The sequence below is a fragment of the Oceanisphaera pacifica genome (assembly GCF_017498065.1).
GTDB lineage: Bacteria > Pseudomonadota > Gammaproteobacteria > Enterobacterales > Aeromonadaceae > Oceanimonas > Oceanimonas pacifica.
The window spans coordinates 230302-287972 of sequence record NZ_JAGDFX010000002.1; the positions used below are offsets into that span (position 1 = coordinate 230302).

The following is a 57671-nucleotide window of genomic DNA, read 5'->3' on the forward strand; positions in this document are numbered from 1 at the left end:
CATGACTTGGGGGCTGGGTGCCGTATCGTTAGAGAGCAGTCGTGAAGAGCTAGCGGCCATGAGTAGTAAATTGGTCGAGCATGCTGTGTCTGTTGCTAAAGAGCAGGGCATTAACCAAGTTGAGGGTCATGTGATTTATGGTGAGCCAACACTCGCTATTATTAAGCAGGCCGATAATTTAGGTGTGGATGTGATTGTGATGGGCTGTCGAGGCTTGGGTAACCTATCGGGCTTAGTCATGGGCAGTGTTTCACATAAAGTCAGCCACAGTGCCCAATGTGGCGTTATTACTATTCGCTAATGTATCAGTGCCGAATGTTTGGCGCCCAGCGTCCAAATTAAAGAGCGACCCCCCTCTTTGTTTAGTTCGGCGCTGGGTACTGGACGCGAATGTACTTCAATCTGCTTGCGCCTCTAAAAAATACGCATTATTACGGCGCAAAATATTGCGTCGTACGTCTTTCATTAGTATTTTTCGGCGCGGAGAGCAGGTTTTATTGGTACGCTGTTTTAGTAATAAACGTCTTCGTCTTAGCATGGGGGCTCCTGTAGTAATCTTAGTATAATGTTAACGCAGCAGGCGCTGGCCTGCTGCTGTGATGCATTACATATCAGCTTTTGTGTTAGGTAAAGTGACATTTTCATTAAATGTCGGTTTCGACTGTGGGCGCTTCATGTTGAATACGTAAGTTTGTATCTGCTTGAGCATAATCTTGCCACAGTAAGCTTTGATAATACTGACGAATATTATTCACAAACTGTTTCGTCTCACGCCCCCGGGCATAACCATAGCGAGTTTGGCGATACCATTTAGGCTGATGCAAAAGCGGCAGATTCTCTTTTACTTGTGCCCAAGAATTGGGATCTTGCTGGCGAGACTGCGTGAGTCTGCGCACATCTAACACATGCCCTAAGCCAATGTTATAAGCGGCCAAGGCAAACCAAATGCGTTCTCCATCAGGAATAGAGGCGGGCAAACGCGCTAAAATAGAGGTTAAATATTGGGCGCCACCGCGGATACTTTGTTCGGGATCGAGCCGGTTTGTCACGCCCACTTGCGCGGCTGTGTCTTCGGTAAGCATCATCATGCCGCGCACCCCAGTATAAGAGGTGGCTTTAGGATCCCAGTGTGATTCTTGGTAACTCATTGCTGCCAGTAAGCGCCAGTCTAACTCCCCAGCATAACGCTCAAATAACGGCTGATATTGTGGTAAGCGGTTATCGATACGCTGTAAAAAGGTGCGAGTATCAACATAGTCAAAGCTTTGTACATGACCAAAATATTTCTCATGTAATCGCGCTAACGTACCATTACTCGATTGTTGTTCAAAAAAACTGAGCATGGGCCCTAAGAGGCTGTCGTCTCTATTTTTAGGTAACATCCAGGCAATGGCTTGTGGCTTACCGACAGTAAAAGCCGCTTCAATACTGGGGTAGTAACGCTGAGTTCTGGCCAATAAAATATCGTTTACTAAGGCATACTCTGTCTTTTTTTCTGCTACTTGGCGTAATAAATCTTCGGCATCGCTATCGCGTTGGGCTTGCCAGAATAATTCAGGATGAATTTGTTGTTGCTCATATAACCATTCGGCTTGGCTGGAGCCGGCCAGTACAGTGATACCGTTGGTAAGATCTTGAATACGTTTAGGGCGAGCTGTCCCCTTGCGATAAGCTAACGTGTGTTCGATATGATAATAACTGGGTCCAAAACGATAAAGCTGGCGTCGCTGTTTAGTGTTGACTAAGCCGGCGGCGAGCATATCGACGTGACCGTTATCTAACAAAGCAAATAACTCATCTATGCTATATGCAGGTACCATTTGTAGTGCAATATTGTCGCCTAAAGATGCAGAAAACTGGTAGGCGAGTTCAAAATCTAGACCTTCTTCTTGCCCATCACGCAAAAAATAATACAGCGGGTGATACAGGGTTCCCACACGCAGGCTGCCCCTTTGTTGTATCTGTTCAACGCTATTGGCTTGCTGTGTCTGGCGATCACAGCCGCTAGCTGCCAGTATACCTAGCAGTAATAAGGGCTTTAGTAGCAAGATAACTCGACGCAAAGCAGCTCCTAACGATAAATAATGGCTATTTTATAACAGAAGTCGCTCACTTCGTCAGCTGGCAGAGAAAGATAAACGTCTGCTGGAAAGGTAAAGAGGGCCGGGTAAGAATGAAGGGCAACGTAAAGAGTATGCTAAATTTGTGGGGGCTAAGAGCTTAGGTAGCCAAGCCGGTTCGCTATAACAGCCGAAGAATACAGTTCTGAGCGTGCGGGTAAAAAAATGGGCGTCGACAGAGCACAGGGGGGATCCTATAATGGCAGCCAACTTCTCAACCCCCCATTCATTCACGCTTTGAGAATCGCCACTATGGAAATACTGAGAGGCTTACCCGCCTTATCTGGTTTCAGAATTCAAGCCTTGGTTCGCCAAGCCCAGCAGCAAAACTTGCCACTGGTTGATATCACCACCGAATACGTCCACTTTGTTGCCCTTAACGCTAACCTCGAAGCGAAAGAGCGACACACATTGGCCCAGCTACTTGATAGTCCGGCCCAAGGCGTTACGCCTGCCGCTAATAGCCAGATGGCGTTAGTTACTCCAAGGCCCGGCACCTTGTCGCCTTGGTCTACTAAAGCCACCGATATTGCGCATAACTGTGGCTTAAGCCAAGTTAAACGCATTGAGCGCGGCATTAGCTATTATTTAAGTTTTGAGCGCACCCCCAGCGAGGCTGAATTAACGGCTATTACCGGCTTGTTATTTGACCCCATGACGGAGGTAGTGCTGACTCAGCTCGAAGATGCCCGTTGTCTTTTTGCCCAAGCCGAGCCCGCTCCTGTTAGCGTGGTTGATATACAAAGCGGTGGCCGAGAGGCGCTAGTTGAAGCAAATGTAAGCTTAGGCTTGGCGCTCGCAGAAGATGAAATCGATTACTTATTTGCCGGCTTTACCGAGTTGGGGCGTAACCCCAATGATATTGAACTTTATATGTTCGCTCAGGCTAACTCCGAGCATTGCCGCCATAAAATTTTTAACGCCGACTGGACCATAGACGGTGTCGAGCAGCCAAAGTCGCTGTTTAAAATGATTAAAAATACCCACGAGCAAGTGCCTGAGCATGTGTTGTCTGCCTATAAAGATAACGCTGCTGTGATGAGCGGCTCGTTCGCTGGACGCTTTTTTGCGAGCCCTGAGTCTGGGGAATATCGTTACCATCAAGAAGATATTCATATCTTAATGAAGGTGGAAACCCATAACCATCCGACCGCTATTTCACCTTATGCAGGCGCGGCTACCGGCTCAGGTGGTGAAATTCGTGATGAAGGTGCAACCGGTCGTGGCTCTAAGCCAAAAGCGGGGCTGGTGGGCTTTAGTGTCTCTAACCTAAAAATTCCTACCTACCCACGTCCGTGGGAACAAGATTTTGGTAAGCCAAATCGTATTGTGAGTGCGCTTAACATCATGTTAGATGGGCCTTTAGGTGGCGCGGCTTTTAATAACGAATTTGGTCGTCCAGCCTTGCTGGGTTACTTTCGTACCTTTGAAGAAAAAGTATCCAGCTTTAACGGTGAAGAAGTACGTGGTTATCATAAGCCAATCATGTTGGCCGGTGGCTTGGGTAATATCCGTGACGAGCATGTCCAAAAAGGGGACATTACTCCAGGCGCTAAGCTGATTGTGCTGGGTGGTCCGGCCATGAACATTGGCTTGGGCGGCGGGGCTGCATCGAGTATGACATCGGGTCAGTCGAGTGAAGACCTAGACTTTGCCTCCGTACAGCGCGATAACCCCGAAATGGAGCGTCGTTGCCAAGAAGTGATCGACCGCTGCTGGGCCATGGGCAATAACAACCCGATACAGTTTATTCACGACGTAGGCGCGGGCGGCTTATCTAATGCTATGCCAGAGCTGGTGAGTGATGGCGGGCGTGGTGGGCGTTTTAATCTGCGCGATATTCCCAACGATGAGCCGGGCATGAGCCCGTTGCAAATTTGGTGTAATGAGTCACAAGAGCGCTATGTGATGTCGGTGGCTAATGATCGCTTAGCTGAATTTGAAGCAATTTGTCACCGCGAGCGCGCGCCGTTTGCGGTAGTGGGTGAAGCCACGGTTGAGCCACACTTAAGCTTAACAGACAGCCACTTTGATAATCAGCCCATTGATATGCCATTAGATGTGTTGTTGGGTAAAGCGCCTAAAATGCAGCGGGACGGCCAAACTCAACAGCATCAAAGCCCGGCGCTCGACCTGAGCGGTATTACCCTAAAAGGCGCGGCTGCGCGAGTAATGACTCTGCCTGCGGTGGCGGACAAAGGCTTTTTAATCACCATTGGTGATCGCAGTGTGACTGGATTGGTGGCACGAGACCAAATGGTCGGGCCTTGGCAGGTGCCAGTGGCAGACTGTGCCGTTACTGCGGCCTCTTACGACAGCTACGTGGGCGAAGCCATGTCACTGGGTGAGCGCACCCCTGTGGCCTTGCTCGATTACGCAGCATCAGCGCGGTTAGCCGTAGCTGAGTCCATTACCAATATTGCTGCTACAGACATTGGTGAGCTAAAACATATTAAACTGTCAGCTAACTGGATGGCGGCGGCGGGCCACCCTGGGGAAGATGCCGGTTTATATGAAGCGGTGAAAGCGGTTGGTGAAGAGCTGTGCCCAGAGTTAGAGTTAACTATCCCTGTTGGCAAAGACTCCATGTCGATGAAAACCAGTTGGAACGATGGCGGTGAAGAAAAATCGGTCACTTCGCCATTATCATTGGTGATCACCGCCTTTGCTCGGGTGACAGACATTCGCAATACCGTAACGCCTTGGTTGCGCACCGATCAGGGCGATACTAGCCTGATTTTGGTGGACTTAGGCAAGGGACAAAATCGTTTAGGCGCCTCGGCATTAGCACAAGTGTATCGCCAATTAGGTGATACCCCTGCCGACTTAGACAGCCCTGTATTATTGAAGAATTTCTTTAATGCCATGCAAACCCTAGTGGCCGATAAACAACTATTGGCCTATCACGATAAAGGCGATGGCGGTTTATTTGTTACCCTAGCTGAAATGGGCTTTGCCGGTAATACCGGCTTAGACATTGAGCTCGATTTGCTGGGTAGCGATAATCTAGCCGCATTATTTAATGAAGAGCTAGGGGCGGTGATACAAGTGCGCCAGGCCGATAAAGAAGCGGTATTAACCTGCTTGGCCGGCCATGGCTTGGCCAGTTGCAGTCATGTGATTGGTGTGCCTAACCAAGACGACTTACTACGCTTTTTCTATGCTGGCAAAGAAGTATACAGCGAGACCCGTACCGAGCTGCGTCGTTTATGGTCAGAAACCAGCTACCAGATGCAAGCGCTGCGTGATAACCCCGAAACGGCACAAGCCGAGTATGACGCTAAACTGGCCACCGACAATCCTGGTTTGTCGGTTAAACTAAGCTTTGATCCGAAAGAAGACATTGCCGCTCCTTATATTGCGAAGGGAATGCAGCCTCGTATGGCCATTTTACGTGAGCAAGGCGTTAACTCACACGTAGAAATGGCAGCAGCCTTTGATCGTGCCGGCTTTGCAGCGGTCGATGTACACATGAGTGACTTACAAAGCGGTCGTTACCGGTTAGATGAGTTTTCTGGCATGGTCGCTTGTGGTGGTTTCTCTTACGGTGATGTGTTGGGAGCCGGTGGCGGCTGGGCTAAATCGATATTGTTTAACGACGCGCTACGTGCTCAGTTTGGTGCTTTCTTTGCGCGTGAAGACAGCTTTGCCCTAGGGGTGTGTAACGGTTGCCAAATGCTCTCTCGCTTGCGGGATTTAATCCCGGGCGCTGCCCATTGGCCTGACTTTGTTCGCAACCAGTCTGAGCGTTTTGAAGCTCGCTTTAGTTTAGTGGAAGTACAAGAGTCGCCGAGCTTGTTTTTATCGGGCATGGCCGGTTCTCGTTTGCCGATTGCGGTATCCCACGGTGAAGGTCGCATTCAAACCGTGAATGCCGATATTCAGACCATTGAAGCCAGCGGCACTGTGGCACTGCGCTTTGTTAATAATCAAGGGCAAGCTACAGAGCAGTATCCGGCTAACCCGAATGGTTCAGTGAATGGTATTACTGGGCTGAGTAGCCAAGACGGACGTGTGACCATTATGATGCCGCACCCCGAGCGGGTGTTCCGTACTGTTGCTAACTCTTGGTACCCTGATGCTTGGGGCGAAGATGGTGGTTGGATGCGTATTTTCCGTAATGCACGGAAAAATATCGGTTAAAATCGCATTTTGCTTCTCACTATAAAAAAGCCCACGCAATGTGGGCTTTTTATTTTCCACTTGAGTCTATATGATAGATGGCTTAACGCTGTGCTGTTTACTTAGCATGGCCAGTTTGGTGATAAATAACGAATAAAACACACCTATTCACTCAACGAGTCAACATCATTATGGATAACAGTAAAGTGTTATGGGCAGCCCCTACTGCTTTGTGCCAAAACAAGAGTGACCGTCTTAAAAGCCTTGCTGCTAATCCATTTAACCTGACGCGGCAAATTATGAACCACATACAAGAGGGTGTAGTGGTGATGGATGCTCGTGGGCGAGTGTTAGAAGTTAACCCCGCTTTTTGTACGCTAAGCGAGTTGGATAACGCACAGCTGTGCGGCGTTCATATTACTAATATCAGTGGTAGCTTACATAGACGGCGCTATTATCGCGAAATTTGGCAGCAGCTTCAGCAGCATGAGCATTGGCAGGGTGAGGTCGAACACTATAACCGACAAGGAGTACGGGTTACCCATCAATTAATGTTGCACTTGGTCAAAGATAGCCAAGGTCAAGTTGAGCATATTTTGGGTATTATTGATGATGTAAGTCAGCTTAAAGCATCAGAAAAGCAGCTTAGCTTTTTAGCCCACCATGATGCTCTGACCGGTGCTGCCAATCGTACTTTTTTATTAAGCTGGTTTAGCCAACTCACTTCCAAACTGACTGAGCACGAGTCGCTGGCGCTGTTGTTTATTGATCTTGATCGTTTTAAGCCGGTGAACGATAACTTTGGCCATGGTGTTGGAGATCAAGTACTTAAAGAGTTAGCTCGTCGGTTGCAAACGCAAATTGATGAGACAGGACTGCTTGCCCGCATTGGTGGTGATGAATTTGTGGTTGTGTTGCCTGACACGCACACGATTGCACAATTACAACATAAAGCCGAGCAATTACTTACCCAGCTTAAAATACCCGTTAAAGTGGGGGACTATGAGCTGAGTGTAGGAGCCAGTATGGGAGTGAGCTTTTATCCCGAACAGGGTAAAGATATTGAGAGCTTATTACGCTACGCAGATATTGCCATGTATCAGGCGAAGCGTTATAGCAGTAATAAAATCTGTTTTTTCGGCCACAGCCAATATGCTCAGTTACAAGATCAGCAACGCTTAAGTGCAGATTTTCATCAGGCGATTACAGATAGCCAGTTTTTTTTACAATATCAGCCGGTGCTAGCCACAAAAAATAAGCAACTGCTTAGTCTAGAAGTCTTGCTACGCTGGCAGCATCCTCAATTAGGCGTGCTATACCCAAGGCAGTTTTTATCGGCTGCTGCTGCCGCTGGCTCTTTATACCGCTTGGCTGAGTGGGTGTTTATTGAAGCTGCGCAACAATTACGTTATTGGCGTCAGCATCTACATTGGCAGGGTGGTATTAGTGTTAATTTAAGTGGTTTAGAGTTAGAGCAATTACGCGTTGCGCCCTTAGTGGCTTTATTGCAGCAACAAGATGTAAACCCAGCAGACTTTACGTTGGAGCTGGGCAGTGACTACCTTATGCGCCGTAGTGAGCCATTAAGCGATACGCTTGCCCAGCTGAGAGCGGCGGGCATGAGCATTTACTTAAATAAAGTGGGGGAGGGGCGTTTTAATTTTGAGACGCTTAACCAGCTACCTATTGATGGTATAAAGCTTGATCGCTGCTTGTTTAGCGAATTTGAGCGTCCCTTTTCGCAGTCGGTGATACGCTCATTATTGTTATTATCAGAGGCATTAGGGATTAAGGTGGTTGCTTGTGGTGTAGAGACACCTGCTCAATGGCAGTTTTTGCATGAGCATGGTTGCCATGGGGTTCAAGGTCGATTGTTAGCGCCACCTATGCATGCTCATGAGTTAGTAAGCTATCTCAATAAATAAGTAAGCTGTAAGCCCTTACTACTAATGCTTAATTAATGCCGTGTAGTGATATTTTACCTGGGCTAATAGCGAGGCTCACCACACTTTCTTTTATTTGACGTTGCAAGGGCACTTGCTCATCTAAGGTATACACAGGGTATTTTGATAAATACCCTGTTAACCCCTGCAATAAAATAGGCAGTATAAAGCGTGCTTGCGGGGCGCTTTCATCTTGATTAAGGCGATAACTGATGAGGTCAAACTCATCTAAAAATAGCGCACCAGCTTCATTGTCATAGCGAGGTCGAGCGCTAAAGTTTCCGCTAATATGCCAATGGTATTGCTGCTGGCCTTGGTTAAACTCAATAAAGGCATCGCCCATCACGCTCGCTTTGTCTGGGCTTTGGCGCCCAAGCATTATCTGCATATCTTGCATTTTTATTGCAGCCGATAGCCAAGGGCCTAAATTAACAGGAAAGGATTTACCGAGCTGTTGATTGAGCTCGGTATTAAGTTGGCGTTCGGTGAGGGTGAGGGTTTGCGCCCCCGCCCATGCGCTCACGCTCAACATCATGAATAACAGTATTACTTTCATTATTCAGCTCCTGCTATCACACTTTGCTATTGTTGATAGTGCTTAAGAAAACGGGCGAGGCGACCGATGGCATCCTCTAACACCTCAACTCTAGGCAAAGTCACTAAGCGAAAGTGATCTGGCGTGTGCCAGTTAAAGCCGGTACCTTGTACGATGAGTAATTTCTCTTGTAGCAGTAAGTCGTAGACCATCTTTTGATCGTCTTTAATATTGTAGACTTTAGGATCTAGTCGCGGAAATAAATAAATAGCGCCTTTGGGCTTAACACAAGAGACACCGGGAATATCGTTGAGTAGTTGCCACGCCACATCGCGCTGTTGGCGTAACCGGCCATTGGGTAACACCAGTTCATTAATGCTTTGGTAGCCACCCAGTGCGGCTTGAATACTATGCTGCATGGGTACGTTGGCGCACAACCGCATAGACGACAGCATTTCTAGGCCTTCAATGTAGCCTTTTGCTTGATGCTTAGGGCCACTTATCATCATCCACCCTTGGCGAAAGCCTGCCGCTCGGTAGCTTTTAGATAAGCCGTTAAAAGTGGCAACAAGTACATCATCACACAAGGTACATACTGAATGGTGAGCGACATCGTCATATAAAATTTTATCGTAAATTTCGTCAGCAAAAATAATCAGATTATGTTGACGTGCAACCTCAATGACCTCAAGTAAAAACTCACTGCCATATACAGCCCCCGTTGGGTTGTTGGGGTTAATCAGTACTATGCCTTTGGTACGAGGCGTGATTTTAGCGCGAATATCATCTAAATCAGGGTACCAGTCTGCTTGCTCATCGCACTGATAATGTACGGCATTACCGCCCGATAACGTCACGGCTGCTGTCCACAGCGGATAATCCGGTGAGGGGACTAAGATTTCGTCACCGTTATTCAGCAAGGCCTGCATCGCCATCACAATCAGCTCAGATACGCCATTACCAATGTAGATATCTTCTACATCAATGGTGCGCAATCCCTTTTGCTGGTAATACTGCATAATGGCCTTACGGGCTGAAAATAAGCCTTTAGACTCGCAATATCCTTGGCTGGTTGGCATGTTGACGATGGCATCTTTAAGTAGCTCTTCGGGCGCATCAAAGCCAAAGGTAGCAGGGTTACCGATATTGAGTTTAAGGATGCGGTGCCCTTCATCTTCTAAGCGTCGTGCTTCTTTATGAACCGGACCACGAATGTCGTAACAGACGTTAGCTAATTTATGTGATTTATCTAGGGTGTACATGAATACAAACGGCCTCGGAATAAAAAGAGTTAGCGCTAGGCTTTAACTAAAAATGAAGGACAACACTCACCTTGGCTTTAAGCCAGAATCGAACACACAACCTCGTCTATACAGTCGGGTTGATAGAACAGGCATGAATGATGATACCTAACGGGTATGGCATCTGCTCGTGTTTCTGTCTCATTGTATGGGGTGAGTGATAAAGTTGTACCTAATAAAGGTGTTTTATTCTTGAAACAGGCCTAAATTGGCTTTGGCATAAGCTTCAAACTCGGTATAACCGCCTACGTGTTCTTGATCTACAAAAATTTGTGGCACGGTTTCTACGGGCTTGCCCACGGTTTTTTCTAGATCTTCTTTAGAAATACCTTCGGCATGAATATCAATATAGCGAAAATTAAAATCATCACGCTCTTCGGTTAATTTTTCTGCCAACTCTTTCGCACGAACACAAAATGGGCAACCAGGGCGGCCAAAAATAACGGTAAACATATCTTGCTCCTCAATGTATTTATGTCCCCAGTTTAACAGGTCTAGGGGATAGCTGTCAGCCGTAAGCATGCAGCCTGTTTGTTAAAGATAACTTATTCAGGTGTGGATGAACGCTGACCCAACACCTGTGTTTCTAACCACTCACGCTCAAAACGTCTGGCGGGCCATTCGCCTTTGCCCGCCGCTATATCTTTTTCATGTTGTGGGCTAATAGATAGGCCATTTTGTAGTAATACAAAGGCTTTACGCTGTCCGGTGTGGGTATCAATAAAGCCTGCCAAGTTTTGTACATGAGAAATTGTGCCGGTTTTGGCGATGATTTTTCCTTTAAGGGTGGCACCTTGTACGCTGCGTCTGTAGCGCAAGGTACCACTCTCGCCACTCACTGGTAATAAGCCCATCAGCCAGTTGGCGCGAGGATCTTGGGTGATGGTGAGTAAGACGGCCAATAAGTCTTGGGCGCGTATAATGTTATGTGCCGATAATCCTGAACCATCGGCAAGCCACGATGGGCCAAGGTCAATATTGGCTTCTTGTTGTAATATCTCGCGCACTGCTTGGGTGCCATTGCGAAAGCTACCGGGCTGATTAAAGTGCTCGGCACCTAAAGTACGTAGCAGGCTGTCGGCGTATAAATTATCGGAGTTTTCTAAAATGCGCCGGCTTAATACCTTTAACCGCGGAGAATGATGCTGTGCCAGCACTGGCCAATCACTGGCTGTAATATGACTGGCTTTAATGCCCCCCGAAACCCGAATACCGTTTTGTTTGAGAGCCCAGCCAGTCAGCTCTGTGCCCCAGTCATCAACATCTTGAATAGCAAAGCGTAATGGCCATGGATCTTTGCGTGGGCCAATACACCCCGTTAGTCGATATTGATTAGGTGGACTCATTTCCACTTCAAGTGAACAAAATTGCTGCTTTTGTTCAGTTCGGCTCAAGACATCAACATGAGCGCTTATGCTGATCGGTTGGTGGGCCGGTACTGTGGCGCGAGCCGCTTGATTGGGGCGTGCATATAATGCGCCTTGCACACAGTTTCGGTCCAGTATTAACGCCGATACTGGTGAGGTATAGCACACACTTAAATCATTCCATGACCAGCCATTACCGCGAGCATAGCCACTAAAGCGTTGCTGATTGAGTAAAATATTCCCGCTAATACGGCGAATGCCAGTGCGTTTTAATAGTGCTTGTAACTGTTCGCGGGTAAATGAGGGATCACCAACAAAATCAATTAATAGGTCGCCCACCAGTTGATCACCTTGTAATTGACCGTTATAGCGAACCTGCGTTTTATAACGCCAGTCAGGCCCAAGCGCCAAGGCACCCGCTAAAGTGGTCAGCAGTTTTTGCGTAGATGCAGGCTTTAACAATAACTGTGCATTGTGGCTCGACTCGACTTCCCCCGTTGTTGCATCGGCCAGCATCCAAGCTGTTTGACTGTTGGCGGGGGGCGTAGCCGCAGATATGGTTGCGCTAACGCTAAGGTGAGCAATAAGGGTAATCACCCCCAGAACATAGGATTTCATCATCAAGAGACTCTTTTATAATGAATGGGCGGTACGAAACCGGCCTTGGTAATCAAATAAGGTTTCTTTTACTTGCCAGCGCCGTTTGTGTTGGCGGGCAATCACAAAGTCGGGATGGCGAAACTGCTCTGCACAGGCGACCACCTCTGCTAGCGAGTTAAACTGAGGCTCAAGCCCTGGGGCGGGCCAATGTGGCCGTACAAACTCCAGAAAAAACCGCCCTTGTTTGCCTTTAGTATCGAAAGCATACCATTGCTGCAACTCAGTGCCATCTTCATCGTAATAGGTCACCTGTAATGCTGGGCCAAACTTATTGCTACTTTCCACTAAACTAAGTCCGGCACAGCGCAGTACCAGCGCATCTTTCAGCGCCAGCGCCTCTTTGAGCTTTTTGTCTGGGTCTACGAGCACTTGCCCGCAATCATGGCATTGGCGGGCGGCAATATCATTTTCTGCTAAACACTGCGGGCAGGCCTTAAAGCGAAAACGATAATCACAAGGCTCGCCCAAGGTCTCATCCTCGTCTGATTCAAATAGCCCTTGGCAGCGACGACCAAAGTGCTCCAATATGTGGCCTTGCTCATCGGTTTTACCCCAAAAGATATTGGCAAAGCCACAGGCTGGACACAACACCTGTACTTGAGTGGTATCGGGGTGAGGGCGGGGCTCGCCCACATCGGGGGCAAAGAGATCCATATTGTTACCAGCATAATCCAGCACTAAGCAGTCTGTTTTATTTGGGCTTAACCGTAGGCCACGGCCAATTATTTGCTGATATAAGGCCACCGATTGAGTGGGTCTCAGTAGGGCGATAACATCCACGTGAGGGGCATCAAAACCGGTAGTTAGAACCGACACATTCACCAAAAATTTAATGTCTCTAGCTTTAAAGCGGGCAATAATATCTGCACGCTCTGTGCTGGGGGTACTGCTTGTGATCACCGCCGTTTGTGCTGCCGGCAAAAGGCCGGCTACTTCTTTGGCGTGGCGCACTGTGCTGGCAAACACCATCACGCCGACTCTCTGTTGGGCATAATCTTGAATTTGCTGCACTATATGTGGGGTGACTCTGGGCTGGCGCGCCAGCTCTTGTTCAAGGTCACGTTCGCTAAACAGCCCCTGTTCATAAAGGCGTGAAAAATCATAGTTCACTATGGGGGCATCCACGATATTGGGCGGCGTTAAGTAGCCTTTTTTAATCATTAACCGCAGTGGTAGTTCAAAAATACATTGTTTAAAAAAACGCGGCCCACGGCTGCGTACCATGCCGTGATAATGCTGCTGATAAATCCAGCCCAACCCCAATCGATAAGGGGTGGCAGTGAGACCTAATATTTTTAATCGCGCATTAGATTGGCGCAAATGCTGAATAACTTGTAAATATTGGCTGTTTTCATCATCTGAGACACGGTGGCATTCATCAATCACCACTAGGCTAAAATTGGCAAACGCCGCTAGGTTACGTGCCACCGACTGCACCGAGCCAAACACCACTTGGGTATTGGCTTGCTTTTTGCCAAGGCCGGCGGAAAAAATTGCCGCAGTCTGTCCATAGCTTTGATATTTATCATGGTTTTGCTCCACCAGCTCTTTAACATGCGCCAATACCAAAACGCGCCCGCGTGCCAGGCGCGCCAGCTCTGCAATTACCAAACTTTTTCCCGCCCCTGTAGGCAGCACCAATACAGCAGGATCATTATGGCGGCGAAAATAGTTAAGCGTGCGATCAACGGCTTCTTGTTGATAAGGGCGAAGGGTGAACATGCGATCCTTGGAGCATAATGAGATAACAGTGCGCAGTGTGCTAACAAACGAATAAAAAATCAAAGCTGAAAGTAACGTCCAGCTCTGAGGGAAAAGAAAAACACCGTTTTTGTGAGTTTTATGGTTACCTTTAGCTTGAAGCTAGAAACCTGTCACTTCATCACAAGTCTGTAAAGTGTCATGACGCAAGAAGAGCCAGCAGGCTTGCCTACGCCAACTCGCTTAACCCGCATCCATGCGGCGCTCGGCAAATGCCGTCCCTGGCATTTGACGGTTGGCTACGGCAATGCCTCCCGTCTCTTCTTCATATTTTGGTGCCGATTGTTTGTAGTGACAGGCAGTTCAGGTGGCAGCAAGCTGCCCCATACGGGCTCCGCCGCGCCATCTGACCGCCAAGGGCGGTGGAAATGCAGAGATGGCAGGAGCATTTTTCTGCCCTGGCGCGAAAAGGTCGACGGAGCAGACACCCTCTGCCTTCCCATTGGCACCGAGTTGTCTAAATGTGTAGGCGAATGCCGACTCTCGCATTGCGCCGCAGGCGAAAATCAGTTTTAGGTAATGGTTCGATTTAAAACATCAGCTCAAGGATGTCGATAATCGACGCTAACAAGCGATACAGTGGTATGTGGCCGGATAAAGGGATCTTCTTCACCGACCATCACATGACATGGATGTCATGTGTTTGAGCGTTACAGGGAGGTACTTGCAGCGTGTCGGCGAAGAAGACCCTTTGTTCGGCAGTTATGCAGACCGAACCAACTAAATCACATTTCTCATTTTTATTTATAATGCAAGCAAAAGATGTGATGAAGTGACAGGATTGGCGCCAGACGCTTGGGGCTATGGTGTTTCCTGCGCACTTTTGCTTTAGAATAAGGTATCTTAATGACCTTTCTAACATAACCGAGGCAAACAACAATATGATCATCAAACCCAAGGTTCGAGGCTTTATTTGTACAACGACCCATCCTGTTGGCTGTGAGGCAAATGTGCGTGAGCAAATTGCTTATGTTAAAGCCAAAGGCCAGCTTAAGGAGGGACCCAAAAAAGTCTTGGTGATCGGTGCTTCTACCGGTTATGGCCTAGCGTCACGCATTAATGCCGCCTTTGGTAGCGATGCTGCCACCATTGGGGTGTTCTTTGAAAAGCCTGCTACTGAGCGTAAACCCGGCTCTGCGGGTTGGTATAACTCGGCCGCTTTTGAAAAAGTCGCCAAAGAACAAGGCTTGTATGCGAAAAGCATCAACGGTGACGCCTTTTCTCATGCTTGTCGTGAACAAGTGATTGAGTTGATTAAGCAAGATTTAGGTCAAATTGATTTAGTGGTGTACTCGCTGGCTTCGCCGGTACGCAAAATGCCCGATAGCGGCGAAGTGGTACGCTCGGCACTCAAGCCCATTGGTGAAGTGTATAAATCGACCGCACTAGACACCAATAAAGACGTGTTAATTGAAGCTGAAGTTGAGCCTGCTAATGAGCAAGAAATTGCAGACACCATTGATGTGATGGGCGGGCAAGATTGGGAGTTGTGGATGAATGCGCTGGCGGAAGCGGGCGTGCTAGCGGACGGCGCCAAGTCGGTTGCTTATTCTTACATTGGCACCAGCTTAACCTGGCCTATTTATTGGCACGGCACCTTGGGTAAAGCCAAAGAAGATTTAGACCGTGCCGCCCACGCCATTGATGCCCAGTTAAAAGCTAAAGGCGGTAACGCCCATGTTGCGGTATTAAAATCAGTGGTTACTCAAGCCTCTGCAGCAATTCCGGTGATGCCTTTATATATTTCTATGGCCTTTAAAGTCATGAAAGAGCAGGGCATTCACGAGGGCTGTATTGAGCAAATTCAGCGCTTATTTACTGATCGTTTATATAGCGAAGCAGCCGCCCCTGTGGATGAGCAAAATCGCCTACGTTTAGATGATTGGGAGCTACGTGATGCGGTACAAGATGCTTGTCGTGAAATTTGGTCTCAAGTAAAAGATGACAATATCTATCAACTAACAGATTACCAAGGCTATAAAGATGAGTTTTTGCGTCTGTTTGGTTTTGGTATTGATGGCGTTGATTACGATGCTGATGTGGATCCTGTGGTCGATTTTGAGGTGATTACCTTAGCGTAATTGAGCGAATAAATAAGAAAGCCCGGTTGAATGGAACAGCCGGGTTTTTTGTTGGATACTTTACTGAAGGTGTTAGCTCTTATGGCTTATAAGAATTAACAGGTAAAAGTTGTGCTGTTATGTTCCATTCCCATCACTTGATTCTTTCCTGCATGCTTAGCGGCGTATAAGGCGCTATCTGCACTACGTAACCAGGCGTCCACATCCAAGGTATCCGATGTTAGGGTGGCCACACCTAAACTGATGGTATAGTTTAGAGTGAAATTGTGGCTGTGCACTGCTGCATTCTCAATACATTGGCGCAGTCTTTCTGCAATGACTTTGGCTCCCTCAAGCTCGGTTTCTGGCAAAATAATTGCAAACTCTTCTCCCCCGTAACGGCCAGGGTAATCGGTGTGACGTAGGCAATTTTTCATACATTGTGCGAGATGGCGGATCACATCGTCGCCTACTGGATGACCGTACTGGTCATTCACCGTTTTAAAGTTATCAATATCAAGCATAATAAGGCTTTGAGGGTGGCCGTAGCGGGCAAATCTATCAAACTCCTTGTTAAGCTGTTTTTCCCATGCTCCACGATTTAATAATCCGGTTAAATTATCTGTCTGGCTTAAGTGGGCCAGTTGTTTATTGGCTTGCTCAAGTGCAAGGCGGCCACAAGCTACATCGCTCACGTCGTATAGCATTAGGCACACCTGCTGAACTTCGCCATTAGGCTCGGCCAGTGGACTAATGGTCATATTTTGATACATATAAGGTGAAGTGCCGGTAATGGGGCGACTATTACCAAAGCGAAATAGATGGGGGCGTAACTCCCAAGAGGTAAATGCACGGGTATTTAAGGTAACAGCCGTGTCTATTTTACGTTGTAACCAGGTTTTTGGCAGTTCAGGAAATAGCTCAAAAAGGTTTTTATTTCGTACTGCAGTAGAGGTCATACCGCTGTGGTTTTCCATAAAGCCATTCCACAACTGTACGTTACAGTGTAAGTCTAGTACCACTAGGCCTATTTCTACCGACTCTAACATGTCGATTAAAAAATGAAAGGCATGAGCATCCTGCTGAGAAAGAGACATTTATTTACTCCGTTAGATACATTAGTTGTTGCTCTAGCCGCGTTACTGAGTCTGCGGTGAGTAATACGAGTAAATGACAACTAATATGCTGTTGCTCTAGCTCATAAGGGATTTCAATACACAGCAATTGTTCTGCTGATTGTTTATGCTGTATTAGTAGTTCTTCTATCTGCTTATGCTGACCTAAGATATTGGGTTGACTAAGGCCAAACTTAATATCAAGTTGCTCACCCAAACCTTTGATAAAAGCACCAAACAAGATATTAGCCATATCCAATAACACTTCAATTTCGGGAGCTAAGCTATTGGTGTCGTCATAATTTAGGAGCTTAGCCATCTCTTCACTGCTGCTATCAGAAAACAACAGTAGTGCTTCACCCGAGACACCAGCACCTACAAACCCTTGCCCTACAATAGAGTAATGGGTATTACTATCAATAGCACTCATGGCCATATGCAGATCACAGCGTTCAATCCATGCGACTTTAGGAATCGGTTGGTGAATAAACACCCCGAGTAACTGCGCAAGTAAATTTGATGCTTGCCCCATGGCGATATTAGCCATTTCTTGTAAATATTCAGACAAGGAAATAGCCGTATTAGTATCGTGATCAGAGTCGGTGAGTGGTGTTGCTTCGTTGGGCTGGTACAAGCCATATTCGTTGAGTAAGTCAGCGAGCTTTGCGGCTGCTATGGGCTTTTTGATAAAGCCAATGGCGCCTAATGCCGTGACTTGTTGTTGTGCTCTTTTTTGAATATCACCGGAAATTACCACTGTAATGGTCTGTAAATCTTCATTTTGAATCGCTTTAAGTACCTCATAGCCCCCTAGTCCAGGCATGTTGAGATCTAGAAATAGCAAATCAGCCCCCACATTACGCAGGTGCTCTAAAGCTTCAATTCCATTACAAGCAAACTGGATTTGGACTTCCCAGTGCTGAGGTAAAGCCCCTGCTACTTGTTTGCGTGCAAACGCTGAGTCGTCACAAATTAAAATTTGGAGTGTCATGCCATAAAGCGCCTATATCAGAGTTTGCAGGCTGAGTGGATGGTGGTGAATGCGATATTGCTAACTTTTACAATTCAACCACAACTTGTGTCCAGTTAACAGCAAACTCATCAGACTATTTTTAGTTATTGTGTATCGCTTTATTTTTTATTACCACATTAAAAACAATGTAATAATAACAGCGAAAGCAGCCATTTTAGTGCTGGCTTGGCGGGGGCAAAATATATTGGCCTATAATAAACAGTGATATAACAACAAGTGATAGCAAATTGGATAGTTTTTTCTCTTTAGCTCGATGGATGCCAGGCTTGGTTAGCTTATTAAGCTATCGGCGTGCTTGGTTGTTACCTGATGTGCGTGCAGGTATTTCAGTGGCTGCAGTTGCCTTACCAGTAGCCATTGCGTATGCAGAGTTAACGGGGGTGGGGGCTATTGTGGGTTTGTATTCGTGTATTTTACCCATGATAGTGTATGCGCTTTTTGGCTCGTCTCGCCAGCTTATAATGGGGCCAGATGCCGCTACCTGTGCGGTAATAGCTGCCGTTGTCACCCCTCTTGCAGCAGGAGATGCTGCTCGCCACTGGCAGTTAGTGATGACTATGACCGCCATGACAGGTTTTTGGTGTTTGATAGCCAGTCGACTAAAACTGGGTATTTTAGCGGACTTTTTATCTCGGCCCATCTTAATGGGGTTACTTAACGGGGTGGCCATTACCATTATTGTTGGCCAACTATCCAGTGTATTGGGTTTTACTTTTACACAATCAGGCTTAATTGAACGCTTATTGGCGGTGCCAAGCTATGCTGCACAAGTGCATTTGACCACCTTAGGCATTAGTGTTTTAACCCTAGTGGTCATGTTGCTTAGCCGTTACTTTCGCCCGCAGTGGCCCAGCTCTTTGCTGGCGCTGGCGATAGCTGCACTGTTGTTATGGCTTGGTGGCCCTGAACGGCTTAATGTAGCAGTCGTTGGTAGCTTAAACAGCGGTTTACCGGACTTTCAGATCCCTGAGTTCCCTCCTGGCCTTATTCGTGAGCTGGTATTGCCGGCCCTTAACCTTGCCATGGTTAGTTTCGTTTCTATGATGCTGACCGCCCGTAGTTTTGCGGCTAAAAATGGCTATGACATAGACGCAGATACTGAGTTTCGCGCGCTTGGAATGGCGAATATTGCCTCGGCATTCTCTCAGGGGTTTGCTATTAGTGGTGCCGACTCACGCACGGCGGTGAATGATGCCAATGGTGGTAAAAGCCAGCTAGTCTCCATAGTGGCGGCATTGGCCATCGCTATGGTGACTTTTTTTCTGACGACCCCTTTGCAATACATACCGACAGCGGCCCTAGGTATAGTGTTAATACTGGCATCTTTTTCTCTTACCGACTTTCGCGGCTTATGGGCGCTACATAAGTCTGATCGTTCGGCCTTTTGGTTAGCTTGGGTGACCTTTATTAGCGTACTACTGATGGGGGTGATCCCAGGCATTGCCTTGGCGGTATTATTGGGGCTATTTCAGTTTTTACGCAATGTGATGCGCCCAACCGATCATTTAATGGGAATGAATGATGACGGCATAGTGCATACCATGGGGCGCAATGAAGAAGTTAAAGCCATTACCGGAGTACTTATTTATCGTTTTAATTCACCGCTTACCTATTTTAATGCCGCCTATTTTAAACGGCGAGTATTATTGTTGTTAGCGAGTGAGCCCGAGCCGGCAAAGAGTGTCATTATTGATGCGGTGGCTTGTTTTACCCATCAAGATATTAGTGTGATGACCATGGTGGGCGAGTTACACAAAGAGCTAAAACGAAAAGGCGTGCACATGGTAATGGCGGGTCGGCGTGGCCAAATGACCCAATGGTTAAAGCAGGCGGGCATTCGGGTAGGGGAAGAAGGCATTTTTGTCTATCCTGACTTATATCAAGCACTGCGCATGACACATAGTTATCAAGAGCACTCAGCTGACTCGACAGCAAGCAGTATGGAAACCGATCACGTCACTGCCACTTATAGTAGAGGAGTTAAAAGATGAATATCAATCAATGGGTCCGCTGGTGCCCACCTCCTGTTATGGTGGCGTTTATTATGGGGGGAATGTGGCTAAGCCAAACCTATTTATTACTAAATAACCAGCCTATCAAGCATTTTTTGAATGGCGCCCTATTGCCCTTGGTATTAGGCCTAGTCGCATTCGCGATCGCAATAATGGTGGTGGCGGCATGGCAGTTTCGTCAAGCCAATACCACGCTGCTCCCTTTTGCACCTGAGCAAACTCAACAATTGGTGACCAAGGGGATATTTCGTTATTCACGTAACCCTATTTATGTAGGCGATGCGTGCATTGTTTTAGCATGGGGGTTGTGGCTGGGTCATTGGGCACACCTCATTGGGTTGGTGCTGTTTGTGATATATATGAATAAGGTGCAAATTGCGTTAGAAGAGCGGGCGTTAATGGGTAAATTTGGCGCGACTTATCACCACTACTGCCAGCGAGTGCGCCCTTGGCTTTAGCTTTGGCTAACTAGCTACAGCGCCTTATCTGTCCAGACTTTCTTTCTTCTCACACATTCTATCTTGCGCACTTTGCGCTTGCGGCTAAGGGTTTGGCTCTCTACACTTGCGCTTTCATTACCCTTGGTAAATGGTAAAACGGAGAGATAAGCAGATGAACCCAGACAGCGCCACCACTCGACTGAACAAATTTATTAGTGAAACGGGGATTTGTTCTCGTCGTGAAGCCGACCGGCTGATTGAGCAAGGTCGGGTGAAAGTGAATGGTGAGGTGGCTGGTATGGGGGTGAAAGTCAGCCAAGCTGATACCGTGCTGGTAAATGGTAAGCCGCTGCGTGCTAAGCCAAAAGCTGTGTACTTAGTCTATAACAAGCCGATAGGCATTACCTGTACCACCGACAGTGCCGTGCCGGAAAATATAGTGGATGCGGTAAATTATAAAGCCCGTATTTTTCCGATTGGTCGCTTAGATAAACCCTCTAGCGGTTTGATCTTATTGACCAATGACGGCGACATAGTGAATAAAATTCTGAGGGCCGGTAATGCCCACGAAAAAGAATATATAGTGTCGATGGACAAACCCATTACCGCTGATTTTGTCGCGCGCATGGCGGCAGGGGTGCCTATTCTAGATACGGTCACTAAGCCTTGTAAGGTTAAAAAAATTGGCCCCAAAACTATTAATATTATTTTAACCCAAGGGCTAAACCGCCAAATTCGGCGTATGGCTGAATATTTAGGCTTTAGTGTGACCAGTTTAAAGCGAGTACGGATCATGAATATTGAGCTGGGAGAGTTAAAGCCGGGTCAATGGCGCTATGTATCACGCACAGAGCTTGCACTGATTAATAGTATGATAGGGGACTCAAGTAGCACAGAGGAAGCATCAATACTTGAGCAACCTAAAGCCGCCCGCCGAGGCCCCTTGGTTAGAAATGCCGCCCCTAAAGCTGCAGCAAAACAGCCGCCATCTAGGGCTAATCGCAAACAAGGAGCAGGCGCGCGTAAAGCAGCCAAGCCCGGCGAGCGCAGCCGCGTAGGTAAGGGAAAAGGGACCAGTCAAAACGCCCGTAGTAAAAAAGGCCCCCAATCAAGCCAAGGCTCACTGCCTAAAAGCCAACGCAAAACGAGGTAAAGCGCTATCTTGTTAATTCAGCTTAACAAGATGAAAGTGCTTTTTACCCCGGCGCACTACCATATATTGCTCTTGCAGTGGCGTTAAGGTGTCGGTATCTGCCACCACCTTAACGCCATTTACAGCAATGGCGCCATTAGCCATTAACTCTCGGGCAATGCGCCGCGAGCTGGCCAAGCCCGCCTCCACTAATAATTGACTCAGCGCTGGGCGCTCGGCGGCTGCAACTTTAGTTAGCGGAATGCCGTCTTGCTCTAACTGGGCAAACTCCGCCACGCTTAACTGACTAAAATCACCACTGAATAATGCTTGGCTTATCCGCTTTACCCCTGCTAATGCAGCGGGGCCATGCACCAACTCTGTTATTTCTTCGGCTAATAACGCTTGGGCTTGGGGTTTTCCTTGGCGTTCACTATCCGCCTCTTCTATAGCCGCAATCTCGGTGAGCGAGCGAAAACTGTAAAGTCGTAAAAAACGATAGACATCAGCATCGGCGGTATTAAGCCAAAACTGATAAAAAGCATAAGGTGAGGTTTGAGCTGGGTCCAGCCAAACAGTACCGGTTTCGGTTTTGCCAAATTTGGTGCCATCGGCTTTGGTAATCAGCGGCAAGGTTAGGCCAAATACCTGTTGCTGGTTTAAACGACGCGTCAAATCAATGCCGCTGGTGATATTGCCCCATTGATCGTTGCCGCCAATTTGTACCGTACAGGCGTGCATTTTATTAAGGTGGGCAAAGTCGTAAGACTGTAAAAGTGAATAGGCAAACTCAGTAAAAGAGAGCCCTTGCTCGGGGCGGGCTAGGCGTTGTTTAACGGAGTCTTTGGCGATCATGGCGTTAATAGAAAAGTGCTTACCAATATCGCGTAAAAACGAAAATAAGTCCAGTTTGCTCATCCAGTCAGCATTATTTAATAAATGTACCTGCTGGCCGTTGGCGGCGCCTGGCTCTGCCATTAAGGGGCGAATTTGTTGTTGTAAATCGCTGACCCAGCCATTAACGGTGGCGGTATCATTCAAACTACGTTCACTGGCTTTAAAGCTGGGATCACCAATCATACCCGTGGCGCCCCCTACCAAGGCCACCACGCTATGGCCGGCCGCTTGAAAGCGGCGCAGCATCAGTAGTGGCACTAAATGACCAATATGTAAACTGCCCGCCGTGGGATCAAAACCACAATAAATCACTCTTGGCTGCTCTGCTAAATGCGCACCAAGGGCGTTGGCATCCGATTGCTGGGCGATCAGTCCGCGCTTATTCAGCTCTTGCAATAAGGCGTTAGCGGGAGTGGATAGTGGTGTGATATGGGGCATACAGGGCTCGCTTGTGTGTGATAACGCTAAAAGCTAATCCTGACCGAGCCTCTTTATTATGCCTATGTCCTTTTAGGGACAGTTTGGGGTAATATCTATTAGCGCACAACGTAAAAATACTAAAACCCTAACATTCTTTTTCTTGCCCTTTTTTCCCTCACCTTGGACTCTTTGTTGTCGGAATTTAACCATGTCGATACCTAATCACACTGACTATCAAGCGGCCTTAACTCAGGCCATCCAAGCCTTGGGCACCGCCGCCTTCGTTCGCCGCTTGGCAGAGCTGGTAGCCACGCAGATTAGGTGTGATTGCACCTTAGTCTTGAGTTATCGCAGCAATGGGGCGGCGGTGTATTTATACGATAACCTACAGCACAGACGAGATTTATTGTTTCAACAATACTTAAACGGTGTGTATGCCGACGACCCCTTTTACCGGGCATTAAGCCAAGGCTTAACCGACGGTGTTTACTCATTAGGTGCGCTGGTTGCCCAGCAGGGCAGAGGGCCTGATTATATGAGCAGCTTTTATCAGGCTACCGGTTGGCAAGATGAGTTAGGTATAGTGTTATCGCTGCATAAGGGGCAGTGGTTAACTTTATTTTTAGGCCGACTCAGTGCTAAGCCGTTTACTCGTAGTGAACAAGCTCGGCTGCACTCATTGCTGCCACTGCTGAGTGCCTTATGTCGCCAACATTGGCCACTTGAGCATGAGGCGATGGCCTTATCGCCACAGCCCAACTCACCTGTCTCTGTTTCGCCAACCTTAGATGGGGCGAATAAAATGCGATCACAGCTAGAACAGGCATTAGCCAGTTTTGGCTTGCCGCGTTTAACCCCTCGTGAGCAGCAAGTGGCGGCATTATTAATTCAAGGCCAAGCTAATCACGCCATTGCCGAGCAATTAGGCATTGGCGTGGGCACGGTTAAAAACCACCGTAAGCACCTTTACAGTAAGCTACATATCGACAGCCAATCAGCGCTATTCGCCCACTTTTTAAATCATTTAATAACGCAAGAGAAAGCTTGAAGCTTGAAGCTGGAAGCAAAAAATCAAAATGAAACATGAGATCAGGTGTTGTTCTTCCTGCTTTCCTTGCTAGGCGTTGGCTGCCGTTTTTCTGTATACTGTTAACCATTCTGGGCGCACTTTACATATAATGACAGGGAACAGGCCGTTATGATCCCCAAGATAGATCTGCAAGCGCAGATAAATCCTACCTATTTTGCATTTATCAACGCATTAGCCGATAGCGGCTTTAGTGGCGATATCGAGCACACCTATGCCAGCCGGTTGGCCGTTGCCACCGACAATAGCGTGTATCAATCACTACCCCAAGCGGTGGTCTTTCCGCGAACAACCCAAGATCTAAGCACCATGCTGACCTTGGCCTGCGCTGATGATTATCACAGCATTAAGTTTGCGCCCAGAGGCGGCGGCACCGGCACGAATGGGCAGTCACTAAACGACAACATAGTGGTCGACTTATCTCGCCATCTAAATCAGCTGCTAGATATTAATGCCGAACAGCGCCAAGTGCGGGTGCAAACCGGCATGGTGAAAGATCGACTGAATCAGCTGGTTGCCCCTCATCAGCTCTTTTTCTCACCAGATTTATCCACCAGTAATCGCGCCACCCTTGGCGGCATGATCAATACCGATGCCTCGGGGCAGGGTTCCTTGGTATACGGTAAAACCTCAGATCATGTGTTGGGGATGACAGCGGTATTGGTTGATGGCACCATTATTAAAACGGGCCCGCTAAGGGGTGAAGCACTGGATGCCAAGTTAGCAGAAGACAGTCGCGAGGCCGAGCTGTATCGCTGCGTGTATCACAGCGTCAATGATAACCAAGAGGAAATAGCCAAGCGCTTTCCTAAGCTAAACCGCTTTTTAACCGGCTACGATTTAAAGCATGTGTATGACAAAGCCAGCCATACCCTCGATCTCACTCGTATCTTGTGTGGCTCTGAGGGATCCCTTGCCTTTATTACCGAGGCCTTGCTCGATTTAACGCCTATTCCTACCTATCGCACTTTAGTGAACGTTAAATACGACAGCTTTCAGTCGGCATTGCGTAATGCTCCGTTAATGGTGGAAGCAAAAGCGTTATCGGTAGAAACCGTTGACTCTAAAGTGTTGGGGCTGGCGCGTGAGGACATTGTTTGGCACTCGGTCAGTCACCTTATTGAAGATGTGCCCGGCAAAGTGATGGACGGCCTTAATATGGTCGAATATGCCGATCAAGATGCCGAGGCGCAACAAGAAAAAGTCGCGGCCTTGTGCAGCCAACTTGATCAACTGATTGCCAAAGGTGAAGCCGGTGTCATTGGTTATCAAGTGTGTGATGATTTGGCGTCGTTAAATAAAATTTATGGTATGCGAAAAAAAGCCGTGGGCTTACTAGGCAATACCAAAGGTCGCAAAAAACCGATTGCCTTCGTTGAAGATACCGCCGTACCCCCAGAAAATTTAGCCGATTACATAGTGGAGTTTCGGGCACTGCTTGATCAACATCGGCTGCAATATGGCATGTTTGGTCATGTGGACGCGGGGGTGTTGCATGTGCGACCTGCGCTGGATATGACGGATCCAGAGCAAGAGGTAATGCTGCGTAAAATATCCGATCAAGTGAACGCCCTTACCCTGAAATACGGCGGTTTAATGTGGGGCGAGCACGGTAAAGGCTATCGCTCAGAATACAGTCCGGCGTTTTTTGGCGAGCGCTTATTTACCGAGCTGCGCCGCATTAAATCATCCTTTGATCCTTTTAACCGACTCAACCCCGGTAAAATTTGTACGCCACTCGATAGTCTCGATCAGTTAGTGTCTGTAGACGCCACTAAACGTGGGTTTTTCGATCGCCAAATTCCGGTGAATGTGCGCGAAAGCTACACCCAGCCCATGGATTGTAACGGCAATGGCTTATGCTTCGACTTTGATGTTAACTCCCCCATGTGCCCATCAATGAAGTTAACAGCTGATCGTCGTCACTCGCCAAAAGGTCGAGCAGGTTTAGTGCGCGAGTGGTTACGTCAATTATCGGCTCAAGGCTTCGACCCTATGGCAGAAGAAGCGGCCATTATGAGCCGCAGTGCCAGCGTAAAAGGCTTGGTAGAGCGCGTAAAATACAGCTGGCAGAAACAGCGCGGCGAATACGACTTCTCCCATGAAGTGAAAGAAGCCATGGACGGCTGCTTGGCCTGTAAAGCTTGTTCAAGCCAGTGCCCCATTAAAGTGGATGTGCCTACCTTTAGGGCGCGCTTTTTACAGCTCTACCATCAGCGTTATCAGCGCCCACCACAAGATTATTTGGTGTCTTGGGTCGAGTCATATACCCCCTGGATGGCCAAAGCTCCCGGGCTGGTTAACCCGATAATGAACAATAAATGGGTAAAAGCCACAACCCGCTCTTTGCTCGGCATGGTCGATATGCCCCAAGTGAGTAACCCAAGCTTAAACACACTATTAGCAAACAGTGCGGCCACTTCTTTTAATATGGCCATGCTGGAGTCGTTAACGGATCAGCAAAAAGCCAAAACACTGTTAATAGTGCAAGATCCTTTTACCTCATTTTATGATGCCAATGTGGTATTCGACTTGGTGCAAGTTGCCACTAAACTGGGCTTTAACCCGGTAGTGTTACCCTTTAAGCCCAATGGTAAACCGGCCCATGTTAAAGGCTTTTTACGTCGATTTGCTGGCATGGCGGCAGACAGCGCCCAGTTTTTAAATAAGCTGGCGCGGTTGAATATTCCCTTGGTGGGGGTCGACCCCTCCTTAGTGCTGTGTTATCGCGACGAATACCGCAAGGTGTTAGGGGAGGCCAGAGGCGACTTTAATGTATTACTGCCCCAAGAGTGGCTATTGCAGCAATTAGAGCAATTACCGGAGCAAGCTCCAACAGGGGAGCCTTGGTATTTATTTGCTCATTGCACCGAAAAAACCGCACTGCCAACTACGCATCAAGACTGGGGACGTATCTTTCGTCATTTAGGCGCCAATCTTGAAGCCATTGCGGTGGGGTGTTGTGGTATGGCTGGTACTTATGGGCATGAACGTCACCATGCTGAGGGTTCAAAGCAGCTCTATGCCATGAGTTGGGCCACTCCCATGAGTGAGTTACCCGCAGAGCGGCGCATGGCAACCGGCTTTTCGTGCCGCAGCCAAGTAAAGCGTATAGAAGGGCAGAATATTAAGCATCCAGTGCAAGCGCTACTCGCCTTACTAGACAAGGCTTAAAGCTAAAAAGCGGAAGCTTGAAGCTAATAACAAACACTTAGTTTTGAGCGTCCAGTTTGATAAGTATTTTAAGGAGAAAACATGGGATTAATATTAGGTTTAATTATTGGTGGCCTTGCCGGTTGGTTGGCAGGGCAACTGATGAAAGGCCACGGCTTTGGCGTATTAGGTAATGTGCTATTGGGCTTAGTAGGGGGCTTTTTAGGGGGAATTGTATTTCGCCTAGTGGGGCTTGCGGCTACCGGTATTATTGGCTCGCTTATTATGTCGACATTAGGGGCGGTATTACTCATATATATAGTTAGAAAGATTAAAAGCTAGGATTGCTGTGAAGAGGAGCGCAGACAAGTCACTGAGCCAGCAGAAGCTTGGTGCTTTGTCGGCTGAAGTTTTACTCAGGTGCTGTGAGGTGAGTTAAAGCCGTGTGCTTCACCCTTTAAGCACCTACAAGTCTTTTCGGTTTGTTAAAATAACGCTGGACATTACAGGCCCTTTAGCAGACAATATGCCCTCAGCCCAGATGGGCATGACCTTTTGTGATGTGGGTCTCGATAAATAAAGCAAAATACGCTTTATGTCGTTATAACCCGCCTATTCGGCATGCTACAGGGTGATGAACTATATTTAGTTTACTCACCAAAACCCTGGGTTTATATGTAGCTGCCAAAATACGTGCGTTGAAGCGGGTTATTATTGCGTTTGTTAGGAAAGTAACGCAAATCACGTCCGCGCCAAACGATGCTTACCTTATTTCTATAAGAATAAGTACGTCCCCTCCACTTGGGCGCGACGACACCAAGTCTGGCAGATCGACATCCATGATGAGAAAGACGCTTCTGGTATTTTACCGGTGCGTTACCATGGCGGTGTTGAAACAAAAATGGCCAGTTTAGCCTTGTGAATCTGAATGTGTAATACATTCTTTAAAGGGAAGCCCTCACTATTATAATAGTGAGCATGGGCTGTCCCTGGCCCTTTACTGTATCAGTCCGCCGACATTTTATTTATTCGGAACTGTAAATGACAAATTCTACTCTTGTACTTGCTGAAAACGCCCCTGCCTTCACTGAATTAGGGTTAGCGCCTGAAGTTTTAAAAGCACTGGCCGATGCCGGCTACGTGACTCCTTCTGCTATTCAGGCTGCTGCTATTCCTACTTTGCTTGAAGGCCGCGATGTTTTGGGCTTGGCACAAACCGGTACTGGTAAAACAGCTGCGTTCGCACTGCCGCTGTTAAGTACTATTACTGGCGGCAACGCTACACCACAGGTGTTAGTATTAGCCCCAACGCGTGAACTGGCGATTCAGGTTGCTGAATCTTTTGAAGGTTACGCTAAGTATCGTAAAGACATTCGCATTACCTCTATTTATGGTGGCCAAGCATACGACACACAAATTCGTGCATTAAAGCGCGGTGTAGATGTGGTTGTGGGTACGCCGGGTCGCGTTATGGATCACATGCGCCGTGGTACGTTAAAGCTAGATAACCTAAAAGCTTTAGTATTGGATGAAGCTGATGAAATGCTACGCATGGGCTTTATCGACGATGTTGAGTGGATCTTGCAACAAACGCCAGAAACGCGCCAAATTGCCCTATTCTCTGCGACTATGCCACCGGTTATTCAGCGTGTTGCTCAAAAGTACCTGAACAAGCCAAAAGAAATTCGCATTGAGAACAAAACCCGTACTAACTCTAGCATTCGTCAACGCTACTGGTTTGTGCGTGGAATGAACAAGCACGAAGGTTTATGCCGTTTGGTTGAAACCGAAAACATGGATGCCATGTTAGTGTTTGTGCGTACCCGTAAAGATGCCGAAGATTTGGCCGATATGATGAGCCGCGAAGGCCATGCTTGCGAAGCGTTACACGGTGATATTCCACAGAAATTACGTGAAAAAGTCATTGATCGTCTTAAAAACGGTCGCTTAAACATTCTAGTGGCTACAGACGTTGTTGCCCGTGGCTTAGACGTTGAGCGCATTAGCCATGTGGTTAACTTTGATATGCCACACGACAACGAGTCTTACGTACACCGTATTGGCCGTACCGGTCGTGCGGGTCGTGAAGGTGATGCCATCTTGTTTGTAACCGGTCGTGAAAAGCGCGGTTTATACAATCTTGAGCGCCACACTCGCCAGCCCATTGAAGAAATGCAAATGCCGTCTGCCGATGCGATCAACAAAATTCGTGCAGAGCGCTTTAAAGCTCGCATTCGTAGCAGCGTAAAAGCTGATGAAAAAGCATTGGCACCTTTTGTAGAAATGGTTGAATCATTGCTAGAAGAAGGCCTAGACAGCGCAGAACTAGCAGCAGGTTTGGCACGTTTAGTACAAGGCGACCGTCCATTGTTTATGGAAGACCGTCCACAAGCTTCTCGTCGCCCCGACGTTCGTGAGCGTAACGATCGCAATGACCGTAATTCACGCGGGCCTCGTGGCCGTGACAGCGTGGCAATGGAAACCTTCCGGGTTGAAGTCGGTCGAGTACACGGCGTGAAGCCGGGTCACTTAGTGGGTGCGATTGCTAATGAAGCCGACCTTGAGTCGCGTTATATTGGTCAAATTCAGATCCATGATGACTTTTCTACCGTTGACTTGCCTAAAGGCATGACGTCTGACGTACAAAAAGTTCTGAAAAATGTGCGTGTTTGTCAGCGTCCATTAAACCTGGCCAAATACGAAGGTGGTCCATTACCACGTCGTAGCAGCTTCCGTCCGCAGGATGATCGCAAGCCACGTTCACCACGTCGTAACAACGACAAACGTTTAAACGGCTAATTACCGCTTAATCGTATAAAGAATGACTAAAGGCCTGTCGAGCAATCGGCAGGCCTTTTTGTTGTAGTATTAGTTCAAGTGTGGAGCTAAAGAAGCACACTGAGCTATCTTTTGCAGTGTACCGCTTTCTAGCACCGAGCTAAAGACAAACAGTGATTGGTGATTAGGGGATAGTGATTAGAACACCGCGCTTGTCTTTCAGTGACTCCCTAATCTCTAATCCCTAATCCCTAATCCCCTGTTAAATGGATTACCGCGTCGTTGTACTCCTCGTAATGAAAGGGTGGCTCCGGCTTTTTGTAGGGGCACTTTATTTAGGTAAATAATATTCGATCGGTATTAGAGCGTGCAACAGACGAAAAAAAGCACCGCACTTTAATAAAGTGCGGTGCTTATTATTTCGCTGTGCGCTGTGCGCTGTGCGCTGTGCTTAGGCTTGTGCTAGCGACTCAGGCAAGTGTTCGCGAATGGTCGAGAGCATGGTTTTTAGTACCTTAGGGTTGGCACATACTAAGTTACCGCTGCGCTCAAAGTGATGGCCCCCTACAAAGTCAGTCACAATGGCACCGGCTTCACGAGCAATCAAGCTGCCGGCTGCAAAATCCCACGGCTTAAGGCCCAGTTCCCAATAACCGTCTACTCGGCCTGCAGCCACATAAGCTAAATCAAGGCTAGCGGCACCGGCACGGCGAATATCGGCACACTGAATAAACATGTCTTTAAACATGCCTAGGTAGGCGTCTGCATGGTGCTTTTGTTTAAATGGAAAGCCAGTAGCCAGTACGGTTCCGCTTAAATCCTTTGCTTTGCCAGTACGAATACGATAGCCATTTAACTGAGCGCCGGCACCACGGCTGGCACTGAATAGCTCATCGCGAATGGGATCATAAATAACGGCTTGTTCGGTGCGACCTTTTACGCGCAACGCAATAGAAACCGCAAAGTGAGGAATACCATTAACAAAGTTAGTGGTACCATCAAGTGCGTCAACAACCCACTGATAGTCTGGGTTGCTGCCGGTAAGTTCACCACATTCTTCACCAATAATGGTGTGCTCCGGATAAGACTTACGAATGGTATTAACGATAGCGTTTTCCGCGTCAAGATCGACATTGGTAACAAAATCGTTCAGACCTTTTTGGCGCGTTTCTGTGTTATCAGGATTGGCAAAACCTTTGGCGATAACGTGACCCGCGTTACGCGCAGCGCGTACCGCAATATTCAGCATCGGATGCATATGAGTGAACCCACTTGATGTTAAAGAACGAAATTTGAGCGACGTATTATACCTGTGGCGAGATTTCAGGCAAGGGATAAATGTATTCCGCAGGCCGCCGTAAGCAATCAGTGTTGTATGTTACTCTTCTTGATGATGCAGTATCACAAATTTATCCCATAGCTGCTCTTGGCTTTCGGTGTTAGCTGGGTCAACAATAATACAGTCGATAGGGCATACACTAATGCAAGTTGGCTTATCGTAATGGCCCACACACTCAGTACATAAATCCGTTTCTATCTCATAAATTTCTAGGCCGTAGCTAATGGCACCATTAGGGCATTCAGGTTCGCACATGTCGCAATTTATACAGCTGTCTTCAATTAATAGCGCCATGGCTTTATTTCCTTATTATTACTGACGGTTACTGTAGTGGGGTAATGAGGCGGTAAATTATACCATTTATTGATAGCAAGCTCAGCCTTTACTCATGATGCCAAACGGCTCTGCTATAGTCTTATTTTATGTTAAGACCCTACGTTTTGTAGGTGAAAATGTGGCGTTTTTTTGATTTATTAGCCTCAATCTGCTTATAAAGCAGAGTAAATGGTTAATTTGTTATTATACTTTTATTTGTTGTATCTATTTGAATTGTTTAGTGTTTTATAAGTTTGTTGTGTTTTTTAACGCAATTTTTACAGATTAAGCGGCGGCTTGGCGCAATTCACTTTTGCCTCTAGCTCCCATCAAGGGGTAAACTATACAACCAACGATTAGGGTTAGTGATCGGTCTTAAACATAACTACTGACAACTAGAATAGAAGAAGAAATACATATGACGGAACGTACTCATCTCGGCACATTACAAGTCGCTACCGTTCTTCATGATCTGGTAGTAAACGAAATTATCCCCGGCACTGGTGTTGAGCCAGCCGCATTTTGGTCTGGCATGGAACAAATCGTTAATGATTTGGCTCCTAAAAACCGTGCCTTACTGGAAAAACGGGAACAACTGCAGCGCCAAATTGACGAGTGGCATCAGACTCACGCCGGTCAAGTCTTTGACGCAGCAGCCTATAAGCAGTTTCTTACTGACATCGGCTACTTGTTGCCGACAGTAGAAGACTTCTCAATAACCACCACTAATGTTGATGCAGAGTTGGCAACCCTTGCTGGCTCTCAATTGGTGGTACCGGTTAACAACGCACGTTACGCACTTAATGCGGCTAATGCGCGTTGGGGCAGTTTATATGATGCACTTTATGGCAGCGATGTTATTTCAGATACCGACGGTGCAGAAAAAACCAAAGCCTTTAATCCTACCCGCGCAGCTAAAGTGGTTGCTTGGGGCCGTGACCTACTAGAAAAGGCGGCGCCGCTTGCTAATGGCCAGCACAAAGATGCGACTGCTTACAAAGTGGTTGATGGTCAATTACAAGTAACACTCGAAAATGGCGAAACAAGCACGCTTGCCGAACCGAGTAAATTTGTCGGTTATAACGGTGAAGCCGCTGATCCTTCAGCTGTATTACTACGCAACAACGGTAGCCATATCGAGCTACAGTTTGACCGTAATAATCAGGTTGGCGCCAGCGATAAAGCCGGCATCAAAGACTTGGTATTAGAATCAGCGCTGTCCACTATTATGGACTGTGAAGACTCTGTTGCTGCGGTTGATGCAGAAGATAAAGTGGCTGTATATCGCAACTGGTTAGGCCTGATGAAAGGCACCTTAACTGAGAAAGTCCAGAAAGGTGATAAAGAAATCATCCGCAGCCTAAACCCAGATCGCCAATATTTAAGCCCGAACGGCGAATCGTTCAGCTTGCATGGTCGTAGCTTATTGTTTGTGCGTAACGTGGGTCATTTAATGACTAACGAAGCCGTACTAGACAAGGATGGCAACGAAGTGCCAGAAGGTATCCTTGATGCCATGGTGACGAGCTTAATCTCTGTTCACGACCTAAAAGGTAACGGTAAGTTTAAAAACTCCCGTACCGGTAGTGCATATATCGTTAAGCCAAAAATGCACGGCCCAGAAGAAGTGGCCTTTGCTTGTGAGCTATTTGAGCGTACCGAGCAAGTATTGGGCTTGGCCAAAAATACCCTTAAAGTGGGTATTATGGACGAAGAGCGCCGTACCAGTGCTAACTTGAAAGCTTGTATCTATGAAGCGCGTGAGCGTACTGTGTTTATTAACACAGGTTTCTTAGACCGTACCGGTGATGAAATTCACACCAGTATGGAAGCCGGCCCTGTGGTACGTAAAGGCGACATGAAGCAACAAGAGTGGATTGGCGCTTACGAAAATAACAACGTCGATGTTGGCCTAGCGGCGGGTCTGCAAGGTAAAGCGCAAATTGGTAAAGGCATGTGGGCTATTCCAGATAATATGTCTGATATGCTTGAAACTAAAATTGCCCACCCACTAGCCGGTGCTAACACCGCTTGGGTACCTTCACCTACTGCAGCTACCTTGCACGCAACGCATTATCACCAAGTTAATGTAAAAGCGCGCCAAGACGAGCTGAAATCTCGTGAAGCAGCAAGCCTAAATGCGCTGTTAACCATTCCATTGCTTAGCGAAGAAGCAAAAAATGCGTTAACGGCAGAAGAAATTAAAAATGAGCTAGATAACAACGCTCAAGGCATTTTAGGTTATGTGGTGCGCTGGATTGACCAAGGTGTGGGTTGTTCTAAAGTGCCAGATATCAATGATGTTGGCTTAATGGAAGACCGTGCAACCTTGCGTATCTCTGCACAGCATATTGCTAACTGGATGCGTCACGGTATTTTGACCGAAGATCAAGTAATGGAATCAATGAAGCGCATGGCCGCTATTGTTGATGGCCAAAACACCGGTGATCCTCTGTATAACAATATGGCACCTAACTTTGATGGCATTGCCTTTAAAGCGGCTTGTGACTTAGTGTTTGAAGGCACAACTCAGCCTAGCGGTTACACAGAACCCTTGCTTCACGCTTATCGCCGTAAGCTAAAAGCACAAGCTTAATTCTTATTACCTGAATTAATCGCTTGCACAATAAAAGTCCTCGGCCAGTCCGAGGACTTTTTTTTTGTCTTCAAGACTTATCTGTTACAAAGCTTACAGAAAATACGGTTGAGCCAAGGTTCCCATTTATTGGACCGCTTTTAGGTTGTGGACTTAGCCCGTGTTTTTCTGGTTATACTGCGGTAAAAATTGGTTTATATTTTAGGTTTTGTTAACGTCGAGCTTCAGCCTCGATCTTTTGACTCCCACAATAAATAAGGCCTTGCATGATAAAACGTTTGGTCATCTCACTCTCAGCATTAATCTTTAGCGTGTTTCTCCTAATGGGAGGCAACACCTTTGTGATGACGTTACTTGGCGTCAACTTAGGTTTAAAAGCGGTGGAGCCAACCTTAATTGGCGCTATTATGGTCTGCTACTCAATAGGCTTTGTAGTGGGCTCTTTGTATGGCAAAAGAATTATTAAACGAGTGGGACACATTCGTGCTTTTGCCGTATTTAGTGCGTTTTTAGGCTGCTCAACCCTGATCTACCCCCTAACCGAAAGCATTATTATTTGGTCGCTACTTCGCGCCTTGGGTGGGGTGGCGGTGGCGGGCTGTTTTATTGTGATAGAAAGCTGGTTTAGTGCCGTGGCCAATAACGATAACCGCGCCACCTTATTTTTCTCTTATCAAATTTGTACTTACTTAGCGGCAACAGCGGGTCAACTGTTAATCGGCTTTACTGACCCCTCCGCCTTTGTGCCCTTTACCTTAGGTGCCATTGTGCTTACGGTGGCACTGATACCTTTATCCTTAAGCCGCATGGATGCCCCCACCATAGAAAATAGCGAGCGAGTGAGTGTTAAGGTGATTATTAATAAAGCGCCGCTGGGCTTATTGGCTGCCTTATGCAGTGGTATGTTAATCACCAGTTTTTATGCCATGGCACCGGTATACGCCATTCAAGTAGGGCTAGAAGTAGAGCAGCTTTCTTATTTTATGGCAGCATCTGTATTTACCTTTATTTTATTTGCCTGGCCATTAGGCCGACTCTGTGATCAGCTTGACCGTAGTAAGATCATGATCTGGATAAATATACTAGTCATGTTAAGTGCGGCAGGTGTCGTTTTTGCGGGTACTTACCACCTGGGCTTTTTGATAGGCTTTTCGGCGCTCTATATGGGCATGGTGGCTTCAATTTATCCGGTTGCCGTGGCCATTACCAACGACCGTATGGATGCCCAGTATATAGTGGCGGCAAGTACCACCTTGCTATTGAGCTATGGGTTAGGTAGCGCCTTAGGCCCCTTATTTAGCTCCAGCATGATGAGCTGGCTTGGAGCACAAGGTTTATATTATGGTAATATGGGCATAGCTCTACTGCTAGGAGCCTACACTTGGTATTGGCGCTTAGATGTGAAAATGGTTGAAGTGGCCGATCAAGCACAATACATTCCAAGCTCAGCGGAAACTGTTGGGGTATTAGCCACACTTGACCCGCGTAACGAAGAGTTTGTGGATATTCCGCTAGAAGAAGTCTTTTTAGATATGGAAGCCGAAGAAATTGCTGAGGCACAGGCATGTCAGATGGATCTTGAACTACCTGAGCCAGACGTTGATGACACGGACGAAGCCCCTATACTGGTTCCACATGAGTACTAACTGGGTGCGGTGTTATTTACTGTTGTCTGATTAACGTCAATAATGCACAAAAACTCAGCCACAGACGTGGCTGAGTTCTCTTTTTAAGCCATCATCATAGTTCCAACCATTCCCCTTGCTGTCGATCCCCGTTAGACTTGTGCTTAGATTAAGCGCGATGAACAAAAAAGCGCAGCCTCAAGCCTTCAGGGAATAACAATCAATGATCCGAATCGCCATTAACGGCTATGGCCGTATAGGGCGCAGTGTACTACGGGCTTTTTATGAGCGTAATTTACACAGCCAGATGAAAATTGTTGCCATTAACGAGCTCGCAGAGCCCGAAGCCATGGCCCACTTAACTCGCTACGACTCGAGCCATGGCCGCTTTGGTCATGACGTTACCCTGCTTCCCAATTCGTTTGATATTCAGGGCGACATCATTCGTTTATGTCACGAGTCTGATCCGGCTAAGCTCCCTTGGGCAGAGCTCGACGTTGATCTAGTACTCGAATGTACCGGTGTACATTCCAGTCGCCATGATGCCAATCTACATATTGAAGCTGGGGCCAAAAAAGTGCTGTTTTCTCACCCCGGTGACAGCGACTTAGACGCCACCATTGTCTATGGCGTTAACCACCAGCAATTAACTGGGCACGAGACCATAGTCTCTAATGCCTCGTGCACCACCAACTGCGTAGTGCCGGTGATAGAAACCCTACACCAAGCCTTTAATATCAAATGTGGTAACATCACCACCATTCATTCAGCCATGAACGATCAGCAAGTGATTGATGCCTATCATAGTGATTTACGCCGCACACGAGCTGCCAGTCAGTCTATTATTCCAGTAGATACCAAGTTGGCGAAAGGCGTGGAGCGCATATTGCCGCATTTTGCCGGTAAATTTGAAGCTATTTCAGTGCGTGTGCCCACTATTAACGTGACCGCCATGGACTTAAGTATTTTGGTAGAGCAAAAAGCCACGGTAGAGGCAGTGAATCAGATACTGCGTGAAGCCGCACTTGGCCCGTTAAAAGGCATTTTAGATTATACCGAAGCGCCGTTAGTGTCGGTTGATTTCAACCACGACTCGCACTCCTCCATTATAGATGGCACCCAAACGCGAGTCAGTGATGCTAACCTGATTAAAATGCTGATGTGGTGCGATAACGAGTGGGGCTTTGCTAACCGCATGCTCGACACCAGCCTTGCTTGGATTAATGCATCTTTATCCGTTTAAACATTTAACTGCTATATAAAGGACGCCCCAATGTCTGTTATGACGATGAACCAACTGGATTTATCTGCGAAACGCGTATTGATTCGTGCCGATTTGAATGTGCCCATTAAAGATGGTGTGGTGAGTTCAGATGCTCGCATTTTAGCGTCATTACCCACCATAAAAGCCGCACTCGAGCAAGGTGCTAAAGTCATGGTGACCTCGCATTTAGGTCGCCCAACTGAAGGCGAATATGCCGCAGAGTTTTCGTTACAGCCCGTGGTTGATTACTTGCAACAAGCACTCACAGTACCGGTGCGTTTAGCCAAAGATTATTTAGCGGGCGTTGAGCTTGCTGACAATGAGTTAGTCGTGCTAGAAAATGTGCGCTTTAACCTGGGCGAGAAAAAAGACGACGAAGCGCTATCACGCCAATATGCCGCGCTATGCGATGTGTTTGTGATGGATGCGTTTGGTACCGCACATCGTGCACAAGCCTCCACCCATGGCGTGGCTAAATTTGCCCCTGTCGCTTGTGCAGGCCCACTGTTATCCGCTGAGCTCACGGCGTTAGCCAAGGCGTTAGATAACCCTGCTCGTCCTTTAGTAGCGGTAGTGGGGGGCTCTAAAGTGTCTACCAAGTTAACCGTATTAGAGTCGTTATCGACTATAGCCGATCAGCTAGTGGTGGGGGGCGGTATTTCTAATACCTTTGTGGCGGCCGCTGGCCATAACGTGGGTAAATCACTGCACGAAGCTGATCTTATTCCCGAAGCCAAGCGCCTAATGGACAAGTGTGCCATTCCATTACCCAGTGATGTGCGCACCGCCACTGAATTTTCAGATACTGCCCCCGCCACCATGAAAAATGTGGCCGAGGTACAAGATAATGAGCAAATTCTTGACCTAGGCGATGCGTCTGCCCATGAGCTAGCCGACATCTTGAAAAAAGCCAAAACCATTATCTGGAATGGTCCCGTGGGTGTATTTGAATTTGAGAACTTTCGTCATGGCACCCAGATTATTGCCAACGCCATTGCCGAGAGCGAAGCATTCTCTATTGCCGGTGGCGGTGATACCCTAGCGGCCATTGATCTGTTTGGCATTAAAGAGCAAATTTCTTATATTTCAACCGGTGGCGGTGCCTTTTTAGAGTTTGTAGAAGGTAAAACCTTGCCTGCCGTGGCCATGCTTGAGCAAAGAGCCAAAGGTTAACCTGTTTGATTTATCTCGGTGGGCCTAGGCCTGCCGAATACGTTTTAGCGAGGAGCAAAAAATGTCTCAGAAAATTTTAGATGTCGTAAAACCCGGTGTGGTGTGTGGCCACGATATGCAAAAAATCTTTGCTATCGCCAAAGAAAACGCCTTTGCACTGCCAGCCGTTAACGTAGTGGGCAGTGATTCAGTGAACGCGGTACTTGAAGCGGCCGCCAAAGTTAAAGCACCAGTCGTAGTCCAGTTCTCTAACGGTGGTGCAGCGTTTTTTGCTGGCAAAGGCTTAAAGCTAGAAGGTCACCAAGCGGCCATTTTAGGCGCGATTTCTGGCGCACAGCATGTGCATGCCATGGCTGCCGCCTACGGGGTGCCGGTTATCTTGCATACCGACCATGCTGCTAAAAAACTACTGCCTTGGATTGATGGTTTGTTAGATGCCGGCGAAAAACATTTTGCCGAAACCGGTAAACCGCTATTCAGCTCGCACATGATTGATTTGTCTGAAGAGTCATTAGAAGAAAACATCGAAATTTGTGGCCAGTACCTAGCACGCATGAGCAAAATTGGCATGACGCTAGAAATCGAGCTGGGTTGCACCGGCGGTGAAGAAGATGGCGTAGACAATACCGGCATGGACAGCTCATTGCTGTATACCCAGCCAGAAGACGTGGCTTATGCCTATGAAAAGCTGATTGCCATTAGTGACATGTTTACCATTGCCGCCTCTTTTGGCAACGTGCACGGCGTATATAAGCCAGGTAACGTTAAACTCACTCCGAAAATTTTGGATAATTCGCAAAAGTACGTATCCGAAAAATTTGGTCTGCCTGCTAAATCATTAGACTTTGTATTTCACGGTGGCTCTGGCTCATCGGCGGCAGAAATTGAAGAGTCCATTGGTTATGGCGTGATCAAAATGAACATAGACACAGATACCCAGTGGGCAACCTGGGCTGGGGTGATGGATTACTACAAAACCAAACAAGATTACCTGCAAGGCCAAATTGGTAACCCAGAGGGTGACGACAAGCCGAACAAAAAATACTACGACCCCCGCGCTTGGTTGCGCGAAGGCCAAAACAGCATGATCGCTCGTTTAGAGCAGGCATTTAGCGAGCTAAACGCCAACGATGTGTTGTAACTAAGTCTTAACTATCATTATCTTATTGAATACCGGCTGCCAGCCGGTATTTTTTTGCTTATAGATAATATAATGCTTCTAAAAAATAGGAGGGTTGCTGTGTAGAGCGACATCATTGATTCGATTTATGCTAATAGATGGGTTCAATTGTCTCTGCTATGCTTAAATGAATTAATTACCACCAATAACAAAATAGTAACGGGAGAAAGTAATGGAACAAATACAAGAAACCGCAACTGTTACAGCCTTAATTGGTAACGCATTCGTTTTACGAGCCAATGGTGAAAAAGTAGCGTTGAAGCAAGGTGATATACTTTCTCCTGGTACTATTATCATGACTGAAGCCGGGGCTGAGGTTGTGGTGACAGGGCCAGATTTTAATTTAGCGTTAGGCGAAAATAGCTTAACGGAAATACCCGCAGAGTTATTAGAGACCGCCGAAGCGCCTACCATTTTATCGAACAACAGTGATGAAGTGAGTGATTTGCAAGCCGCCATTCTAGACGGCATGGATCCTACCCAAGCATTTGAAGCCGCGGCCGCAGGCCCAGCAGCACCAGGCCCAGGCGTGGCAGCCGCAGATGGCAGTGGTAATGGTGGGTTCGTCGTAGTGTCACGCAGTGGCGACAGCCTCATTGCCGAAGCTGGGTTTGATACAGCCGTGGCTTCTACGGTATTAGATGACGGGCCTAATAATACGCTTACAGATATTATTGATACGCAGGGACCAGAGGTCATTGTTACCATTAATGATGATGGCACCGTTAGCTTTGAGTTTGATAAAGAAATTATCGGTTTTGATGAAACCGATATCGTAGTTGAAAACGGTACCATTGTTGAAGGCACCTTAACTCAAGATCCCAATGACCCGAACAAGTGGATCGCTGAACTTAAGCCAGATGATGGCCTTGAAGGTGATGTGACGGTGACTGTGCCTGAGGGTAGCTATACCGATACGGTCGGTAACCCAGGTAATGAAGGAAGTGACGAGAAATTCTTTGATACGCTTCCTCCTGAAGCCAACATCAGCATTAATGTGATTGCCGGTGATGACGTGGTGAATGCGGCGGAAGCGGCAGCGGATGTCACCCTGAGTGGCAGCGTGGGCGGGGATGCCAAAGCCGGCGACGTGGTGACCGTGACCGTGAATGGCACCGAATACACCACAGTGGTGAACGCCGATGGCGTGAGCTGGAACGTCGACGTGGCGGGCAGCGAACTGCTGGCCGACGCCGATCAAAAAATTGAAGCCACGGTGGCGGCCAGCGATGCGGCGGGCAATACCGTGACCGCCAATGACGAGCGTCCGTATGGCGTGGACACCGAGATCGAAGCCAACATCAGCATTAATGTGATTGCCGGTGATGACGTGGTGAATGCGGCGGAAGCGGCAGCGGATGTCACCCTGAGTGGCAGCGTGGGCGGGGATGCCAAAGCCGGCGACGTGGTGACCGTGACCGTGAATGGCACCGAATACACCACAGTGGTGAACGCCGATGGCGTGAGCTGGAACGTCGACGTGGCGGGCAGCGAACTGCTGGCCGACGCCGATCAAAAAATTGAAGCCACAGTCACCGCCAGCGATGCGGCGGGCAACACCGTGACCGCCAGTGCCGAGCGTCCGTATGGCGTAGACACCGAGATCGAAGCCAACATCAGCATTAATGTGATTGCCGGTGATGACGTGGTGAATGCGGCGGAAGCGGCAGCGGATGTCACCCTGAGTGGCAGCGTGGGCGGGGATGCCAAAGCCGGCGACGTGGTGACCGTGACCGTGAATGGCACCGAATACACCACAGTGGTGAACGCCGATGGCGTGAGCTGGAACGTCGACGTGGCGGGCAGCGAACTGCTGGCCGACGCCGATCAAAAAATTGAAGCCACGGTGGCGGCCAGCGATGCGGCGGGCAACACCGTGACCGCCAATGACGAGCGTCCGTATGGCGTGGACACTGTGGCGCCGACTGTTGAAGCGGCTCTAATATCAGTTTCTGAAGAAGGGTTAGCAGGTGGTATTCCTGATAACGATGGGGAGCCTTCTGACACAACTGATAATGCTTTTGCATCAGGAAACCTTGCGCCATCAGAAACAGTTACCATCAAACTCGTTGAACCTGTAACTACGCTCAAGTCAAATGGGGATACTGTAGCATGGAATTTATCAACTGATGGTAAAACGCTGACTGGTAGCACGACTATTGGTGGTGTTTCTAAAGCAATAATAATCGTCACTGTAAATGATGCAGGTAAGGTTGATGTAGTACTAAAGGCCGCTGTTGACCACCCTGACATGACTAAAGAAGATATTTTAAGTCTTGTTATTGGTGTAGAGGTGAGTGACATGAGTGGTAATGTTACTCAATCTACTGTCGTCATTAATATTGAAGATGACTCCCCCACCATTGAAGTTAGTGGTGCGTTAGAAGTGGAATCAGGTAATCTTTCTACGACTGGCCAGTTGGCCATTGATTTTGGTGCCGACGGCGCGGCGGCGACCGGCAGCATCACCGTCAATGGCACTGACTTTGCGTTACCGGCGAGTGGTGACACCGTCACCATTACCGGTACTCACGGTCAGCTGGTGGTGGACAGCGCGGGCGAGTACACCTACACGGCGAATGCTTATACCGGTGGTAAAGGAGATGCATTTAAATTTGAAGTCACAGATGGTGATGGTGACGTTGCTGAAACCACTTTGAATGTTGGCATCACTGACTTAAATTATGAGATTCAAATAGGCACCAAAGGTGATGATGATTTGAGGTCAACAGAAAACACACACTCGATCATTATCGGCGACACTCCTACTACACCTATTACTGAAACAGGACAAAATTATAATCTTGCCTTTATAGTAGACAGCTCCGGTAGTATGGGAAATCAGGGTGTTGCAGATGCTAAGAGCTCGATCAATACCGTAATTGAGAGTTTAAAAGCTAGCGCGCTGGAAGATGGCAGTGGAACAGTCAACATTTATATTTCTGATTTTGACAGTAGCGTTCGTAGTACTGTTACTTTTGACTTAACTGATGGTGACCTTGATAGTAAATTAGCAAACTTCTTAAATTCGATGACCAATGGTGGTGGGACTAACTATGAAGCGGCATTTAAAGACGCAGCCAACTGGTTCCAGTCTGGTACAGCTACCAGTAATGTCGATGCAAAGGATTTAACTTATTTCATTACCGATGGTAAACCAACTTACTATGAGAGCAAGGAAGTAAAAGTATTAAATAATGTGGATGCTGACACTCAGAATATAGGTACAACTAAAACGGTTGGCTCTTGGTGGAGTGGTACCACCACTTATACCGTTCGAGCTGATGGTAAAGGTGGTAATGAGTGGTCAGTTACTGGTGGTAATGGTCGGGATACAACTAATACTGTAGAATATCACTCCAAAGCTGCTTTTGAGCTGTTGAAAGAACAATCTACGGTTGAGGCTATTGGTTTAGGTTCTAACGTATCTAACAGCGATTTAGAGCCTTACGATTCTGATGGTCAAGTACAAACTGGTATTGACCCGAGTGATCTTGCTGATGCCATCTTAGGTACTACGGTTGATGTACCAATGGGAGAGGATTCAATTACAGGTGGTGATGGTAACGACATTCTGTTTGGCGACTCTTTTATTTTAGACGGCGCGGATACGGGTATTTCTACTCGAGGTGCTTTGCAAAGTTATGTGGCAGGACAGCTTGGAAAACCTGTAAGTGAAACCACCAATCAAGACATTCATCAATATATTACGGAAAATCATAGTGAGTTTGATCGTTCTACTGACTTAGATAGTGATGACAATATCACTGGCGGTGCTGGTAACGATATTATTTATGGTGGTGGTGGTAATGACATCATCGATGGCGGTGCTGGTAACGATATTATTTATGGGGGCGCTGGTAACGACATCATAAGTGGTGGTACTGGCGAGGACCATATAACCGGCGGGCTAGGTGACGACATCATCGACTTAGGTCTTAACGACGGTGCTATTGATATTGTTTACTGGACCGCAGAAGAAGCTCAATCGGGGCAGGTTCAAAATGATGTTATAGAATCATTTGAGTTGGGTGTTGATAAGCTGGACTTTAGTGATTTTCTTACTGATGATGAGAAAGATAACCTTGATGAACACTTAAGCGTCAACGAAGTTGATGGCGAAGCCGTGATCACAGTAACAACTGACTCTAATGCTGAGTTAAATATTACTTTGGATGGTATTGCTTATGACGGAAGTAGTGATGCTGATTTGTTAAATAGTGTACTCACAACGGAGTTGCTCAACAACTTAAATAACGGTTAATTTTTAATCATATAAATGGTACCTTTAACATGTTAAAGGTGCCATTTTTTAATTCATTTTCATTATCAATAATAAAACTCTATTATTAGTGCTAAGTGATATTAACAAGAGTATGCCTACCTATGCAGGATCCTCATTCGGTACAAGATCCCTTGCTACAAAGCTTGGTATTTTTAACTAAAATCTATGGTCACCCTTACCAAGGTGAAGCGCTAATAAATGGCTTACCGCTGGTGGATGGTAAGCTCACTCCCTTGTTATTTTCACGAGCGGCAGAGCGAGCAGAGCTTGCTGCACACCACAGTGCTTATGCGCTAGCAGATATTTCTGAATTACTATTGCCTTGTATTCTATTACTTAATAATGGTGACGCAGGTGTTTTATTAGAAATAGATCATGACCAAGATCGTTGTCGAGTGATGCTGCCAAGCTCAGGTGAGGGAGAGCAGTGGTTAGCAATAGAGGCACTATCTAATGGCTACACAGGCCAGGTTATTTTTACTAAACCTAAGTTTCGTTATGATGCTCGGTCTCCTAAAACGTTGGATTCTCAAGACGGACATTGGTTTTGGGGAACGCTACGTCGTTCAACCTTTATTTATCGGGATGTGTTGATTGGCTCTTTATTGATCAATTTATTTGCCATTGTCACTCCTTTATTTACCATGAATGTGTACGACAAAATTGTACCTAATTTATCTTTTGATTCTTTATGGGTATTAGCCATTGGTGCGGGCATTGTTTTTATCTTTGATTTTATATTGCGCATGTTACGTAGCCATTTTATAGATGTGGCAGGTAAAAAATCAGACGTACTATTATCTGCGCAAATATTTTCTAAAGTAATGGGCATGCGAATGGAAGCTAGGCCTACCTCTACGGGAGCCTTCGCTAAACACTTACAAGAATTTGAGTCAGTTAGAGATTTTTTAACCTCTGCCACCGTTACTGCATTAGTCGATATTCCTTTCTCTTTACTGTTTTTATTTATTATCTGGATATTTGCCGGTCACATGGTGTGGGTACCTATTATCGCTATTTTACTACTGATGGCAGTCAGCTTGTTAGTACAAGGCTCACTTAAACGCAGTATAGAAGAAGGATCACGGCTTGCATCACAAAAAAATGCCAACTTAGTAGAAGGTATTTCAGGGCTAGAAACAATCAAACTATTTGGTGCTCAGGGCACCTTTCAGCACCGTTGGGAACAGGCGGTGAGTCATATTGCTAACTGGGGCATGAAAACCCGGCGTATCACTAATTCGGTGTCTACATTAGCCGCTGTAGTACAACAATTTACTACGGTTAGCTTAATTGTATTGGGGGTATATTTAATTGCTGCAGGTGAGTTATCAATGGGGGGATTGATTGCCGCAGTAATGTTAAGTGGTAGGGCGGTAGGCCCCATGATACAAATTGCTATGTTGTCGACGCGTTATAATCAAGCGCGCTCAGCTATGACTATCTTAGAGCAAATAATGGACTCGCCAGATGAAAATGTAGCTGGTCGTCGCTTTGTACATCACCCCGAATTTAAAGGCGATATTACATTTAATGATGTGAGTTTTCGTTATCCGGGCACCGAACATGATGTATTAAACAATATTAACCTGCATATTAAAGCCGGCGAGAAAGTCGCTATTATTGGTCGTATTGGTTCAGGAAAAACTACCTTAGAGCGCTTGGTTGCCGGTTTGTATAAGCCTACTGGCGGTGCTTTGCGTATTGATGGTATTGATATAGGCCAACTACAGCCAGCAGCGTTGCGACACAATGTGGGGTGCGTGCCACAAGATGTAACACTCTTTTATGGCACTATTCGCGATAATATAGTTATTGCTAATCCGCTTGCTGATGAAAATCAAGTATTACGTGCGGCACAGCGCGCAGGGGTTACCTTATTCACTAACCAAGATCCCGATGGCTTAGACAAACAAGTAGGAGAGGGAGGGCGCCAGTTATCGGGTGGGCAGCGCCAAGCGATTGCTATTGCCCGCGCTTTGCTCAACGATCCTATTATGTTGATGCTTGATGAGCCTACATCCAATATGGATAACCGCTCTGAGCTATATATTCGTCAAGAATTACTCAAGCTTAAGTCTAAGCAAACCTTGTTACTGGTCACTCACAGAACCTCTATGCTAGAAGTGGTAGATAGGGTGATAGTGCTTGAGCAGGGGCGCATTATGGCTGATGGGCCTAAGCATAAGGTGTTAGCGCAATTACAATCTGGCCACATGCGCAACAAGGAGGCTAGCAATGGCTAAAAAAACTTCATTGCCGCCAGAGTTACTGGATTACACTAACGATACCGCCGCCGCAGTATTATTAAATACCCCCAAAGCGGGTAAAGCCTTGTTATGGGCTATGCTGGTGTTTGTGATTGTTGCTTTGGTGTGGGCGCGTTTTGCTGAGCTTGAAGAAGTTACTTCAGGCATGGGAAAAGTGATCCCCTCAAGTCAAATTCAAATGGTGTCTAATCTTGAAGGCGGTATTGTCCGTAACTTATACGTTAAAGAAGGGCAACAGGTTGAAAAGGGGCAAGCCTTATTGCTAATCGATGACACACGATTTATGTCTGATTTACGTGAGCGAGAGCAAGAAATTGCGGCGTTACAAGGTGATGTAATACGGCTAAAAACGGAAGTAGATTCTATTGTTATTCAAGATGATGCGTCTTTAGCATGGCGTGATCAAGTGGCTATAAAAAAGATAGAGTTAACCTTTAAAGATGATTTTCGTGAAAAGTATCCCGGACAACCTGATTTTCAGCGTTCTTTATTTAACGAACGTTTAGGATTTGTAAAGAATCAGCTCGCTATTTTAGGTAATCAAATAGAACAGCGAGAACAAGAAATTATAGAAACTAATGCCAAAATTCGCACTTTGCGCCGAGGCGTTAATCTGGCAGCCAGAGAAGTGAACATGAGCCGCCCATTAGCTAAAGAGGGCATAGTTCCTCAGGTGGAAATATTGCGGCTTGAGCGTCAGCTTAACCAAATGCAAGGGGAGTTAGAATCTACGCGACTCATGCTACCTAAGTTAGATGCATCGTTACGAGAGAACATATTTAAACGTAAAGAGGTGGCGCTAACTTTTCGTTCTGAATCTCAACTTAAGCTCAATGAAAAGCGTAATCGTCTAATGCTATTACAGCAAGGCGAAGTGGGATTACAAGATAGGGTACGGCGCACCTCGGTTATTTCTCCTGTTAAGGGAACCATTAAAACACTGCATGTTAATACGGTAGGCGGCATAGTGCAGCCGGGGATGAACTTAGTCGAAATTGTACCACTTGAAGATACTTTATTGATAGAAGCGCGTATTGAACCCAAAGATATTGGTTTTTTAAGACCTGGGTTAGAGGCCATGGTCAAGTTTACTGCTTATGATTTTACCATTTATGGCGGCTTAACCGGCAAAGTTGAAAAAATTAGTGCAGACTCAATACAAGATGATGAAGGTAATACCTTTTTTCTCGCTACAATACGCACACAAGATAGCTTTTTAGGATTAGAAACTGCGCCACTTATGATTATTCCTGGTATGCAAGCAGGAGTCGATGTAATCACGGGTAAAAAAACGGTGCTGGATTACCTACTTAAACCTTTATTAAGAGCCAAGCAAGGCGCGTTACGAGAGCGCTAATGTTGACAGGGAGAATAAAAATGAAAAAAAGTGCAATTTCTATGCTGGTTGGTGCGGTGTTTGTTATACCTGTGCATGCACAAACGTTGGAAGAAGCAGTAACGCAAAGCTTAATGACGCACCCTAAAGTTAAAGAAGCGTTTCATTTGTATCAAGCTCGTCAATATGAGCAAGATGAAGCAACGGCTGGTTATTTGCCTACTCTAGATGCCAATGCCGGTATTGGTTATGAATATACCGACAGCCCAGGTTTACGTGGAGCGACACATAATACCGAAGAGCTGACGCGTAAAGAGCTGGGCTTATCATTACGCCAACTTTTATTTGATGGTTTTAAGACCTCGAGTAATGTCGGCCGTACTCAGGCAGAAGCAGATGCACAGCGTTATACCCTGTTATCTAATGCTGAAAATATTGCTTTGCGAGTGGCTGAAGTTTACCTAGATGTATTGCGCCAAGATGAAATTGTAGAATTATCACGTCGTAATCTAGAAACGCATGAGCAAATTTATTCCGATATTCAACGCCGTACCGACTCAGGTGTGGGGTCGAGTGCCGACTTTACTCAAATTCAAGGTCGCGTCGCTCGAGCGTATTCTAATATGACGGCGGCAGAGAATAATCTGCGTGATGCACAAAGTCAGTTTATTGCGCTGGTGAATGAGACACCTAACGACTTGCGCCAACCTAAAGCTGATGCCAATTTTGTGCCTGCGACACTTGATGATGCTTTATCTATTGCACAAAAACAGCATCCTACATTAACCTCGGCCTCATTTGATGTTGATGCTGCTCGCTATCAACATAAAGATGCTAAAGCTGAATTTTATCCTAAGGTGCACCTAGAGTTAGGCAGTAATTGGGATGATGATATTGATGGTGCTGAAGGGCATAACAACGATTATAGGGCCATGGTGCGTATGCGTTATAACTTGTTTAATGGTGGAGCAGACGTAGCCCGTAGCCGTTCAACGTCTGCGTTAGAGATGCAAGCAAAAGATATTCAAATGAATGCGCATCGCCAAGTAGATGAAGGCATGCGTTTAGCATGGGCTGCGTATGAATCATTAGGTCGCCAAAAAGACTTTTTACGTCAACACGTAGAAGCCAGCTTTAATACGGTTGATGCTTATAAAAAGCAATTCTCTTTAGGCAGTCGTACCCTGTTAGATGTGTTGAATACTGAAAATGAGCTATTTGAAGCACGTCGTTCTTATATTAATGCTGAATATGATCAGCTAGCAGCCGAGTATCGCATTATGAATGCATCTGGCCAGTTACTGGATGCTTTGCGCTTCACTCGTCCTGAGCAGTGGTAAGTTTAGAGCTTAATTTAAGGAGAAATATAATGAAAAAATGGATGATGTTAGCTCTGGTATTGCCGTTGTCGGCTTGTACTCTTACTGCTGAACCTGAGCAAGATACGGTAGCGGAGTATGATCTCACTGATATTGATACCGATGGTGTTATTGCGGCTCGCGATAACTGTTTAGATTCTGTCAGTAACTCTAAAGTTGATAATGATGGTTGCGGCGACAAAACCTATAACGCCCTACAGCAAGATATTATTATTTTCTTTGATCATGATAAGTCTATTGTTAAGCCTAAATATAACAGCGACATTAATAAGATGGCTGCTTTTATAACAAAAAATCCTAATTTAAAATTATTATTAGAAGGGCATGCCAGCAAAGTAGGTTCAGAACAATATAATTTAGCCTTATCTAAGCGTCGAGCAGAGTCTGTGCGTGGTGCCTTAATTAAGGATGGAGTTAAGAATAGTCAGCTAGAAATTATTGGTTATGGTGAAACTAAGCCACTCTTGATGGGGGATGATGATCAGACAGCTGCTGAAAATCGTCGTGTAGTGGGCGCATTAACTTCAATTAAAGAAGATGTACGCTTGCGTTGGAATGTATATAGCGTTGAGAAAAACGACGAGTAATGCGCAACTCGCTATCTTATTTGATTGGGCTGCTATTGCTAAGCTTAGTGCTTGGCACTGCAGCACAATCACAAAGAGAAGAAGACGCAAAAATGATCACTGTTGTGCAGCATTTTTATGGAAAAAACGCTGCACAGCGTACCCAGAGATGGCGAGAGCTTGTGCAACAAGTACAATCACAAAATATAAGCGAACGTGCAGTATTATCTCGGGTAAATATATTTTTTAATCGTTTACATTTTATTGATGATATTAAGCTTTGGGGTAAAAAAGATTATTGGGCTACTCCTCTCGAGTTTTTAGGTGCAGGTGGCGGAGACTGTGAAGACTTTAGTTTGGCTAAATACTTTACATTACGAGAGCTCGGCATTGCGGATGACAAGCTACGCATGGTTTATGTTAAGGCGCTAGAACTTAACCAATTTCACATGGTTGTTGCTTATTATCCAACGCCCGCCGCCGTTCCTTATATTTTAGATAACTTAGAGGGTACCATTCGCTTGGCAACAGAACGAAGCGACCTTGCCCCTATTTACAGTTTTAACGGTCAGCATCTATGGTTGATGCGTGAGCGAGGACAAGGTGAGCTAGCTGGGGAGGCATCTCGGTTATCTCTTTGGAATGAACTGCGTGGCCGGGTGGATGTTAGACGGCTACAAAAGCCCCGTATTAACTTGGATAATTAATTATGACACTCTACCGTCAACTGTTAGTGACCATGCTGTTGCTGTTTATTATGCTTTTTGTGACGGCTTACTCGGTACAATTTAGCTCAACAAGGAACTACCTTGCTCAACAGCAAGAAACCACAGTCATTAACACGGCCACTTCGCTTGGGTTAGCATTAACGCCATACTTAGAAACCAGTGATAATCTGGGCGCTGAATCAGTGATTAATGCCGTATTTGACGGTGGTTTTTATCGTAAAATTCAGCTTGAGCTATTGGCAGCCAACAAAGACATTACTCGTGAGAATGTGATCCCTCCTCAGAACGTTCCTGACTGGTTTATTAATTTAGGTCTCTTCGACAGTGTTAGCTACGATGCTGTGCTTACCTCGGGTTGGTTACAGCTAGGTAAGCTAACTATAGAGGGACACCCAGGGCAGGCCTATTATCAACTGTGGCAGGGCATGAGCCAGTTAGCTACTTGGTTTGTACTATGTTTTGTGGTGGCTTGGGGCTTACTCGTATTGGCACTGCGTTATTTTTTAAAACCATTGCACGACATTGAGCTACAAGCACACGAAATAGAGCGACAGCGTTTTGGTCATGTCATTTCGTTACCTAACACTCGAGAATTAAGAGAGGTTGTTAAGGCGATTAATAGCATGTCGGGTCAGCTTGAAGTGCAATTTAAAGAACAAGCTGATGAGGCAGAGCGGCTACGTCACCGAGCTTTTTCAGACCCTACTTCTGGTTTAGGAAACCGAGCCTTTTTTGTTTCGCAAAGCCAGTCTTGGATAAGCGATGGTACTGGTGGTGCCGTATTGCTGATAGCGGTTGATATACTCGAAAAGTTAGATCAAGAGGAAGGTTTTACCGCTCGAGATCAGATGATTAAAGCGATTGCTAATGACTTACAAAAATTGTGCCAGCGCTTTAGTGACTTTGCCTTGTCGCGATTGTCTGCCCGAGAGTTTGCTTTGTTAGTGCCTGAGTCTGATATAGAGCGGTTGTCGCTGTTGGGCGAAGAAATTAACCGTCAAATTGCTGAGCAAGTGATTGATCCGGTTAATGTGCCTAATATCTCTGTGATAGGTATAGCTGTTATACAAGATAAAGATGAAAGCTCTCAACTGCTTACACGAGCAGATCATGCGTTAAATAAAGCCCGAATGGAAGAAGCGGGGGCTGTGGTTATTGAGCACAGTAAGCGTGAGCACCAGTTAGGACGGTTGGCGTGGAAAAAGCTCATAGAAACGGCCTTAACCAATGATTTGTTTGAGTTAAGCAGTCAGGCGGTGTGTGATATTCATGGCACCTTACTGCACGAAGAAGTTTATATGGCAATTCGTAACGGCAACACTGTATATGGTGCAGGTAGCTTTTTACCCATGGTGGAGCAGTTTAAGTTAGGTGAACGACTCGACTTACATATTATTGAGCGCACACTCAATAAGTTAGTTGCATCACCCAGTGTATATTTGGCTGTTAACCTGACTCAACATAGTTGTGAACAAGCGGGGTTTTGGCATCAACTTGATTTGCTGTTAGCCCAATACCCTAACGTGTGTTCTAGGTTGCTATTAGAGTTGCCAGAGAAGGTTTTTGTGTTTCATAAAAATGCGTTAATGGTGCCACTCGCTTCTTTAAATGTAGCTTGGGGTATTGATCACTTTGGTCGTCACTTTGACTTATTAACGCAGTTAAGCGATTTAAGTCCCCACTACGTTAAGTTAGATCATAGTTTTACCAGTAATGTAGCCAAAGCCGATTATGATGATGCGTTTTTAGCTGCTGTATGTCGCTCAGCTCATAGTATGGGGGCTGTTACTATTGCGACTCGGGTAGAAACTGAGCCACAACTAGAGGTATTAAAAACCTTATATGTGGATGCTTACCAAGGGTTTGTAAGTCCACCACAAAAATGGGTATAACTGTTCTATTTTTTAGGTAGAAAGCTTGGCTTTTACGGAACTTACTGTCTAAATATTGAGCAGGATTAAAATGGTGTTCGCTTCTAGTCTTATAAGTATTAACAGACAACAAGTGGGGCGACATCATGAGCAATATTTCAATTGGTCTCTGTGCACTGAGTTTGAGCCCCTGTTTTAACAAGCAGAGGCCACAATGACTAAAATTTTAGGTGTGCAGCTGCAAGGCATTCAGTATCACTGGAATGGGCAAGATATTTTGGTTGATGATGGCGTGGGAGTACCTTGGCCATTAATAGGCAGCTTATTGGATCAGATTGAGCTGTTAGATGCCGAAGGCGAACCTGTGGCTACCTTTTCTATCGATTTTTTGGCGCAGCAATGGTTAGTGACAGGTGATAGCTCGCAACAACACATTATATTAATTGATGATAGCGGCAGTCAGTTTCCTCTGTATTCGCAAGATAATATAAGCGAAGACGAACAATTAATCGCCTTGCTATCTTCTGATTCTGGGGCTTTGTTGGGCGCTTCAGAAGTGGAGGTTCAGAGCATGCCGAGAGTGACCGACATTTTACAAGATGCTGACCAATTATTAGAGGGAACCGTTACGCCCTTAGCCGACACAACCAGTCTAAACAGAGAGTCAATTGATGATGTGCTTAACTGGTTTGCGGTGTACCATCATCATGATTAACAAAATTAAGTGGATATTAAGCACCGGTTAATGATGAGGTTTTATTTATGCGCAACACTGCACTTTCGGTACGTAATACAGTTTTAGGTACACTGACCTTACTGCCTTTATTAGTTAGCTCCCATGCCGTCGCCATTGCCGTGCCCGACAAACCGCATCTTGTCACGCAAGGACACTCCGAAATAAAAGTGGCTCCTGATATGGCGACGCTGTCGGTAAAGGTAACAGCACTTAAATCTGATAGTCGAGCTGCTAAAGAAGACGTTGATACCAAAGTAGCCGCCTTATTTAGTCGCCTTGCTGGCTTGGGCGTGACTAAAAAAGACATTGATAGCGGTAATGTGATTACTCGGCCTGACTATCAATACTCAAAAAAAGAGGATAAGCCCAAGCTGTTGGGTTATCGAGCCGAGCGTAACATTAGCGTACGTCTCTATGATCTGGACCAACTTAGCCAAGTCTTAAATAAAGTCTTAGAGCAGGGGATACAAGAAATTCAGCAAGTGAGTTATGGACGGCGTAATAGCGATGAGCTGCGCCAGAAAGCGCGATTGGCGGCAATGGCGAAGGCAACTGAACTTGCTAAAGAGCTAAGCCAAGCTGCAGGGCGTGAATTAGGTGATGTGTATGCAATTGAATATCAGGCTCCCCGCATCAGCATCCCACCGCGACACTATGGAGCACTAAACAGTAAAGTGGCGTCAGAGGAAACGCGAGACGCCAGCTATGTACAAAACGACATTAAGTTTAGCGATCAAGTCGACGTCGTTTTTGTTTTAAAGTAAAAGAACCCTTCGGTTTAGCCCCATTCAAAGAGACGCCGCGCCTTTATACATTCCCTAAGGCGCGTGTTTTTGATACTTTATAGTAAAAACCCCACGCAGTACTTAAAAGGACCAGGTAATGGCGCATCACTCTTTAGATAAAGACAAAATTAAAATTTTACTACTGGAAGGTGTACATCCAGGCTCAGTTGAGATGTTCAAAAACGCCGGTTATACCAACATTGACTACTTGAAGACTTCGCTGTCTGATAGCGATTTAAAAGAGCGCATTAAAGATGTGCACTTTGTTGGTTTACGCTCACGCACTCAACTGACTGAATCAGTACTGGATGCGGCAGAAAAGCTGGTCGCTATTGGTTGTTTCTGTATTGGTACTAATCAGGTTAATTTAGATGCCGCCGCCATGCGGGGTATTCCGGTATTTAACGCGCCTTTCTCTAACACTCGCAGTGTTGCCGAGCTGGTACTGGGTGAGCTTTTATTGTTGCTGCGCGGTATTCCTGAACGCAATGCCAAAGCACACCGTGGCGAATGGCAAAAAAGTGCCAGCCATGCATTTGAAGCCCGTGGTAAGCGCTTAGGCATTATTGGTTACGGTCATATCGGTACTCAGTTAAGCATTATTGCCGAAGGTATTGGTATGCAAGTGTCTTACTACGACATTGAAGCTAAATTGTCTTTGGGTAATGCCACTCAGGTATATAACTTAGAAGAGTTACTTGCCCAGTCAGATGTGGTGTCTTTGCATGTGCCAGAAACCCCGCAAACACAGAATATGTTTGGTGCTAAAGAAATCGCTAACATGAAGCCTGGTTCTATTTTGATTAACGCGTCACGCGGTACAGTAGTAGACATTGATGCACTGGCTGAGGCGTTATCTAGCAAGCACATTGCAGGGGCGGCTATTGATGTGTTCCCAGTAGAGCCTAAGTCTAATGATGAAGAGTTTGTATCACCGCTTCGCAACTTCGACAACGTGATCTTAACTCCGCACATTGGTGGCTCCACCCAAGAAGCGCAAGAAAATATTGGTTATGAAGTGGCCGGCAAGTTGATCAAATATTCAGATAATGGCTCAACACTGTCTGCGGTTAACTTCCCTGAAGTGTCTTTGCCAGAGCACCCAGATACCAGTCGTTTGTTACACGTTCACCACAACAAACCGGGTATTTTGAGTCAAATTGTGCAAGCGTTTTCAGCTGAAGGTATTAATATTGCCTCTCAGTATCTACAAACCACGCCGCATATTGGCTATGTGGTCATTGAAGTAGAAAGCGCGCAAAGTGAGCAAGCGCTAGCCAAGCTGAAAAGCATAGAAGGCACCATTCGCGCCCGCATCGTGCATTAATGAGCTATTAAATAATAAAGGGGCCAAGCGGCCCCTTTTTTTATTCTGTTTTACTTTGTTACGTTAAGCTGGGCACTTGGCGCTGCTTTTAATGGCGCTTTCTAACTCCCTAGGGTCAAAGTCATCCACATTAATGGTTTGCAAACGGCTCACTTCGGCTTGTTCCAATACCTTGGCCTCTGCTTGGGTGATAATTCCGGCGCTTAATGCTTCTGCCCCCAGCAGATCTAACCCGGTAAAAGGGCGACGGCCTAATACGTCCACTACCTTATTAAAAATAGGCTCGGCCTGAATAATGTCGGCAAACGCTTGCTCTAATAAACCCAGTGGGTTGCCCTCTTCAGCGGTTAAGTACAAATCTTTCGCCAAGGCATCGCGGGCAATACCCGGTGTTTGCAGCGTCTGTGCAACCTTGTGATCTAATCGGTCAGAGGGACGAGCTAATACGGGGCCCCAAGGCTGTACTAAAGCGCTTAATACCTTGCCTAATATGGGGGACGGGAAGTTTTCTAATAGCTCAATGACTGCCACTTCTGCCTGATATAAGCCATTTTGACAAGCCCAATGCACCAAGGGTAAGAGGGCGTCGGGGCGACCATCATCATTAAAGCGCTTTAAAGTTGCCGACACTAAATACAACTGACTTAACTCATCGCCTAAGCGCGCCGATAATCGCTCTTTACGTTTTAGCTCGCCACCAAGGGTGGCCATGGCTACATCAGACAATAAGCTTAAGTTGGCACTTAAACGGTTCATTTGGCGATAGTAGGGGGCGGTAGCATCTTGCACTGGCGTGGGGCTAAAGCGCGCATTGCTTAAACCTAACCAAAAACTGCGCACTGTATTGCTGATAGCAAAACCAATATGACCAAACACTGCTTCATCAAATTGGCTAAGAGCCTGGTGCGCATCTGGCTCTTGTACCGATAACATTTCTTTAAGCACATAAGGGTGGCAACGAATGGCCCCTTGGCCATAAATAATCATAGAGCGCGTTAAAATATTGGCCCCTTCAACGGTAATGGCAATGGGCGCACCTTGATAACCCCGTGCTAAATAGTTATTGGGCCCCATACAAATACCCTTGCCGCCGTGAATATCCATGGCGTCAATTAAACTACGTTGGCTGATATGGGTGAGGTGATACTTAACAATGGCCGAGATCACCGAAGGCTTTTCACCTAAATCGATACCGGTAACCGTTAACATGCTGGCGGCATCAGATAAATAGGCGTTGCCGCCAAGCCTCGCCAAGGGCTCTTCAATGCCTTCCATTTTGCCAATGGGCAGGCGAAACTGTCGGCGAATACGGCTGTAAGCGCCTGAAGCAATAGCCGACACTCGTGCACCTGCGGTTCCTGTCGAGGGCAGGGTAATACCACGCCCCACCGACAAGCATTCGGTAAGCATACGCCATCCTTGGCCGGCCATATCGGGGCCACCAATAATAAAGTTTAAGGGCACAAAGACGTTTTTACCTTGGGTTGGGCCATTTTGAAATGGCACATTTAGTGGAAAATGACGGCGGCCAATGGTAATGCCTTTCATATCGGTAGGAATTAACGCGCAGGTAATGCCTAGATTGACCTTATCGCCCAGTAAGCCTTCGGGATCTTGTAACTTAAAAGCTAAACCAAGCACGGTGGCAACGGGGGCTAGGGTAATATAGCGCTTATTCCACGTTAGACGCATACCCAGTACTTGCTCGCCTTGCCATTCGCCTTTACAAACAATGCCCAGATCGGGAATGGCACCGGCATCGGAGCCTGCCTCGGGGCCGGTAAGCGCGAAACAGGGCACTTCATCGCCCGCGGCTAAGCGTGGCAAATAATAGTCTTTTTGTGCTGTGGTGCCGTAATGTTGCAGTAACTCCCCAGGCCCTAATGAGTTAGGCACCCCCACGGTTGAGGCTAATACGGCACTGGTGCTGCACAGTTTTTGTAATACCCGAGACTGAGCATAAGCCGAAAATTCTAAGCCGCCATATTGCTTTTTAATTATCATGGCAAAAAACTTATGCTGCTTTAAATAGTCCCATACCTCGGGCGATAAGTCGGCCAGCTCATGAGTGACTTCCCAATCTCTGGTCATGCGACAGACTTCAGCCACAGGGCCGTCCATAAAGGCTTGTTCTTCGTCGCTTAATTGTGGTTTAGGGTACTGATGTAAGGTATTCCAGTTTGGCTTACCAGCAAATAGCTCGGCTTCCCACCAAGTGGTGCCAGCCTCTATGGCTTCGCGCTCGGTGGCAGACATTTCAGGCATGATGCCTTTGTAAAGGTTGAACATGGGCGAACTTAATATCTGCGAGCGCATCGGCTTTAGGTTAAATATTGCAGCTATTACCGCAAATACTAACCAGCCAACCGGGCTCACTTGCCCAAGGGCAGTGCCCAGTAATAACACACTGGCACTTACGTAAGTCACAGTGAACAGCGAGGCTCGGCGATAAGCCAATATTCCCCAAGCAACAATTAGTAGCAGTAAGGTCGTCATTCATTAACTCCCTATTGAGTAGAGTAAAGTGATAGCAAGCGAAGCGCGGTTACTTAATTCTGAGGTCAGACCTCTTAATAAGTCTAGTTGTAATGGATATAAATGTTTAAAGCAAGTGAACAGTAAGTTAAATGCTATAGTTCCCGCAGAGCTGGCGCCCTGCGAAATAATAAACTGTGTTTGTCTTAAGCTGAGTGCTTGGTGGCGAGCGCTAGGCGCTTGATACAATCTATGACAAAATAGGCTTTTTCCGCTGAGTGAGAGGCCACACCATGTATCAGGATTTGATCCGTAGCGAACTAAGCGAAGCCGCTGACGTGCTTAACCGCTTCTTGTCTGACGACACCAATATTCAAGCCATTGAACAAGCGGCTAAATTATTGGCCGAGCGCTTTAAAGACGGCGGCAAGGTTTTGTCTTGTGGTAATGGTGGCTCTCACTGCGATGCCATGCACTTTGCCGAA

The 57671-nt window shown here is 46.6% G+C and carries 40 protein-coding genes (2 of these 40 only partly in view); 27 read left to right on the plus strand and 13 right to left on the minus strand.

Annotated features, from left to right (window positions below):
* Window positions 1-301 carry the 3' portion of a universal stress protein gene (locus J3U76_RS02495; RefSeq protein ID WP_208004090.1) on the plus strand. Its footprint begins 140 nt before the window's first position, so the window shows 301 of its 441 coding nt (coding positions 141-441); its start codon lies beyond the left edge, outside the window; the stop codon is at window positions 299-301.
* Window positions 302-397: 96 nt separating this feature from the next.
* Here the strand turns inward: J3U76_RS02495 and J3U76_RS02500 are convergent, their stop codons facing one another.
* A complete protein-coding gene (locus J3U76_RS02500; protein ID WP_208004091.1) occupies window positions 398-538 on the minus strand; it encodes a hypothetical protein in 141 nt (46 codons plus the stop codon).
* 106 nt (window positions 539-644) lie between these two features.
* Window positions 645-2063 (minus strand): membrane-bound lytic murein transglycosylase MltF, encoded by a 1419-nt coding sequence (gene mltF, locus J3U76_RS02505; protein ID WP_208004092.1) that lies wholly within the window; start codon window positions 2061-2063, stop codon window positions 645-647.
* Window positions 2064-2372: 309 nt separating this feature from the next.
* On the opposite strand from mltF, the gene purL reads away from it, so the two are divergent.
* Window positions 2373-6263, plus strand: a complete 3891-nt coding sequence (gene purL, locus J3U76_RS02510) for a phosphoribosylformylglycinamidine synthase (RefSeq protein ID WP_208004093.1) — start codon at window positions 2373-2375, stop codon at window positions 6261-6263.
* A 170-nt stretch (window positions 6264-6433) separates the two neighbouring features.
* Window positions 6434-8167 (plus strand): putative bifunctional diguanylate cyclase/phosphodiesterase, encoded by a 1734-nt coding sequence (locus J3U76_RS02515; protein ID WP_208004094.1) that lies wholly within the window; start codon window positions 6434-6436, stop codon window positions 8165-8167.
* 28 nt (window positions 8168-8195) lie between these two features.
* Here the strand turns inward: J3U76_RS02515 and J3U76_RS02520 are convergent, their stop codons facing one another.
* The 5 genes from J3U76_RS02520 to radD all read right to left on the minus strand — a co-directional run bounded on the left by J3U76_RS02520 (window position 8196) and on the right by radD (window position 13770).
* Entirely contained in the window at window positions 8196-8741 is a 546-nt protein-coding gene (locus J3U76_RS02520; RefSeq protein WP_208004095.1) for a YceB family lipoprotein, read from the minus strand.
* 26 nt (window positions 8742-8767) lie between these two features.
* Complete coding sequence (locus tag J3U76_RS02525; RefSeq protein ID WP_208004096.1) at window positions 8768-9982, minus strand: pyridoxal phosphate-dependent aminotransferase; 1215 nt, start codon at window positions 9980-9982, stop codon at window positions 8768-8770.
* 225 nt (window positions 9983-10207) lie between these two features.
* Complete coding sequence (locus J3U76_RS02530) at window positions 10208-10474, minus strand: GrxA family glutaredoxin (RefSeq protein ID WP_208004097.1); 267 nt, start codon at window positions 10472-10474, stop codon at window positions 10208-10210.
* 92 nt (window positions 10475-10566) lie between these two features.
* Window positions 10567-12009, minus strand: a complete 1443-nt coding sequence (dacB, locus tag J3U76_RS02535) for a D-alanyl-D-alanine carboxypeptidase/D-alanyl-D-alanine endopeptidase (RefSeq protein ID WP_243453999.1) — start codon at window positions 12007-12009, stop codon at window positions 10567-10569.
* A gap of 12 nt (window positions 12010-12021) precedes the next feature.
* Window positions 12022-13770 (minus strand): DNA repair helicase RadD, encoded by a 1749-nt coding sequence (gene radD, locus J3U76_RS02540; RefSeq protein WP_208004098.1) that lies wholly within the window; start codon window positions 13768-13770, stop codon window positions 12022-12024.
* A 920-nt stretch (window positions 13771-14690) separates the two neighbouring features.
* On the opposite strand from radD, the gene fabV reads away from it, so the two are divergent.
* The gene (gene fabV / locus J3U76_RS02545; RefSeq protein ID WP_208004099.1) at window positions 14691-15890 is read left to right on the plus strand and encodes an enoyl-ACP reductase FabV; all 1200 of its coding nucleotides are present in this window, start codon (window positions 14691-14693) and stop codon (window positions 15888-15890) included.
* A gap of 95 nt (window positions 15891-15985) precedes the next feature.
* Here the strand turns inward: fabV and J3U76_RS02550 are convergent, their stop codons facing one another.
* Together J3U76_RS02550 and J3U76_RS02555 are read right to left on the minus strand one after the other, a co-directional pair.
* Window positions 15986-16918: a sensor domain-containing diguanylate cyclase gene (locus tag J3U76_RS02550; protein WP_424022293.1), complete on the minus strand. Its 933-nt coding sequence runs from the start codon at window positions 16916-16918 to the stop codon at window positions 15986-15988.
* 52 nt (window positions 16919-16970) lie between these two features.
* Window positions 16971-17975, minus strand: a complete 1005-nt coding sequence (locus tag J3U76_RS02555) for a response regulator (protein WP_208004101.1) — start codon at window positions 17973-17975, stop codon at window positions 16971-16973.
* Window positions 17976-18274: 299 nt separating this feature from the next.
* Here J3U76_RS02555 and J3U76_RS02560 point away from each other — a divergent pair, with 299 nt between their 5' ends.
* From J3U76_RS02560 to rluF, 3 genes are all read left to right on the plus strand, one after another.
* Window positions 18275-20008, plus strand: coding sequence for a SulP family inorganic anion transporter (locus tag J3U76_RS02560; protein WP_481130279.1), 1734 nt, complete (start codon window positions 18275-18277; stop codon window positions 20006-20008).
* Complete coding sequence (locus J3U76_RS02565; protein WP_208004103.1) at window positions 20005-20487, plus strand: methyltransferase family protein; 483 nt, start codon at window positions 20005-20007, stop codon at window positions 20485-20487. Before J3U76_RS02560 ends, J3U76_RS02565 begins: the two co-directional genes overlap by 4 nt.
* Window positions 20488-20641: 154 nt before the next feature.
* A complete protein-coding gene (rluF, locus tag J3U76_RS02570; RefSeq protein ID WP_208004104.1) occupies window positions 20642-21622 on the plus strand; it encodes a 23S rRNA pseudouridine(2604) synthase RluF in 981 nt (326 codons plus the stop codon).
* A 12-nt stretch (window positions 21623-21634) separates the two neighbouring features.
* Here the strand turns inward: rluF and tyrS are convergent, their stop codons facing one another.
* Window positions 21635-22936, minus strand: coding sequence for a tyrosine--tRNA ligase (gene tyrS, locus J3U76_RS02575; protein WP_208004105.1), 1302 nt, complete (start codon window positions 22934-22936; stop codon window positions 21635-21637).
* Window positions 22937-23126: 190 nt separating this feature from the next.
* On the opposite strand from tyrS, the gene J3U76_RS02580 reads away from it, so the two are divergent.
* From J3U76_RS02580 to J3U76_RS02595, 4 genes are all read left to right on the plus strand, one after another.
* Window positions 23127-23966, plus strand: coding sequence for a LuxR C-terminal-related transcriptional regulator (locus J3U76_RS02580; RefSeq protein WP_208004106.1), 840 nt, complete (start codon window positions 23127-23129; stop codon window positions 23964-23966).
* 150 nt (window positions 23967-24116) lie between these two features.
* Window positions 24117-27179, plus strand: coding sequence for a D-2-hydroxyglutarate dehydrogenase YdiJ (gene ydiJ, locus J3U76_RS02585; protein WP_208004107.1), 3063 nt, complete (start codon window positions 24117-24119; stop codon window positions 27177-27179).
* 81 nt (window positions 27180-27260) lie between these two features.
* Window positions 27261-27500: a GlsB/YeaQ/YmgE family stress response membrane protein gene (locus J3U76_RS02590; RefSeq protein WP_208004108.1), complete on the plus strand. Its 240-nt coding sequence runs from the start codon at window positions 27261-27263 to the stop codon at window positions 27498-27500.
* Window positions 27501-28199: 699 nt separating this feature from the next.
* Complete coding sequence (locus tag J3U76_RS02595; RefSeq protein WP_208004109.1) at window positions 28200-29957, plus strand: DEAD/DEAH box helicase; 1758 nt, start codon at window positions 28200-28202, stop codon at window positions 29955-29957.
* Between the two features lie 430 nt (window positions 29958-30387).
* On the opposite strand, the gene suhB is transcribed toward J3U76_RS02595, so the two are convergent.
* Both suhB and J3U76_RS02605 read right to left on the minus strand, forming a co-directional pair.
* Window positions 30388-31194: an inositol-1-monophosphatase gene (gene suhB, locus J3U76_RS02600; protein WP_208004110.1), complete on the minus strand. Its 807-nt coding sequence runs from the start codon at window positions 31192-31194 to the stop codon at window positions 30388-30390.
* Window positions 31195-31314: 120 nt separating this feature from the next.
* Window positions 31315-31569, minus strand: a complete 255-nt coding sequence (locus tag J3U76_RS02605; RefSeq protein ID WP_208004111.1) for a YfhL family 4Fe-4S dicluster ferredoxin — start codon at window positions 31567-31569, stop codon at window positions 31315-31317.
* Between the two features lie 439 nt (window positions 31570-32008).
* On the opposite strand from J3U76_RS02605, the gene J3U76_RS02610 reads away from it, so the two are divergent.
* The 15 genes from J3U76_RS02610 (at window position 32009) to serA (ending at window position 54711) form a co-directional block, all read left to right on the plus strand.
* Window positions 32009-34186, plus strand: coding sequence for a malate synthase G (locus tag J3U76_RS02610; protein ID WP_208004112.1), 2178 nt, complete (start codon window positions 32009-32011; stop codon window positions 34184-34186).
* Between the two features lie 266 nt (window positions 34187-34452).
* Window positions 34453-35832 carry an MFS transporter gene (locus J3U76_RS02615; RefSeq protein ID WP_208004113.1) on the plus strand — a complete coding sequence of 460 codons (1380 nt, stop codon included), beginning with the start codon at window positions 34453-34455 and terminating at the stop codon, window positions 35830-35832.
* 202 nt (window positions 35833-36034) lie between these two features.
* The gene (gene epd, locus J3U76_RS02620) at window positions 36035-37054 is read left to right on the plus strand and encodes an erythrose-4-phosphate dehydrogenase (protein WP_208004114.1); all 1020 of its coding nucleotides are present in this window, start codon (window positions 36035-36037) and stop codon (window positions 37052-37054) included.
* 30 nt (window positions 37055-37084) lie between these two features.
* Window positions 37085-38248 carry a phosphoglycerate kinase gene (locus tag J3U76_RS02625; protein ID WP_208004115.1) on the plus strand — a complete coding sequence of 388 codons (1164 nt, stop codon included), beginning with the start codon at window positions 37085-37087 and terminating at the stop codon, window positions 38246-38248.
* 61 nt (window positions 38249-38309) lie between these two features.
* Window positions 38310-39389, plus strand: a complete 1080-nt coding sequence (fbaA, locus tag J3U76_RS02630; protein WP_208004116.1) for a class II fructose-bisphosphate aldolase — start codon at window positions 38310-38312, stop codon at window positions 39387-39389.
* A gap of 211 nt (window positions 39390-39600) precedes the next feature.
* Window positions 39601-43692 (plus strand): retention module-containing protein, encoded by a 4092-nt coding sequence (locus tag J3U76_RS02635; protein WP_208004117.1) that lies wholly within the window; start codon window positions 39601-39603, stop codon window positions 43690-43692.
* Between the two features lie 122 nt (window positions 43693-43814).
* Window positions 43815-45959, plus strand: a complete 2145-nt coding sequence (locus J3U76_RS02640; protein WP_208004118.1) for a type I secretion system permease/ATPase — start codon at window positions 43815-43817, stop codon at window positions 45957-45959.
* Complete coding sequence (locus tag J3U76_RS02645) at window positions 45952-47340, plus strand: HlyD family type I secretion periplasmic adaptor subunit (RefSeq protein WP_208004119.1); 1389 nt, start codon at window positions 45952-45954, stop codon at window positions 47338-47340. The genes J3U76_RS02640 and J3U76_RS02645 overlap by 8 nt, the downstream gene beginning before the upstream one ends.
* Before the next feature lie 20 nt (window positions 47341-47360).
* Window positions 47361-48659, plus strand: a complete 1299-nt coding sequence (locus J3U76_RS02650) for a TolC family outer membrane protein (RefSeq protein WP_208004120.1) — start codon at window positions 47361-47363, stop codon at window positions 48657-48659.
* A gap of 29 nt (window positions 48660-48688) precedes the next feature.
* Window positions 48689-49285 carry an OmpA family protein gene (locus tag J3U76_RS02655; RefSeq protein ID WP_208004121.1) on the plus strand — a complete coding sequence of 199 codons (597 nt, stop codon included), beginning with the start codon at window positions 48689-48691 and terminating at the stop codon, window positions 49283-49285.
* On the plus strand, window positions 49285-49971 hold the full coding sequence (locus J3U76_RS02660; RefSeq protein ID WP_243454000.1) for a transglutaminase-like cysteine peptidase: 687 nt from the start codon (window positions 49285-49287) through the stop codon (window positions 49969-49971). The genes J3U76_RS02655 and J3U76_RS02660 overlap by 1 nt, the downstream gene beginning before the upstream one ends.
* A 2-nt stretch (window positions 49972-49973) precedes the next feature.
* The gene (locus J3U76_RS02665) at window positions 49974-51884 is read left to right on the plus strand and encodes a bifunctional diguanylate cyclase/phosphodiesterase (RefSeq protein ID WP_208004122.1); all 1911 of its coding nucleotides are present in this window, start codon (window positions 49974-49976) and stop codon (window positions 51882-51884) included.
* 193 nt (window positions 51885-52077) lie between these two features.
* Window positions 52078-52578, plus strand: coding sequence for a hypothetical protein (locus tag J3U76_RS02670; RefSeq protein ID WP_208004123.1), 501 nt, complete (start codon window positions 52078-52080; stop codon window positions 52576-52578).
* A gap of 47 nt (window positions 52579-52625) precedes the next feature.
* Window positions 52626-53363 carry an SIMPL domain-containing protein gene (locus tag J3U76_RS02675; protein ID WP_208004124.1) on the plus strand — a complete coding sequence of 246 codons (738 nt, stop codon included), beginning with the start codon at window positions 52626-52628 and terminating at the stop codon, window positions 53361-53363.
* A 118-nt stretch (window positions 53364-53481) separates the two neighbouring features.
* Entirely contained in the window at window positions 53482-54711 is a 1230-nt protein-coding gene (gene serA / locus J3U76_RS02680; RefSeq protein WP_208004125.1) for a phosphoglycerate dehydrogenase, read from the plus strand.
* A gap of 63 nt (window positions 54712-54774) precedes the next feature.
* On the opposite strand, the gene fadE is transcribed toward serA, so the two are convergent.
* Window positions 54775-57207: an acyl-CoA dehydrogenase FadE gene (gene fadE / locus J3U76_RS02685; RefSeq protein ID WP_208004126.1), complete on the minus strand. Its 2433-nt coding sequence runs from the start codon at window positions 57205-57207 to the stop codon at window positions 54775-54777.
* Between the two features lie 272 nt (window positions 57208-57479).
* On the opposite strand from fadE, the gene lpcA reads away from it, so the two are divergent.
* On the plus strand, window positions 57480-57671 hold the 5' end (the start) of the coding sequence (gene lpcA / locus J3U76_RS02690) for a D-sedoheptulose 7-phosphate isomerase (protein WP_208004127.1). It continues 390 nt past the right edge of the window; 192 of the gene's 582 nt are visible here — the first part of the coding sequence; it begins with the start codon at window positions 57480-57482; the stop codon falls past the right edge of the window.

Bases quoted from the DNA above. Each gene is read 5' to 3' on its own strand.
- J3U76_RS02500 (WP_208004091.1), bottom strand. From the start codon at position 538: ATGCTAAGACGAAGACGTTTATTACTAAAACAGCGTACCAATAAAACC.
- purL (WP_208004093.1), top strand. From the start codon at position 2,373: ATGGAAATACTGAGAGGCTTACCCGCCTTATCTGGTTTCAGAATTCAA.
- J3U76_RS02515 (WP_208004094.1), top strand. From the start codon at position 6,434: ATGGATAACAGTAAAGTGTTATGGGCAGCCCCTACTGCTTTGTGCCAA.
- J3U76_RS02520 (WP_208004095.1), bottom strand. From the start codon at position 8,741: ATGAAAGTAATACTGTTATTCATGATGTTGAGCGTGAGCGCATGGGCG.
- J3U76_RS02525 (WP_208004096.1), bottom strand. From the start codon at position 9,982: ATGTACACCCTAGATAAATCACATAAATTAGCTAACGTCTGTTACGAC.
- J3U76_RS02530 (WP_208004097.1), bottom strand. From the start codon at position 10,474: ATGTTTACCGTTATTTTTGGCCGCCCTGGTTGCCCATTTTGTGTTCGT.
- dacB (WP_243453999.1), bottom strand. From the start codon at position 12,009: ATGATGAAATCCTATGTTCTGGGGGTGATTACCCTTATTGCTCACCTT.
- radD (WP_208004098.1), bottom strand. From the start codon at position 13,770: ATGTTCACCCTTCGCCCTTATCAACAAGAAGCCGTTGATCGCACGCTT.
- fabV (WP_208004099.1), top strand. From the start codon at position 14,691: ATGATCATCAAACCCAAGGTTCGAGGCTTTATTTGTACAACGACCCAT.
- J3U76_RS02550 (WP_424022293.1), bottom strand. From the start codon at position 16,918: ATGTTAGAGTCGGTAGAAATAGGCCTAGTGGTACTAGACTTACACTGT.
- J3U76_RS02555 (WP_208004101.1), bottom strand. From the start codon at position 17,975: ATGACACTCCAAATTTTAATTTGTGACGACTCAGCGTTTGCACGCAAA.
- J3U76_RS02560 (WP_481130279.1), top strand. From the start codon at position 18,275: ATGCCAGGCTTGGTTAGCTTATTAAGCTATCGGCGTGCTTGGTTGTTA.
- J3U76_RS02565 (WP_208004103.1), top strand. From the start codon at position 20,005: ATGAATATCAATCAATGGGTCCGCTGGTGCCCACCTCCTGTTATGGTG.
- rluF (WP_208004104.1), top strand. From the start codon at position 20,642: ATGAACCCAGACAGCGCCACCACTCGACTGAACAAATTTATTAGTGAA.
- tyrS (WP_208004105.1), bottom strand. From the start codon at position 22,936: ATGCCCCATATCACACCACTATCCACTCCCGCTAACGCCTTATTGCAA.
- J3U76_RS02580 (WP_208004106.1), top strand. From the start codon at position 23,127: ATGTCGATACCTAATCACACTGACTATCAAGCGGCCTTAACTCAGGCC.
- ydiJ (WP_208004107.1), top strand. From the start codon at position 24,117: ATGATCCCCAAGATAGATCTGCAAGCGCAGATAAATCCTACCTATTTT.
- J3U76_RS02590 (WP_208004108.1), top strand. From the start codon at position 27,261: ATGGGATTAATATTAGGTTTAATTATTGGTGGCCTTGCCGGTTGGTTG.
- J3U76_RS02595 (WP_208004109.1), top strand. From the start codon at position 28,200: ATGACAAATTCTACTCTTGTACTTGCTGAAAACGCCCCTGCCTTCACT.
- suhB (WP_208004110.1), bottom strand. From the start codon at position 31,194: ATGCATCCGATGCTGAATATTGCGGTACGCGCTGCGCGTAACGCGGGT.
- J3U76_RS02605 (WP_208004111.1), bottom strand. From the start codon at position 31,569: ATGGCGCTATTAATTGAAGACAGCTGTATAAATTGCGACATGTGCGAA.
- J3U76_RS02610 (WP_208004112.1), top strand. From the start codon at position 32,009: ATGACGGAACGTACTCATCTCGGCACATTACAAGTCGCTACCGTTCTT.
- J3U76_RS02615 (WP_208004113.1), top strand. From the start codon at position 34,453: ATGATAAAACGTTTGGTCATCTCACTCTCAGCATTAATCTTTAGCGTG.
- epd (WP_208004114.1), top strand. From the start codon at position 36,035: ATGATCCGAATCGCCATTAACGGCTATGGCCGTATAGGGCGCAGTGTA.
- J3U76_RS02625 (WP_208004115.1), top strand. From the start codon at position 37,085: ATGTCTGTTATGACGATGAACCAACTGGATTTATCTGCGAAACGCGTA.
- fbaA (WP_208004116.1), top strand. From the start codon at position 38,310: ATGTCTCAGAAAATTTTAGATGTCGTAAAACCCGGTGTGGTGTGTGGC.
- J3U76_RS02635 (WP_208004117.1), top strand. From the start codon at position 39,601: ATGGAACAAATACAAGAAACCGCAACTGTTACAGCCTTAATTGGTAAC.
- J3U76_RS02640 (WP_208004118.1), top strand. From the start codon at position 43,815: ATGCAGGATCCTCATTCGGTACAAGATCCCTTGCTACAAAGCTTGGTA.
- J3U76_RS02645 (WP_208004119.1), top strand. From the start codon at position 45,952: ATGGCTAAAAAAACTTCATTGCCGCCAGAGTTACTGGATTACACTAAC.
- J3U76_RS02650 (WP_208004120.1), top strand. From the start codon at position 47,361: ATGAAAAAAAGTGCAATTTCTATGCTGGTTGGTGCGGTGTTTGTTATA.
- J3U76_RS02655 (WP_208004121.1), top strand. From the start codon at position 48,689: ATGAAAAAATGGATGATGTTAGCTCTGGTATTGCCGTTGTCGGCTTGT.
- J3U76_RS02660 (WP_243454000.1), top strand. From the start codon at position 49,285: ATGCGCAACTCGCTATCTTATTTGATTGGGCTGCTATTGCTAAGCTTA.
- J3U76_RS02665 (WP_208004122.1), top strand. From the start codon at position 49,974: ATGACACTCTACCGTCAACTGTTAGTGACCATGCTGTTGCTGTTTATT.
- J3U76_RS02670 (WP_208004123.1), top strand. From the start codon at position 52,078: ATGACTAAAATTTTAGGTGTGCAGCTGCAAGGCATTCAGTATCACTGG.
- J3U76_RS02675 (WP_208004124.1), top strand. From the start codon at position 52,626: ATGCGCAACACTGCACTTTCGGTACGTAATACAGTTTTAGGTACACTG.
- serA (WP_208004125.1), top strand. From the start codon at position 53,482: ATGGCGCATCACTCTTTAGATAAAGACAAAATTAAAATTTTACTACTG.
- fadE (WP_208004126.1), bottom strand. From the start codon at position 57,207: ATGACGACCTTACTGCTACTAATTGTTGCTTGGGGAATATTGGCTTAT.